Origin of the sequence: Nocardiopsis sp. TSRI0078, assembly GCF_001905145.1 — a bacterium.
Lineage (GTDB): Bacteria > Actinomycetota > Actinomycetes > Streptosporangiales > Streptosporangiaceae > Nocardiopsis.
The window spans coordinates 57,672-115,342 of record NZ_LWLB01000036.1 but is presented as its reverse complement, the minus strand read 5'-3'; the positions used below and the strand labels follow the sequence as shown (position 1 = coordinate 115,342).

Below are 57,671 nucleotides of genomic sequence, written 5' to 3'. Positions count from 1 at the left end.
GGCCGCACCCCCGGCCGTGGAGGGGCTGCGCGCCGCCGCGATGCGGGCCGCCGAGCAGCTCTCCGCGCACGTGGGCGGACTGGGCTACCACCCCTACGGCCTGCCCGAGCTGCGGCACGCCATCGCCCGCCGCTACGTGGAGCGCGGGCTGCCCACCACCCCCGAGCAGATCTTCGTCACCAACGGCGCGCAGCAGGGCATCGCACTGGCCCTGGACCTGCTCGTGCAGCCCGGCGACGAGGTGCTGATGGAGTCGCCCACCTACCCGCACGCGCTGGACGCCGTCCGCCGCGGCGGGGCCCGGATCCGCACCGTCGGGGTGACGCCGCAGGGCTGGGACATGGAGTACCTCGTCGACGCGTTCCGCCAGTGGAAGCCCGGCCTGGCCTACCTCATCCCCGACTTCCAGAACCCCACCGGCGCCCTGATGAACGACGAGGAGCGCCGAGTCCTGGTGCGCGAGGCGCGCCGGGCGGAGAGCCACCTGATCGTCGACGAGTCGGTCACGGAACTGGCCATCGACTCCGGTGACCTTCCCACGCCGGTGGCCGCCTACGACACCGACGGCCGGGTGCTGACGGTGGGCTCGGTGGCCAAGCTGCTGTGGGGCGGCCTGCGGGTGGGGTGGGTGCGCACCACACCGCCGATGGTGTCCCGCCTGATGGCCGCCAGGCAGCGCTTCGACCTGGCGGGGGCGGTACTGGACCAGCTCACCGCCACCCACCTGCTCGCCGACGTGATGCGCATCCGCGCCGAGCGCAGCCGCCAGTTGCGTCGCAACCGCGACGCGCTGCTGTACGCGCTGCGGGAGCGGTTGCCCGACTGGAGGCCCAGCGTGCCCGGAGGCGGGCTGGTGCTGTGGACGACGCTGCCCCAGCCCGTGGCCGGTGCGCTGTCCACGGCCGCCGTCCGGCACGGGGTGCACCCGGCGGCCGGGCCGGTGTTCGGGGCCGACGGAACCCTGGAGCGCTACCTGCGCCTGTCCTACACCCAGCCGCCGGACGTGCTCGCCGACGCCGTGGACCGCCTGGCCGCCGCCTACGCCGAAACCCTGGCCCACCCGGTGCAACCCCGGGGGCAGCTGTACGTGTGACCCCCGGCCGGTGCCGCACCGCTTCGCCCCGGGCCGCGCCGGACGCGAGGGAGGCGGAAGGGCGGACACGGAGCGCTCCGACGCGCCCGCCGCGCCGCGCGGAAGCCGACGGCGCCCTCAGGCCTCCTTCGCGGGCGCGGCGAACCGCCGTGCGAAGCGGACCACCTCGCCGAGCACCTCATCCCGGTTGGTCTCGTTGAACACCTCGTGCCGGGCGCCGGGGAAGACCCGCGCGGTGAAGTCCTCGCCCATGATCGAGGTGATGCCCGCCTTCGTGCCCTCCAGGGGCACCAGCCGGTCGTCGGCCCCGTGCACCCACAGCAGCGGCAGCGGGCCCACGCTGCCGGAGGCGAGGCCCCGCTCCATCTCGGTGAGCATGGCGTTCACCGTGGTGCGCTTGAAGGGACCGTGCCAGACCAGCTCGTCGTCCACGTACGCCTCGCCCACGGCGGGGTCGCGCGAGAGCGTGGACGGGTCGATGGGGACGTCGGGGATCTCCTCGGCGGCGGCGAGCTGCTCCAGGGCGGCCCACCGTCCCAGCACGGGACCGGAGAGCACCAGGGCCCGGAGCTCCTCGGGGTGGGTCTGGGCGTAGCGGGAGGCGATCAGTCCGCCCATGGAGTGGCCGATGAGCACCAGCGGCAGCGACCGGTAGGCCGTGCGCGCCTGGGTGATGACCCGGTGCACGTCCTCGACCACGTCCGCGTAGTCCTCGATCAGCACCCGCTCGCCGGAGGAGCGCCCGTGCCCCCGGTGGTCGGCGCCGTAGACCACCGCGCCCGCCGCGACCAGGTCCTCGGCCACCTGCTGGTACCGTCCCAGGTGCTCGCCGTAGCCGTGGACCAGCACCGCCAGCCAGGTCGGCTCGTCCCCGGCCGGGGCCCACGCCCGCGCCGCCAGCCTCCCCGAACCGTCGGGTCCGCCCGCCAGGGCCCACTCGCGTGTGGTGATCACCGTGTCCCGCCTCTCTTGCCCGCGGCTTCCTCTGCGACGGCCGGGACCGTCCGCGACCGTCCCCGGAACCCTACGGTGCGGCGGGGCGGGTACGCATGGGGGCGTTGTTGGGTTTTCCTACAAGCCCGGAGCGGTCGGAGGCGGGTCGGCGGGGTCTCCGTGCATCGGGGGAGTAACGATCGTGCCCGTATGCGTGCGTGAACGCCGCGGGTGCCGACGACGTCTCGTGTTGAGCAACGAATGACGCCATATGGTGTGTACGCAAATACACATTGTCAAAGGGGGATCTTCTACGCTTATTCGTGGGTATCTTCCGGGCAGATGCCTCTGTGCACGACCGCCCGGTAACTCGGACTGGAGAGGGTGACGCCCGTGCTGGCCGACTCCTATGGGCGAGTGGCGACCGATCTGCGGGTCTCACTCACCGACCGCTGCAACCTCAGGTGCACCTACTGCATGCCGCCGGAGGGGCTGGAGTGGCTGCCCAAGCCGGAACTGCTCACCGACGACGAACTCCTCCGCCTGGTCCGCATCGGCGTGACCCGCCTCGGCATCACCGAGGTGCGCTTCACCGGAGGCGAACCCCTGCTCCGCCGCGGCCTGCCCGGCCTCATCGCCGGGACGACCGAGCTGCGGCCCCGGCCCCACACCGCCCTGACCACCAACGGCATCGGGCTGGCCCGGATGGCCCCCGCCCTGGCCGAGGCCGGCCTCGACCGCGTCAACGTCTCCCTCGACACCCTCCGGCCGGACGTGTTCGAGACCCTGGCGCGCCGCCGCCGGCTCAACGACGTCCTCGACGGCCTGGCGGGCGCCGCCGAGGCCGGACTCACCCCGGTCAAGGTCAACGCCGTCCTGATGCGCGGCGTCAACGACGACGAGGCCGCCGACCTCCTGCGCTTTTGCATCGAGCGGGGCTACGAGCTGCGCTTCATCGAGCAGATGCCACTGGATGCCCAGCACGGCTGGCGGCGCGACACCATGATCACCGCCGAGGAGATCCTCGCCGGCCTCGAAGCCGAGTTCACCCTGGACGCGGCCGACGGCGAGACGCGCGGCAGCGCGCCCGCCGAGCTCTTCCACGTGCGCGGCGCCCGCTTCCCCGACGGGGAGCAGGCCACCGTCGGCGTCATCGGCTCGGTCACCCGTCCCTTCTGCGGGGCCTGCGACCGGGTCCGCCTCACCGCTGACGGACAGGTGCGCAACTGCCTGTTCGCCCGGGAGGAGTCCGACCTGCGCGCCCTGCTGCGGGGCGGCGCCACCGACGAGGAGATCGCCCGGAGCTGGACCGCCGCCGTGGCCACCAAGCTGCCCGGGCACGGCATCAACGACCCCAGCTTCCTGCAGCCGTCCAGGCCCATGTCCGCGATCGGAGGCTGACCCCGTACCGTCCGCCGGTGCGGCCCGGCGCGTCGCCGGGCCGCACCGCGGCGCGTTCCACGCCACGGGTACGTTCCACGCGATCCCGGGTACGCACAAAACACGTTGCACACCCCGCTCCACTCTGGCTTGATGTTCCGGCGGGCACGTCCGCTGACGTGCCTTCCGAGAACGACGCACAGGCCTGGTCCGGAAAGGGAGGTGGCCTGTCATGCCCTACACCGAGGTTCCCGGGGAACGCGTTCCCATCCGCATGTGGGCCGCGCCCGACGAGGTCGAGACCGCGGCGATGGAACAGCTGCGCAACGTCACCCGCGTGCCGTGGGTGCACGGCCTGGCCGTCATGCCGGACGTGCACTACGGCAAGGGCGCGACGGTCGGCTCGGTCATCGCCATGCGCGACGCCGTCAGCCCCGCCGCCGTCGGGGTCGACATCGGCTGCGGGATGACCGCCGTGCGCACCGACCTGGCCGCCGAGCGCCTGCCCGACGACCTGGGGCGGCTGCGCTCCGCCCTGGAGGCCGTCGTTCCGGTCGGCTTCCACGCCCACGACGAACCGGTCGACCCCGCCACCGTCCCCGCCCTGCGCAGCACGGACTGGGACGCGTTCTGGGCCGGGTTCGACCGCCTCGCCGACGCCGTCCACTTCCGCCGCACCAGGGCCCTGCGCCAGATGGGCACCCTCGGGGGCGGCAACCACTTCCTGGAGGTGTGCCTGGACGACGACGGCGCCGTGTGGCTGGTGCTGCACTCCGGGTCGCGCAACATCGGCAAGGAACTGGCCGAGCACCACATCGGGCAGGCCCGGAAGCTGCCGCACAACCAGGACCTGCCCGACCGGGATCTGGCGGTGTTCGTCAGCGGCACCCCGGAGATGGAGGCCTACCGCCGCGACCTGTTCTGGGCCCAGGAGTACGCGCGGCGCAACCGCGACGTGATGATGGGCCTGGCCTGCCGCGCCGTGGCCGAGCAGGTCCCGGGCACCCGCTTCGTGCAGTGGATCTCCTGCCACCACAACTACGTGGCCGAGGAGTCCTACGACGGCGTGGACGTGCTCGTGACCCGCAAGGGCGCCATCCGCGCGGGGAGGGGCGACCTGGGGATCATCCCCGGGAGCATGGCCACGGGGACCTACATCGTGCGCGGCCTGGGCAACCCCGCCTCGTTCAACTCCGCCTCGCACGGGGCGGGACGCCGGATGAGCCGGAACAAGGCCCGCAAGACCTTCACCGCGGCCGACCTGGCCGAACAGACCAGGGGCGTGGAGTGCCGCAAGGACCCGGGTGTCGTGGACGAGATCCCGGCCGCCTACAAGGACCTGGAGTCGGTGATCGAGGCCCAGACCGACCTGGTCGAGGTGGTCGCCCACCTGCGCCAGGTGGTGTGCGTCAAGGGCTGACGCGGCGGGCCGGCGGCGGCCTCCGCCGGCCTGCGTAACCTTCTTCCCATGGGACACCGACACCCGAGCAAGCTCAAGAACCCCGAGGTGAGCCACGCACGGGCCCGATGGCTGCTGAGGGCCGAACTGGACGGCTGCGAGGCGTGCCAGCGGGAGGGCGACCGCGACGCTCTGACCGACCTCGCCTCCGGCGGGGTGTTCGACTCGCTCCTGACCGGGTTCGTCCTGGCGCGCACCCAGCAGTGGTACTCGCCGAGCCGGCCGGTCCAGTACCCGGCCACGGTGTACCGCATCGCGCCCATCGACGAACGCGACTTCTGGCGGGAGCCCACCCAGCACTGCATGCGGGTGTGCACGGTCCAGGGGCCCCGAGGCGCCAGCGTGGACACCGCGCCCGCGCTCAAGGAACTGCGGCTGATGTCGATGGAGGACCGCGGGTTCGTCCTGGACGACGTGGTCGACGGACTGGCCGAGACGGAGGGGTGAGCGACGTGGTCCGCAGAGTGGGCAGGCCCCTGGACGCGGTCGTGCTGGCCGGGGGAGAGGGACGCCGCATGGGCGGCGCCGACAAACCGGGGCTGGCCGTGGCCGGACGGACCCTGCTGGAACGGGTCACCGACGCGGTCCGCGCCCACAACGCCGGCGCGGACCCTCCCCGCGGCGCCGGGAGCGCTGCGGCCGCCGGCCCGGAGGGCACCGGGGGCGGCCGTGGGGAGGCCGGTGAGGGCGCCGGCGGGGGCCGGATCATCGTGGTCGGCCCGCGCCGGGAGAGCCCCCGCGCGCTCTACGTCCGCGAGGACCCGCCCGGCTCGGGACCGGTGCCCGCCCTGCGCGCCGGACTGGCGCACGTGCGGGCCCCCTGGTTCGCGCTGCTCGCCGCCGACCTGCCCCACCTGGACACCGGTCACCTGGCGGCCCTCACCGAGGCGCCGGAGGAGGGTGACACGGGCGCGGTGTTCGTGGACTCCACCGGGCACGAGCAGTGGCTCACCGGGGTGTGGCGCACCGACGCCGTCCGCTCCGCGCTCACCGGCTACCGGGGCCGGTCCCTGTACCGCCTGCTCGGCCCCCTCCGGCCCCGTGCGGTACGGCCCGCCGACGACCTGGCCGTGTCCGACTGCGACACCCCCGACGACCTCGCCCGCGCCCGCCGCCTGCTGGATCCCCCGGCCGTCTGACCCGGGCCGCCGCCTGCCGGACACCGGCACGGCGGGCTCCCCGCGGCCTCGGCCACGAGGCGGTGCGTGTGCGGGCCTGGCGGACGGCCGCGGAGTAGGGCGCCTTCCGGAAGGGGCGGGGACGGCGAGGAACCGACCCCTCGCCGCCCCGCCCCGGGCGGCGGTCCCTCAGCCCCCGAACTCGTCCATGGGCGTGGTCTCACGCAGGAACCCGCGCATGCCCAGGAAGTTGGACAGGTACTCCCGGTGCTCGTCGCAGGCCACCCACACCTTGCGCCGGTCGGGGGTGTGCAGCTTGGGGTTGTTCCACACCAGTGCCCACGTCGCCTCGGCACGGCATCCGCGCCGCGAGCAGCGCGGTCGAACGTCCGGTTTATCCAATGCTGACCCCCCGGTCCAGGAAATGGTCCCCATGGTAAAGCCACGGGCATGATCCGGTCTTCTCCGCTGGTCGGCCAGAAGGCGACCGGGGCCGGACACAAGGCGACGCCGGGTGGCTACGGGGGCAAACCACCCGGCGTCGCAGGCGATGTTCCGACGGGGGCTCAAAACATCGCGCCCGCGCTTCGACGGGGGACCGAAGCGCTAGAACCCAATGTACACCGATGCCCCCCGGTGTACGTCAAGAGTCAGTTACAACGTTGTCTCGGGAGAGTCCCGCCAATGCAGGGCCTTAGGTCCCAGTTCGGGACTCATCCGGCATTTTGCCCACAACATATGTCCCTCTACTCCAGCGAACAACACACATTTCCTGGGTCAAAGGAGTCCCATGCGTCTCCTCGGTCTCTGCCGACGCACGGTAAAGGGTTCGGCCCCGTGCGCCCGGCACCGGCCGGGCGCACGGGGGGCGCTCCGTGTGGCCGTGTGGGATTGCGGGGAGAGCAGGAGGCGGGGGTCGCGCCGCGCGCGACCGTGTACACGACTACGCAGGGGGTCCCACATGTCCCACCACACCTACCGCGTCACGGAGATCGTCGGCACCTCGCCGCAGGGGATCGACCAGGCCATCCGTAACGGCATCGACCGCGCCTCGGCCACGCTGCGCGACCTCGACTGGTTCGAGGTCACCGAGATCCGGGGGCACATCGAGGAGGGCAACGTCGCGCACTTCCAGGTGGGCCTCAAGGTGGGGTTCCGCCTGGAGGACTGAGGGGGCCGCGGGCCGGAGACCGCCGCCATACCGGCCGGCGGCATCCGGCCCCGCCGGAACGTGTCCGTCGGACGCGTCCCGGCCTCCGCCGCGCCCGCCCCTCGTCACAGGCCTAGCCCTCCTTGTCGGAGGTCTCCAGGCCGCGCTGCACGTCCACGTGTACGTGGTCCAGATGCCTCAGGATCTCGTTGTCCGGATCGGCGGCCTCGTAGTGGCGCCACCCCAGTGACGGGTAGGTCGTGCTCCAGATCCTGTCGTCGAAGATGATCACGTCGATCTCGTAGTCCGGGGCGTGCGCGATCAGCCAGTGCGCCATCACCCAGCCCTCACGCCGGTTCTCCTCGTTGACCGGCCGGTAGAAGATGTCGATCGCCCGGCCGTCGTAGTGGGCGGAGTCCTCACCGTGTCCGCTGTCGTAGCCGCCCGGGTGGTAGCCGCCCAGGCTCAGGTCGGAGAAGTGCTCGTCCAGGCCGTCCTTGAGGCGCTGGGCGCGCGCGGTCAGGCCAGAGGGCTCCAGCTCCTCCTGGACCGCCAGCTCGGGGTTCTTGGTGGACCTGCAGGTCAGCGAGGGTCCGGCGTCCTCCACGGGCCCCTCCTCCAGGAGGGCCGTCACGGCGTCGGGGATGTCGCTGGTGTCGGGCGCCCCGATCGGGGCGCTGTCGCCCTGCATGGCGACGGCGGCCGCGGTGGTGGCCCGCCGGGCCTGGTCGCGGTCCAGCCGGACCTGCTCCTCGCCCGTCCACACCGCGCAGTCGGGGCCCCAGGGAGCCGACATGGGGAAGACGTCGGTGCGGGCCAGCCAGCGGACGCCCACGACGGTGACGATCCCCAGCACGGCCAGGACGGCCACGGCGATGACCGGACCGGACCACCGGCGCTTGGGCCGCACGGCTCTGTGTGTCATGCCCCTTGCTCCTCCACGTTCGTGTCGGGCGGCGCTCGTCGACCGCCGACGCGGGCTTCAGAGTGATCAACTCCTACATAATTCACCAGATTTCAGACACTACGGGCATCTTTCCCACATCGGAGTCCGATGACCGTCCTCTGAGTCGTTGACCAGGGACGGTGCGTCGACCGCCGAATCGGTCACAGGGCGGGCAGGACGACCGACCACAGGACGAACAGGCCGCCGAGAACCAGGGTCAGCGCCCAGATCCGGTCCATGGTGACCCCGCGCCAGCGCAGCGCGTGCACCCCCAGGAAGTCGTGGGCGATCAGCGCGGCGACTCCCGCCGCGGCCAGCATCGCCACCGTGTGCACCCCGGTGGCGGTCAGGCCGAGCAGCGTCGCGTCCCACAGGCTCCACGTCTCCGCGGCGGCCGCGGCGCCCTCCTGGGCCGGTGCCTCCCCGGTCCCGGCGGGGGCGCCGGCCCCGGTGCCGGCGACCGCGTGCTCCTCCGCCCCCTCCGTCGGCCGGTCCGCCGCGCCGTGCGCTCCGTGCCCGCCGGAGTGCGTGTGCGCGAGCCGCCCCGAGAGCACGGGCATCAGCATCAGACCCGCGCCGTGCGCCGACGACATCAGGAACGACCACGCGGTCAGCTGCCACAGCGGCAGCCGCACCTCGCGCCAGTGGAAGTGCCGGCGCGACAGCAGCATCACCAGCCCCACGAGGACGATCACCGTGCCGCCCGCCACCGGGAAGAGCACCGAGGCGGTGGCCGAGCCGGTGACGGTGATGGCCACGGCCGCCACCCCGACACTGCCGGCGTGCCCGGCGGCGACGGCGGGCAGTGAGCGCAGCACCTCGGTCCGGCCGCCCTCCTGGAGGCCGCGGGTCACGGCCAGTAGCCAGCCCATGCCCGGGTGCAGGCCGTGGAAGGCGCCCAACGCGACGAGGGTCCAGATCTGCGCGGGGGTCACGGCGTCAGGGTCACACGGCCCCGGGAGGGCCGCAACAGACCGAACCCCCTCTGACCGACACCGGTCAGAGGGGGTTTCGCTCCGGCTCCGCGGGGGCAGCCGTGCCCGGGGCCCGGGTCAGCGCAGGATCAGGGGCACAGGGCGTCCAGGGCGGTGGGCTCATCGCCCACCTGGCGGCCCGGCTCGTCGGGCTCCTCCTCGTCCAGGCCGGTGTACTCCTGCCACTCGGTGAGCCCGTCGTCCCCGCTCTCCTCCCCGGCGGGCCCGGTCGGCCCGTCGGACGCCTCCTCGGACGGGGTGCCGGAGGCCTCGTCCGTCGGAGCGCCGTCCCCGGCCTCCTCCCCGGCGATGGCCTCGGCGACCAGCTCCTTGACCGCCTCCCAGTCGGGGGCGGCGGTGTTGACCTGGGGCGGCGACAGCTGGAGTGTGCTCATCTCGCCCTTGTCGGTGACCATGTCGCCCAGCTCGACGAACGCGGGGACCTTGGCCTGGGGGATGTCGGTGCTCAGGGTGCGCTCGGTGGCGCCCGCCAGCTTGCGGTAGCTGGTCAGGATGGTCGTCGGCTCGACCTGCTCGGCGACGTACTTGAGCAGGCAGCCCTGGCGGCCCATCCGGCCGTAGTCGTCGCTGTTGGTCCGGGAGCGGCCGTACCAGAGGGCGTCGTGGCCGTTGAGGCGGCGCAGGCCCGGCTCCAGCACCCCGCCGTGCACGCCGTAGGGGATCGGCTCCTCGATGAGCACCTCCACGCCGCCGATGGCGTCGATCAGGTCGCGGAAGCCCATCATGTCGACCATGGCGTAGTAGCCGATGTCCAGGCCGACGTTGTACCCGATCACCTTCTTGAGGGTGTCGGCGGCGGGGTCGGCCGCGGTCGGCCTGAGGGCCAGCGTCTCGGGCTCCTCGGCGACCGTCTGGTACACCTCGTTGAGCAGCAGGTCGAAGCCGTACGGCTCGGGGTAGCGCTCGGCCAGGGCGCTGCCCTCGGGGAACTGGACGTTCTCCAGGTTGCGCGGCAGGCCCACCAGCACGGTGTCGCCGGTGCTGGTGTCCATGCTGGCGATCATCATGCTGTCGGTGCGCACGCCGTAGCGGTTGTCCGCCGAGTCCGAGCCGAGCAGCAGCACGTTGACCCGCTCCTGACCGTTCCAGGGGTCGGCCTCGTCGTGCGGCGGCTGGAGGGGGTCCTCCTCGGCCTGGAACACGTTGTTGAGCGTCTGGTAGGCGGTGTAGCCGCCGTGCAGGGCCAGCGCGGAGGGCACGGCGACGGGCACGCACAGCAGCAGGACCACGGCGGCGCCGAGCACCCGCGAGCCCCGGGAGGTACCGGCGGGCCTGGTGATCACCCACGAGTGCACGATCACGGTCAGCCACAGCACCGCCACACCGAACACCACGCCCATGGCGCCCAGCAACCACCGGCTCTGCAGGGCCATGGTGGCCACCAGGGTCATGGCCCCCTTCTCGTCGGCGCCCAGCCGCCAGCCCCACACGGCCAGGGCCAGGAACACGGACAGGTACAGGCCCAGGATCACCGTGCCCGCGATCCTGCGGCGCATCCGCAGGTGTGCCAGGCCCGGCAGGGGGACCGACGCCGCGGTCCACAGCAGCGCCCGGCCCGTACTGGGGCGAGACGGCGCCCCGTCCCGCTCATCGTCCTCCGCTGCCACCGGTGGTTCCTCTCCAGCCGCGGGGCTGTTCGCCCCGTTTTCTCCGTCGTCCCCGCCGCGGTCACCGAGCGGTGCCTGGGGTCGGAAATGTCCGAAACCCCCGTTATGTACACGCCTGGGGAGGGCAGTTCGGTTCCCTGTCGGGGGCGTGCGTGTGCTCGGGCGCGTCGCGCGGGCCGCCTGGATGGCCTCTGGGGGCGGGGGGAGTTCCCGGGGGTGCGTCGGCGGGCCCGTCAGATCAGTGTGGCGCTTTGCGAGAGTTGTGGGGACGGCTACTCAGTGATGATGGATCTTCTATACAAGTCTGTTATGTGGCACTGAGGTGGTGGATGGGGCATTGGGCGAAGCTTTCGGAGCGGTCAAAGGGGTGAATCAGCCGATTTCTTTCGCGATCAGTAGTGCACGGGCGCCGCAGCTGGGATGATCTGGCCGCAGGAGGGGGCGTCGTCCGGGGGAAGGGCGGCGTCATGGGAACGAAAGGCAAGCCATCGTGCTCGATGCGGTTGACGCCGCGCTCATGCGTGCGCTGCAGGGGGACGGCAGAGCGACGTTCCAGGCACTGGCCGACGGAGTCGGCCTGTCGAGGACGGCGGTGCGTGCGAGAGTGCGCCAGCTCGTGCAGTCAGGGGCGATCAGGATCGTCGGAGTCCTGCACGCCGGGGTCGTGGGGATGGAGGTGCTCGGCCACGTGTCGTTCCGCGTCAGCGGACCCGTGGGGGCGCTGCTGGACGCGCTGGGCGAGCGCGAGGCCGTGACCTTCGCGGCGCAGGCGGCCGGGCGCTTCCCCGCCGTCGCGCAGGTGCGTGTGGCCGACGACGCCGCCCTGGCCAAGGAGCTGTCCGAGCTGCGTTCGCTGCCGGGGGTGGACGGCGCGGAGGTCTTCCGTGCCAACGCCGTGTTCAAGGACGCCCACAGCAGCGTGCGGGAACTGCACGACATCGAGCTGGACGCTCTGGACTGGCGCCTGGTCCGCCAGCTGCTCAGGGACGGGCGGGCCTCCTACGCGGACCTGGCGCGCCAGGTGGGCCTGTCGCAGGCCGCCGCCCGGTCCCGGGTGGTGCGGCTGCTCGACTCCGGCGTGGTGCACGTGACCGCACTGGTGGAGCCCGCGGCGGTGGGTGCCAACGAGCGGCTGGGCTTTGGCCTGCGCTGCCGGGGCGACGCCGAGGCGCTGGGCGCGACGCTGGCGAACATGCCCGGGGTCTCCTTTCTGGCCAGCGGTTTCGGCCGCTACGACGTCATCGGCGTCCTCACCGCGCCCGACCGCTGCCAGCTGGTGGAGGCCCTGGATTCGGTGCGCTCGACGCCGGGGGTGGGCTATGTGGAGACCTGGGACCACCTGTCCGTGCGCAAGGAGCGGCGGGGAGGGGAGCGCCCCGTGGAGTGGATCAGCTGACCGGGCCGCGGCCGTGTCCTGGTGAGCCCTCGCCGCACCTCGGTCCGCCCGGCCCCCTCCACCGCAGGTCGGCCCGTGCCGGCCCGGGGCGGGGGCGTCCCCGTACCGCTCGGGGCGGACGCCCTCCCGCGTTCTTCCGTCCGTATCTGTAACCAGCGGTAGCATTTTTACGTGTTTCCGCTTCGTATGGCTTGCGTCACGCTTAAGTTACCCGTGAGTATAGGAAGGGGCCGGCCCGAGCCGGTCGCACCGGGCGCGGGTGTAGTGGGAGGCTGACGTGGCGCTTGCGGATACGTTGACGGCTGTGGGCACGGTGGCGCTGGCGCGGTGCGGCGGCCGACCGTTCGGTACGCACCTGTTCTCCGTCTGGCCGGGGGCCGCCTTCGCGGCGACCGCCTTCCCGGTCCGCTGCACTCCGGGGGACAACCTCGCCATCCACGTCGCGGTGGCCCAGGCCCCTCCCGGCTCCGCCCTCGTGGTGGACGTCGCGGGCGAGGCCGAGTACGGCTACGTCGACGAGCTCCTCGCCGTGGCCGCCAGTACCCGGGGGGTCAGGGGGATCGTCCTGGACGGCTGCGTACGCGACATCGCCGCCATCGTCCGCTGCGAGCTGCCCGTGTTCGGCGCGGGGGTCGCCGTCCGCGAGGCCGGGCACGAGGCGGGCGGTTCGGTCGGGCGCCAGATCAGCATGACGGCGGGCGGCCACGCGCCCCTGCCGGTGCGCCGGGGCGACTGGATCGTCGCCGACGACGACGGCGTGGTGTGCCTGCCGCGGGGACAGGTGAGCTCCATCATCACCGAGACCCTGGACAGCATCTCCCGGGAACGGGAGATCATCGACGCCGTGTACGCGGGGGAGAGCACCCTGGACCTGCTCGGCCTGGACCCCTCCCGGGTCGCCGGCTGGGAGGGCGGGGGCGACCGCTCCCACCGCGGCGGCACGGGCCGCTCGCGAAAACTCGGGGCACTGCGTGACGCGGCGGCGCGCGGCGCCGAGGGCCACTCCGCGGTCCGGCCGAGGGTCGCACCGCGCTCCGCCGTGGGCGACGCCCACAGGGGCGACTGAAGGCCGCACAGCCGCCGGCGGCCCGTGGCGCGGCCGGGCGCGCCGACCCCGCCGACCCCGCCGACCGTGCCCCCGGACACGCCGGGGCCGCTCAGTCCTCGGTGAGCGAGAGCAGTTCGTCGATGTAGCAGGTGGCCTCGCGGGCGGCCCCGGCCGCGTCGGCGCCCCGGACCGCCTCGACCAGCTTCGAGTGGTCCACGCCCTCGGTGGAGGAGGAGGGCTGGTCGGTCGCCTCGTCGCTCTGCTCGTAGGCCGTGTGGGCGATGCTCGCGTACACCACCTGTGCGATGTCGTCGTACAGGTCGATGAGCAGCGTGTTGTGGGTGGCGTTGACGACCGCCCGGTGGAAGGTGAAGTCCGCCTCCACGAACGCGCCCATGTCGCGTTCGCGCCAGGCGGCCTCGCGCAGGGCCATGGCGCGGTCGATGTCGGCCATGTCCTCCTCGCTGTGGCGCAGCGCGGCCAGCCGGGCCGCCTCCACCTCCAGCGCGCGGCGCACCTCCAGGTTCTCCCTCAGCCGGGAGCGCTCCAGGCGGCGGCGCAGGGCTCCGCCGAGTTCGCTGGAGGCGCGGACGAAGGTGCCCGCCCCCTGGCGGATCTCCAGCAGCCCCGCGTGGGCGAGGGCGCGAACGGCTTCACGGACGGTGTTGCGTCCCACCTCAAGCTGGTCGGAGAGCTCCGACTCGGTGGGGATGCGGTCGCCGACACCCCATTCCCCCGAGTCGATCTGGGCTCTGAGCTGACTGATGACCTGGTCGACGAGACCGGTCCGGCGTGTCGAGGCGAGGGGCACGCGTTTACCTCCTAGGGCGGGTCGCCGGATGACAGGGCCAGCGCACAGGTACGGAACGGTTAAGGCCGGAGCTTAGACCAGTTACGGTCAGGAATTGGCTTTGAACGGCAATGCGTTATCCTCATGAAGTACATCGGGTCATCCTACGAATCTCTGTGAGTCGCCTTCCATGAGCGTCGGACCAGCGCCCCGCACTCCCGTGACGAGCGGTTCCTCCGCAGGCGGGGCCGCCCGCCCACCGCGAGGGGTCCTGCTGCTGCTCGCCGCGGGGATCGCCCTGGCGGCACTGAACCTGCGCACCGCCATCACCAGCGTCGGCCCCGTGCTCGACGAGGTCACCTCCGGGCTGGGCATGACCGCGGTCGGCGCCGGACTCCTCACCACCCTGCCCGTACTGTGCTTCGCGCTCTTCGGCGGCCTCACCCCCGTCCTGGCCCGCCGCCTCGGCGAGCACCACCTGCTCGTCTGCGCGCTGGCCGCCCTCACCCTCGGCCTCGCCGCCCGGGCCGTGGCCCCCGAGCCGTGGGTGTTCCTGGCCCTGAGCGCCGTGGCGCTGTCGGGCGGTGCGGTCGGCAACGTCATCCTGCCCGCCCTGGTCAAGCAGCACTTCCCCGAGCGCGTGGGCCTGATGACCACCGTGTACACCACCGCCCTGGCCCTGGGCACCACCATCGCCGCGGCGGCCACCGTGCCCCTGGAGCAGTCCACCGGCGAGTGGCGCGCGGCCCTGGGCGCCTACGCCCTCTTCGGCGTCGCGGCCGCCGTGCCCTGGCTGCTGGTGCTGCGCCACGAGCCCGGACGCGGCGACCCCGCCCAGGCGCTGGGCTTTCGCCAGGTGCTGTCCACCGGCCTGGGATGGCAGTCCGTGGTCTACTTCGGCACCCAGTCCTCGATCGCCTACATCATGTTCGGCTGGTACGCGCAGATGCTCCGCGACCAGGGCATGGACGCCCAGACCGCGGGCCTGGCACTGTCCTACCTGACCCTCCTCGGCATCCCCATGTCCCTGCTGCTGCCCACGCTGCTGACCCGCGTGGGCGACCAGCGCCCCTTCGTGGCCATGTTCGCCATCGCCTACACGGCGGGCCTGGCCGGACTGTGGATCTCCCCGCTGTCGGGCGTGTGGGTCTGGACCACCCTCGTGGGCATCGGCATGGGCACCTTCGTCTTCGCCCTGACCTCCTTCGCGCTGCGCACCCGTACCGGCGCCGGTACTGCGGCGCTGTCGGCCGTCGGCCAGAGCCTGGGCTACCTCATGGGCGGCGCGGGGCCCTTCCTGTTCGGGCTGCTGCACGAGGTCAGCGGCGGCTGGCACGCGCCGCTGCTCCTGGTGCTGCTCCTGGTCGCGGTCAACCTGGCCGTGGGCATGCTGCTGGGCCGCCCCCGCTACCTGGAGGACGCCATCGCCGCACGCGGCCTCACGCCGGGAGCCAGTCGAGACGGCCGATGAGGTACACCGAGCCGACGAAGGCCACGACGTCGATGACCGTGTGCGCCACCACCAGGGGCATCACGCGCCCGTAGCGCAGGTAGAACCAGCCGAAGACCAGGCCCATCACCAGGTTGCCGAAGAACATCCCGACGCCCTGGTAGAGGTGGTAGAAGGCGCGCAGCACCGAGCTGGCCAGCACCGCCTTCCACGGCGTCCACCCCAGCTGCCCCAGCCGGTGCAGCAGGTAGCCGACCACGACCACCTCTTCGAGGACGCCGTTCTTGGCGGCCTGGAGCACCAGGACGGGGACGTCCCACCAGTTGCCGTCCAGGGTGCTGGGCCTGACGGTGACCGTCAGCCCTAGATGCCAGGACACCACGTACACGACCAGGCCTCCCGCGCCGATGAGCGCGGCGAGGGCGGCGCCGCCGCCCAGGTCGAAGCCGGGGCGGCGCACGTCGAAGCCGAACGCGCGCGAGGACTCGCCCGAGCGGCGCATGAGGTAGGCCACCAGCAGGACGGGGACCAGGGCGGAGGCCACCGCGTACAGCTGCCAGGACAGGTCCAGCCAGGGGCGCTCCTGCGCCGCGCGGGGGCGCACCAGGCTGGCGGTCTGCTCGGACAGGGCCTCGGGCGCGGTGAGCACGCCGAGGAAGGAGATGGTCGCCGAGACCGCCGCCGCGCCCAGGGACAGGGCGAGTACGCACAGGACCTCCCAGCGCAGCAGGCGCCGGTCGGCCGGTGCGGTGGGGAGGGCGGGGGCGGGTGGAGGTCCCGCGGGCGGTTCGGCGCGCGGGGAGCGGATCTTGTCGGTCACGCCATGCAATGTACGTCCTGCCGCCCGCGGTACGTGACCAGGGGCTCAGCGGATGACGGCGGCGTGCCGGGGCGACGGGGCCGCCGACCCGGCACGCCGTGTCCGAGTGCGGGGACCGCTACTCGTCGTCGATGTCCTCCTCGCCCTCCATGCCCTCCTCGCCCTCCATGCCCGGGGTCTCCACGGACGGCTCGCCGCCCTCCCCCTCGTCCTCGCATGCGGCGCCACCGAACACCGCGACGGCGGCGATCGCTCCGCCCGCGAGCACGCGGCGGACGGTGGTCACGGTCTTCTGACTGATGCCCTCAAGCCTCACTGCCGGCTCCATCGGTTCGTGGACGGGTGCCATGGGCCCGGGACCGGTCCGCGGGGCCGTCCCCCGGTGCGCGTCCGCACGGGGCGCGCCCCTCCGGGACGGCGCGAACCGGGCGTTATCCGTCCGTGACCCATGTGAGGACCACAGTAGACGTGCCGCGCCCGCGTTACCAGGAGCACACGGTGGGTGGGGGTCCCTGATGCGGCCGGCGCCCGCCCGGGGGAGGGGCGCCCGGGCTCAGTCGTCGTCCTCGTCCCCGCCGTCCTCGTCCCCGCCGTCTTCGTTGTCGCCGTCCTCGCCGCCGTCCTCGCCCTGTTCGGTGTCCATCTCGGGCATGGCCTCCTCACAGGCGGCGGTGCCCAGGGCCATGGCCGCGGCCAGGGCGCCCACGGCGAGCACGCGGCGCAGTACGGCCGAGGGGAGGAGAGATTCGAGGAGTTTCACGGGGTTCCTCCGGTTCTTCGGGGGTGCGCGGGTCCGCGCGGCGCAAGCCTAGGCCCCTCTCCGCCCGGTGGCCAGGGGCCCGGGGTCCCCCACAGCCGAAACCCCCGCGCGGAGCCGACCGGGACGCGAAAAGCCGCCGGCCATGCGCGTGTGACACGGAACGCGCATGGCCGACGGCTAGGGGGTGGAGGCCGCCCCGCCCCGCCCCAGCCACGAAAGCGGGGAGGAACGGCCTCCTGGGAACGAAGACCAGTGTCAGTGAGCCGCTGAGAACTGGTCTTCCTCGGTGGAGCCGGTGAGAGCCGTGGTGCTGGCCTCAGGGGAGATGGTCGTGCTGATGGAGTCGAAGTAGCCGGTGCCGACCTCGCGCTGGTGGCGGGTGGCGGTGTAACCGCGCTCCTCGGCCGCGAACTCGGCCTCCTGCAGCTCGACGTACGAGGTCATCCCGTTCTGGGCGTAGCCCTTGGCCAGGTTGAACATCGAGTAGTTGAGCGAGTGGAAGCCCGCCAGGGTGATGAACTGGAACTTGTAGCCCATGTGGCCCAGCTCGCGCTGGAACTTGGCGATGGTCGCGTCGTCCAGGTGGCGCTTCCAGTTGAAGGACGGCGAGCAGTTGTAGGCCAGCATCTGGTCCGGGTACTCGGCCTTGATGCGCTCGGCGAAGTCGCGGGCGACCTCCAGGTCCGGGGTCGCGGTCTCCATCCACAGCAGGTCGGAGTGCGGGGCGTAGGCCAGGCCGCGGGCCACGCAGGCCTCGACGCCGTTGCGGAAGCGGTAGAAGCCCTCCGAGGTGCGCTCGCCGGTGATGAAGGGCTGGTCGCGCTCGTCGATGTCGCTGGTGATCAGCGTCGCGGCCTGGGCGTCGGTCCGCGCGATGACCAGGGACGGGACACCGGCGACGTCCGCGGCCAGGCGGGCGGCGCTCAGGGTCTTGACGTGCTGGCCGGTGGGGATGAGGACCTTGCCGCCCAGGTGGCCGCACTTCTTCTCGGAGGCCAGCTGGTCCTCCCAGTGCACACCGGCCGCGCCCGCGGCGATCATGCCCCTCATCAGCTCGTAGGCGTTGAGGACGCCGCCGAATCCGGCCTCGGCGTCCGCGACGATCGGGGCGAGCCACTCGGGGGCGCTGTCGTCGCCCTCGGCCCAGGTGATCTGGTCGGCGCGCATCAGCGCGTTGTTGATGCGGCGGACCACGGCCGGGACCGAGTTGGCCGGGTACAGGCTCTGGTCCGGGTAGGTGTTGCCGGAGAGGTTGGCGTCGGCGGCGACCTGCCAACCGGAGAGGTAGATGGCCTTCAGGCCGGCGCGGACCTGCTGGACCGCCTGGTTGCCGGTGAGAGCGCCGAGGCTGTTGACGTAGTCCTCGGTGTGGAGCAGGTCCCAGAGGCGCTCGGCGCCGCGACGGGCCAGGGTGTGCTCCTCGGTGACCGAGCCGCGGAGCTTGACCACGTCGTCGGCGGAGTAGGTGCGCTCGATACCGGCCCACCGGGGGTTGGTCTCCCAGTCGCGCTGGAGTTCGGCGCTGGCTTCCTGTCGTCGAGCGCTGGTGCCCATGTTCGTTCCCGCCTTACGTGTAGTCCCCAAGGTGTCCAACACCGGTCGAGGGAGGCCTCGTCCAGAGCCAGGGGGTGAGCCCTGAGCGGTAAGTTCCCCGCCGGTAACTAGAATTCTTGAGGAAGTTCCAAGGCTTTTCCACTCGAAATCGGGTGAAGATCGTCGATTCTTTCCGTACCATGAAGCCATGGCGTACTTTGGTGCTGAAGAAATACCGTCTTTGACAGGTGACCTAGATCTCGTCACCTTTGGCCAGCGGCTCCGCCACCTCCGGCGGGCGCGCGGTCTGACCCTCTCTGACCTGGGGGAACGCGTGGGTAGGGCCCCCTCCCAGCTCTCCCTGCTGGAGAACGGCAAACGCGAGCCGAAGCTCTCCCTGCTCACGTCCCTGGCCTCGGCCCTCAGCGTCTCGGTGGAGGAGCTGCTGTCCAAGCAGCCCCCGAGCCGGCGCGCGCAGCTGGAGATCGCCGTGGAGGAGGCCCAGCGCGACGCCCTCTACCAGAAGCTGGGCCTGCCGCACCTGAGGGTGGGCAAGCGCGTCCCCAACGACGTGCTCGAACACATCGTGGGCCTGTACGACGAGCTCAAGCGGCGCAGCGCCAAGCCCACGGCCACCCCCGAGGAGGCCCGCCGGGCCAACGCCGACCTGCGCCGGCAGATGCGCGAGCGCGGCAACTACTTCGAGCACATCGAGAAGGCGGCGGCCGAGACCCTCGACGCCGTCAACTACACCGCGGGTGCCCTGTCCCAGGGGCAGATCCTCTCCATCGCCACCCACCACGGGTTCTCCCTCAAGTACGTGCAGGACCTGCCCCGCTCGGTGCGCTCCCTCACCGACCACGTCAACCGGCGCATCTACCTCAAGCGCGAGACCACGCTGGGCATGCACAGCCCGCGCACGATCCTCCTGCAGACCCTGGGCCACGTGGTGCTGGGCCACGGCCAGCCCAGCGACTTCGGCGACTTCCTGCGCCAGCGGGTGGAGGCCAACTACTTCGCCGCCGCCGTCCTGATCCCCGAGTCCACCGCGGTGCGCTACCTGCAGGAGGCCAAGCAGGCGCGCGACCTGTCGGTGGAGGACCTGCGCGACGTGTACTCGGTCTCCTACGAGATGGCCGCGCACCGGTTCACCAACCTGGCCCACCGCCACCTGGACCTGGTCTGCCACTTCATCCGCAACGACGAGACCGGCATCATCTACAAGGCCTACGAGAACGACGGCCTGGTCTTCCCCACCGACGAGACCGGGGCCATCGAGGGGCAGCGCATGTGCCGCCAGTGGTCGGGGCGCCAGGTCTTCGCCTCGCCGGACCGCTACTCGATCTACTACCAGTACACGGACAAGCCCAACGGCACCCACTGGTGCGTGGCGCACGTGGACCCCAGCCGCGAGCGCAACTTCGCCATCACCCTGGGCGTGCCCTACAAGGAGTCGCGCTGGTTCCGGGGCCGCGAGACCACCAACCGCACCAAGTCCAACTGCCCGGGCGGGGAGTGCTGCGTGCGCCCGCCCGCGGAGCTGGCCGCCCGCTGGGAGGGCAACGTGTGGCCGTCGGCCCGGGCGCACTCGCACGTGCTCTCGGCGCTTCCCTCGGGCACCTTCCCGGGCGTGGACGAGCACGACGTCTACACCTTCCTGGAAAAGCACGCCTCCCTCGACTGAGCCGGACGACCGCGGGGCCGGGGCACGAAGGGGGCCGGGGGTACGCGTACCCCCGGCCCCCTTCGTGTGGACGTGCGGCGTTGTGGCGCGGGGGTCCCGGTGTTACCGTTGGTAACACGCAATGGCCGCCCCCTCCCCCGGAGGGCCCGACAAAGGATGTAAGCGTATGAGTGAGGCCGCCGCGCCCGCCTTCAGCCTGGAACTGAGCGAGGACGTCCGCGATGTCCGGGACTGGGCCCACGGGTTCGCCGCCGACGTCATCCGTCCCGCAGCCGCCGAGTGGGACGAGCGGGAGGAGACCCCCTGGCCGATCATCCAGGAGGCCGCCAAGATCGGCCTGTACTCCCTCGACTTCTTCGCCAACCAGTGGCTGGAGCCCAGCGGCATCGGCATCCCCGTCGCCTTCGAGGAGCTGTACTGGGGCGATCCGGGCATCGCCCTGTCCATCACCGGCACCGGGCTGGCGGCCGTGGCCGTGGCCTCCAACGGGACCCAGGAACAGCTCTTCGAGTGGGTGCCGCAGATGTTCGGCAGCGCCGACGACGTCAAGCTCGGCGCGTTCTGCTCCTCCGAGCCCGACGCGGGCAGCGACGTCTCGGCGATCCGCACCCGCGCGGTCTACGACGGGGCCAAGGACGAGTGGGTGCTCAACGGCACCAAGACCTGGGCCACCAACGGCGGCATCGCCGACGTCCACGTGGTCGTGGCCTCCGTGGAGCCCGAGTTCGGCTCCCGGGGGCAGGCCACGTTCATCGTGCCGCCGGGCACCCCCGGACTCAGCCAGGGGCAGAAGTTCGCCAAGCACGGGATCCGCGCCTCGCACACCGCCGAGGTCGTCCTGGACGACGTGCGGGTCCCCGGGTCCTGCCTGCTGGGCGGCAAGGAGAAGCTCGACGAGCGCCTCGCCCGCGTCCGCGAGGGCAAGCGATCCAAGGGCCAGGCCGCGATGAAGACCTTCGAGGCCTCCCGCCCGAGCGTCGGGGCGATGGCGGTCGGCTGCGCTCGCGCCGCCTACGAGTACGCCCGCGACTACGCCACCCAGCGCGAGCAGTTCGGCCGCCCGATCGGGGACAACCAGGGCGTGGCCTTCACCCTGGCCGAGATGGCCACCCGCATCGACGCCGCCCGCCTGCTGGTGTGGCGCGCCGCGTGGATGGCCCGCAACGACAAGGACTTCGACAACGCCGAAGGCTCCATGAGCAAGCTCTACGCCAGCGAGACCGCCACGTTCGTCACCCAGAACGCCGTGCGCATCCTCGGGGGCAACGGGTACACGAGGGAGTACCCGGTGGAGCGGTGGCACCGCGACGCGACGATCTTCACGATCTTCGAGGGCGCCAGCGAGATCCAGAAGCTCATCATCGGCCGCCGGATCACCGGCCTGCCGATCCGCTGACCCCCGCGCGGACCGGGGCCCGGCCGCCCTAGGGCCGTTCGGAGGTGTCCCTGACCGGGGCGCCCTCGACGCGGGAGCCGGGAGCCCCCCGCTCGGGGGCGGCGGGGCTGTGCGCGTGCTGCGGCGGGGACGGTGTGTCGTCGCCGGGGGCGCCCGCACCCGCCGGCGGGATGCGCAGGGCCAGCAGGGCGACGTCGTCGCCTCCGGGGTCGATGCGGACGAGGAGTTCGTCGAGGAAGTCCTCCAGGTCGTGGTGGGCCAGGTCGGCGGCGTGGCGGCGCAGCTCGGCCATACCCGTGTCGATGGGCTGGTCGCGGCTCTCGATGAGGCCGTCGGTGTACAGCAGCAGGGTGGACCGCGCGGGGACGTCCTCACGGGCGTCGGGCCAGTCCAGGCCCATGTGCAGGGTGGCGCTCATGCCGAGGAGGGGGCCGTGGCCGCCCTCGAGGTAGCGGGTGCGGCCGTCGGCGGTGACGAGCAGCGGCGGGGGATGTCCGGCGTTGACCCAGTGCAGGTTCCAGGGCCCGCCCTCGGGGCCTTCGACGCGGGCGAGGACGGCGGTGGCCATGGGGGCGTCGCTGGTGTTGGTCATGGCCTCGTCCAGCCGCCGCATGATCAGGCTGGGGGGTCCCTGGCGGTCCCAGGCCAGGGCGCGCAGCATGTTGCGGACCTCGGCCATGTGCGCGGCGGCCTGGAGGTCGTGGCCGACCACGTCGCCGATGACCAGGGTCATGATGCCGTCGGCGAGGACGAAGGCGTCGTACCAGTCCCCGCCGATCTCCGCGGCCTGCTGCGCGGGTTGGTAGCGGGCGGCGAGTTGGAGGTGGTCGACCTGGGGCAGGGGGGTCAGGAGCTGGCGCTGCATGGTCTCGGCGACATGGCGCTGCTCTTCGAAGAGCCGGGCGCTCTCCAACGCCAGTCCGGTGCGCCGTCCGATGTCGCTCAGTACGAGGAGCTCGGCATCGGTGTAGGCGGGCCGCGGCCCGGTCCGGGCCACGGTCAGCGCACCGAAGACCTGTCTGCGGGTGTACAGCGGCACCACCACCGCGGAGTGCCCGCCCAGCCGGTCGAACAGCTGCTGGTGGGCCTGGGCGAGCGGTTCGTCCGGCTCCTGGCCCAGGACCCGCTCGTCGAGCAGGGTGGGTTGGGCCCTGTACAGGGCATGTGCCAGTGCCGTACGGGAGTTGTGCGGTGGTGGCGACAGCGGGCCCTTCAACGTCTCGGCGGAGTCGGGGTCGTCGCGGGTGTGGACGGCGATGCGTCGCATCTCCTCCGTCCGCCCGTTTGGAAGCAGGGCGATCACCGCCCAGTCGGCCAGGTCCGGCACCAGCAGTCGGACCAGCCTGTCCAGCATCTCGGGGGTGTCCAGGGCGGAGATGAGGAGTCCGGAGACCTCCGCCACCATGCTCAGCCGGGCGGTCAGTTCCTCCAGGGCCGCCAGGTGGGCCGCGGTCTGCTCGGCGGAGTCGCGGTGCTTCTTGAAGTTGTGGAAGACGAGGACCACGCCGTCCATGTCGCCTTCATGCTGGAGCGGGGTGGCCGCCCAGATGACGGGCATGAGTGTGCCGTCCCCCCGCAGGTAGAACTCGCTGCTTCCCTCCGTCGGTCGGCCGCTTGTGAGCACGGTCAGGGCGCGGCACTCCTCCCGCGGGACCTCGTTCCCCTCCGAGTCGCGGTGCAGCAGGTCATGCAGGTCGAAGCCCACCACCCGCTCCTTGGACCAGCCGAGGATCTGCAGCGCGAAGGGATTGCATGCGGTGATGCGTCCCGAGCTGTCCGTGACGAACATCCCCGCGCCCAGACTGTCGAACACCGAGCGCAGCAAGTCGGTCTCCGGCGGCCAGTTGACGCCGCTCATCGCACCCACCTCCGGTTCCTCCACCGACGGCTCCACCGGGTCTGTTCGAAGGCCCATTCAGGCGGTCAGTGCACACGGTTTCCGGGCACAACCGTGATCAACGCAGTACAGTGTGGCCTCCCCGACCAGGCGAAGAGCGCATTGCGCCGTCGGCGGCATGTCACGCCCACAGGCGGCGGGGCCCGGACACGCGGCGGTGGGAGACGACACCGCGGTGGCCCGGTGACCGGCCGGGGGCCACGGGTAGTGGTCACCCATGAGCACATCTGCCGGACCCCGGCCCCCGGTGGGGGAGCGGCGCGGCGTGGAGGCCGCGGAGGCCTTGGCCCGCTGGCTGGACAAGCCGATGGGCGCGCTCGGGCTGCTCTTCGTCCTCGTCGTCCTGGGTCAGGCCCTGGCCACGGAGCCCTGGGTGGTCACCGCGCTGTCCTGGCTGGGCTGGGCGCTGTGGCTGCTCTTCGTGGCCGAGTTCGCGCTGCGCGCCTACGTCGCACGCGACCAGCGCCTCTTCTGGAGGCGCAACTGGTGGCAGGTCCTCTTCCTCGCACTGCCCTTCCTGCGTTTCGCCCGGGCCTTCGCCCTGCTGCGCACGGCGCGGGTCGGCGGGGTGCTCTCAGCGGCGGTCCGGGGGTCGCGTTCGGCCTCGCGCCTGCTGTCGGGCCGTATCGCCTGGATGGCGGTGGTCACCGCGATCGTGGTCCTGGGGTCCAGCCAGCTCCTGTACATCCTGGGCTCCTACGACGACTACGCGAGCGCCCTGCACGACGCCGCACTGGCGACCGTCTCGGGGGAGCCGCTGACCGCCGACGACGCGTTCGCCCAGGGCCTGGAGGTGGTCCTGGCCGTCTACTCGGTGGTCGTGTTCGCCTCACTGGCCGGTGCGCTGGGCGCCTTCTTCCTCAGCCCGGAGGAGCCAGGCGGCGAGACCCGTGACACGATCGCCGGATGAGGCCACGGACAGGTCCCGCGCTCGCCGCGCTGGGCGCGCTGCTGGACCGCTCGCTCGAGCAGATCGCCGAGGCGGCCGCCGACGCGCGGACCTTCGACAGGGAGACCGTGAGAGCGGTGGCGGACGTGTGGGACGGCAACACCCTCCCGCTGTTCCGCGCGGCGGCCGACCCCGCTCCGCGCGCACGGGAGCGCCGTGCGCTGGCCGTTCTGGAGCGGATGGCGGGCTTCGGCGACCGACGCAGGGCGTGGATGGTGGAGCAGGCCGCCCTCGCCGGACACGCGCTGGAGGATGTGCTGCCGCCGGCGGGGGAGAGGGGACCGGGCCGGGACTTCGCCGGGCCGGTCCACGCGCCCTCGTCGGACCTGACCGCGGAGGCGGCCGCCGACGCGGCCGCGGCCTACGACCTCGCGTCGGCGAGGGTGCGGCGCCTCGCGGTGGAAGGGCGCGGCAGCGGCCTCGTCGGCGTCCTCGCCCTGGAGGTGGACCGCGCCTACCCGACCGGAGGTGCGGCTCCGACCGCCGACGCCTGGCTGGACGTACGGTTCGAGGGCGTCGGGGAGGTCGTCTTCGACTCCGAGGACGCCGGGGGAGCGCGCTTCGCCGCCGGGCGGAACGAGGTGGTGGTCCGGCTCGGAGGCCGTGGCCTCGTCCGGGCGTCGGCCGCCACGGTCTGGCCGCATGACGAGTACTGGCACCTGTCCGGCCCCGGGCGGAGGGCTCGCGTCCGCGTTCCGCGTCTCGGGGAGCGGACCGCTCCCGACGACCATCCCCCGGAAGGCGTGCGCTTGGGGCCGGCCGCCACGACGGCCGCCACCCTGCTGCTCCTCGCCATGGTCGGGATCCGTACGGTGGCCGCCGCAGGGGAGGTCGAACGGATACCCGTGCAGCACCTGTGCCGTGCCTTCGACGGTGCGGGCGGGGACGCCCTGGCCGCGGGAGCGCGCCCCTGGCCATGGGGCCGGGAGGCGGCCTTTCGCGAGTTGACGCAGACCTGGGTGCGACGCGGCGGGCGGGTCCTCGCCCCGTGGTTCGCCTCGCGGGCGCGGAGACTGCCGGAGCCGGCGGGGGTCCTCGCCCGGGCCGGGGCGTGGACGTGCGCCCCCGAGCCCGTCCGGGAGCCCTCGGCGGCCTCCGTGACGAGGGAGAGGGCGCGACTCCGCCTGGTCGAGCACACCGCCGCCCGCACGCACTCCGGTTCCGTCCGCGAGGCCTCCCTGGTCCTGCACCTGGCGCTGCCGCCGCGATCGGGTTCCGCCGACGGGGCGCCGTGGCGGATGCGGGTACTGACCGGCGCTGACCCGGGCCGCGTCGCGTTCCGTACCGAGGCGTTCCGGAGCACCGGCCGCCCGGCCCTGGCCGACAGCGGCGGTACCGGCCTCCTCACGATGGCGGGCGGCGCCCTCACCGCGAACGCGGGTGCCTGGTCCCTCGGTTGACGCGGTGAGGTCGAGGACGGGGTCGGGCGGGTCCGTGCCCGCTGGAGCGCGTACACACGCCTGCTGCGCCGCCTGCTCGGGAAGCCCGGCCGACGCGCACGGGGTGCCCGCCCCGCGGTCCTGGCCGGCGGCGCCCGGTCGGACCGGGGCGAGGGACCGCCCTCGCCGACCCGGACATCCGGCCTCTACCCTGGCGGCATGGACACCACCACGGGCAACGGCGCCCCCAGCATCACCATCCCCACCGGCTACAACGGTCCCGACGGTTCGGGCAACGGCGGCTACACCGCGGGCCTGCTCGCCGCGCGGCTCACCGCCGTCGGCGGCCCCGCCGTCCAGGTCACCCTGCGCGTCCCACCGCCCCTGGACCACCCGCTGGCGGTGGAGGGCGGTCCCGCCGGCACACTCGGCCTGACCGATCCCGCCGCGGAGGAGGGCGCCCGGCTGGTCGCCGAGGCGGCGGTCACCGAACTCCCGGACACCCCCGACGGCCCCGCCATCCCCGGCGGCCCGGTCGGGGTGCCCGAGGCCGCGGAGGCCGAGAACCGCTACCCGGGCCTGACCGCCCACCCCTTCCCGCGCTGCTACAGTTGCGGCCCCGAACGCGCCGAGGGCGAGGGCCTGCGCCTGTTCGCCGGACCCGTGCGCCCGGGCACCGGTCCCGACGCGGTGGGCAACACCGTCGCCTGCACCTGGACCCCGCACCCCTCCCTGGACGAGGGCAACGGCACCGCCGGCCTCGCCCAGGTGTGGGCCGCCCTGGACTGCCCCGGCGGATGGTCCAGCGACGTGGTCGGCCGTCCCGCCGTCCTCGGCCGGATCGCCGTCCGCGTCGACCATGCGCCCCGGATCGGCGACACCCACGTGGTGATGGGCCACCTGGAGTCGGTCGAGGGCCGCAAGATCCGCACCGGCAGCGCCCTCTACGACGCCGAGGGCCGGCTCCTGGCCCTGGCCAGGGCCACCTGGATCGCGCTGCGGACCTGATCCGCCGTCCCCGTGGCGCCGAACCGCTACGGTGATCCCTTGTGGCCTTCGAACGCACGCGGCGGACCGCGCCGACCGACAGCAGTGACGCCCCCGGCACGCCTGTGGCGGGGACTCCCCCCGCGCGAGCGGGGCGGGGCGGGCGCGGGCGCGACCCCGAGCGGCGCCGCGCCATCCTGGACGCCGCCGACCGGGTGATCCAGCGCGACGGCCCGGACGCGTCGATGCTCGCCATCGCGGCCGAGGCCGGGATCAGCAAGCCGATCCTGTACCGGCACTTCGGGGACAAGGGCGGCCTGTACCGGGCGCTGGCCCGGCGCCACGTGGACCCGCTCATCGAGCGCATCCGGGAGGAGCTGCACCAGCACACCGGGTTCGAGGTGCGCGCCCGGGCCACGGTGGGCGCCTACCTGTCGATGATCTCCCAGAACCTCAACCTCTACCGGTTCCTCATGGACCGGGCCACCTCCGAGGACTCGCGTACCCGCAGCGACCTGGGCATGATGGTCCGCCGTCTGGGAGAGGAGCTCGCGGACCAGCTCCTCGCGGAACTGCGCATCGGCGACCGCCTGCGCTCCCAGATCGTCGCGCACGCCGTGGTGGGCATGGTGCAGGCGGCGGGAGAGTGGTGGCTGGAGCACCCCGAGGTCGGCGAGGAGGAGATCATCGACGACCTCACCGGCGCGGTGGTGGGCGCCATCCGCGGCAGCGGCGGCTGAGGACTTTCCCTCATCCCCTTGACCTGGAGCGCACTCCAGGTCCCATGCTTCTTGCCATGAGGGACTACTACACCCCGGGCGAGGTCGCCGAGCGCTTCGACCTCACCCTGGACACCCTGCGCTACTACGAGAAGGCGGGCCTGCTCCGCCGCGTGGACCGCGCTCCCAGCGGGCACCGGCGCTACCGCTCCGACGACGTCGAGCTGCTCAACATGATCCGGTGCCTGCGCGACACCGACATGCCCATCGCCCGGCTGCGCGAGTTCGCCGAGCTCATACGCGAGGGCGACCACACCGTTCCCGACCGCCTCGACCTGCTCCAGGGCCACCAGGACAGGCTGAACGAGCGCATCGCCGAGATGCGCCAGTGCCAGACGGTGATCCAGCACAAGATCGACTACTACCTGGGCGTGCTCGCCGAGCGCCCCTCCGAACCGGTCAAGGAGACCTCCTGATGCGCTACACCTCCATCGGCGACCGCCGGGTCAGCGCCCTGTGCCTGGGCGCGATGAAGTTCGGCAGCGAGACCGACGACGCCACCTCCGCCGCCCTGCTCGACCGCTTCGTGGAGGCCGGGGGCACCTTCGTGGATACCGCCGACTGCTACCAGTTCTGGGTGGAGGGCTTCGAGGGGCACGAGAGCGAGACCTTCCTGGGCCGGTGGCGTCGCGAGCGCGGGATCACCGACGAGGTCGTGATCGCCACCAAGCTCGGCGCGCAGCCCACTGTGCCCGGCACCGGGCTGGAGACCAAGGAGGGCCTGTCCGCCGAGGCCGTGGCGACGGCCGCCGAGCGCAGCCGCCGGCGCCTGGGCGTGGACCGCCTGGACGTGCTCTACGCCCACCAGGAGGACTCGGGGACACCGCTGTCCGAGACCCTGGGCGCCTTCGCCGGGCTCGTCGAGGAGGGCTCCGTCGAGCAGGTGGGCCTGAGCAACCACCGCACCTGGAAGCTGGAGAGGGCACGCGCCGTCACCGAGGCCCGGGGCTGGCCGCGCCCCCGGGTGCTGCAGTACCGGTACAGCTACCTGCAGCCCCGGTTCGACGTGCCGCTGCGGTCCATGGGGCACATGCACGTCACCCCCGAGTTGCTCGACTTCGTCCGGTCCGAGGCCGCCGAGGGCCGTGAGCACACGCTGGTGGCCTACACCCCGCTGCTGTGGGGTGCCTACACCCGTCCGGAGAAGGCCGCCGAGCTGGACCGGGCCTACGACCACCCGGGCACGCCGGCCCGCCTGGCCGCCCTGGACGAGGTCGTCCGGGAGACCGGGGCCACCCGCAACCAGGTCGTGCTCGCCTGGCTGATGGACAGCGACCCGAGTGTGGTGCCGCTGGTGGGGGTGAGTTCCCTGGAGCAGCTGAACGAGGCGATCGAGGCCACCGACCTGGTGCTCAGCAAGGAGCAGTGGCAGCGCCTGGCCGAGGCCGGATAGCGGGACGGTTCCGCGGGAGGTCGCTGGATCTATTGGAAGTCGATAGATTATGACCGATACTCGATATGTGTTCGCGGGTGTCGAGTGGCGGCCCGGTGACCCGTTCGAGGGATCGGGGGGTGAGCCGCCACGGCGCACGCACCGAGCGCGTCCACCGTGTTGACCCGCCGCCGGCACGACCGGCGGCGGGTCCGGCTCCTGGAAGGGACCCCATGAAGTACCTCCTCGTCGCCGCCGCCGTCCTCGCCGTCGCGATCGGAGTCACCGGCGTCGTGTACGGGGAGGCCGACGACTCACCGGGCCTGCAACTCCTGGGCGCCGTGATCGTGGTCGGCGCGAGGACCGTCCGGTGCGGCGTGCAGCGGTAGGCGCGGAGCCGGGGGAGCGCGCACGCGGCCCGGCCTCCGTGAGAGGCGGGTGTGGCCGAGGCCGGTCACCAGCCTCGGACAAAACACGCGTAACACCACATATGTCAGATCTCGCGGTTTTACGATGCTTTGACCGGATACCTTCCTAGTGGCGGCGGAGCGGCCGCGCCGTCTCGGTCCGCGAACCCGTGGGAGGGGCGACTTGCCGGAGAGCACGTACCACCAGATCCACTTCGCCTGGGCCGAGCCCACCCTCCTCGGCCGCGTCGGCCCCGGCCCGGCCGCCTCCTCCCTCCCCGAGTCCGAGCAGCCCGCGCTGCGCTCCTGGCGCGACCGCCTCGTCCCCGCGCTCACCGCCGACTACCGGTCCGCGCTGCCCGACAGCGACCCCGCCGACTATCCCGAGACCCTCTGGGCACGGGCCTACCCCGACGGGCGGGCCGCCCTGGTCTACCGGTGGCCCGGCGACGTCCGGTCCGCGCACGCCTGGGCCCTCGTGGGACCGGCGTACGGCCTCGCACTGCCGCGCGTACTGTCCCTGCACGAGAACCCCAACACCCGCCCCGCCGAGAGCCGGCCGCCGGCACCCGGCTGGGCGACCATGGCCACCCTGCCCGTGCCCGAACCCTGGGAGCGCACCGCGGCCCCCGGAGCGGTACGCACCCGTGACAGGCGCGCGGCCGAGACCACCGTCGAGGACGAGCCGATCCTGGTCGGCGCCGTGGCCGCCGCCCTGTACCGCCCCGACCTGCCGATCCACATCGCCCTGGCGCCCGAGCGCGCCGACCTGTGGCAGGCGGTGCAGCTGCGTTTCCTGTGGGGCGTGCACCGGGTGCTGCACGACGTGCTCACCCCGCCCCGCGCCATCCCCGCGGCCGGGTGGAGCTGGTCGTTCTCCACCTACGACCCGGTGCTGGGCACCGCCGAGGGACAGCACCTGGCCTTCGGCCCGCCGGTCCCCGACGCCCCCGCGCCCTTCCTCGATCCCCCGGCCCCCGACTACCGGAAGGTCGCCGAGGGACTCGTGGCCGTCCTGCGGGAGGAGGGCGGGGACGCGCTCGCCGAGCATCTGCGGGAGCGCGGTGTGCCCGAGGCCCCGACCTTCGCCGACCGCCGCGCCCTGCTCAGTGACTGGCTCGACCCCCGTCCCCGTGCCGCTGACGGCGTTCCCGCCGACGGTGTCGGGGATTCCGAGCGCCTCCCCGACGAAGGGGATCCCGATGCCTGGGCGTCCCTTCCCGACCTGCCCGAGGCGCAGGACCCGGGGGAGGAGACCGGGCCGCAGCCGTCCTTCGGCCCCCGCCCCGCAGAGGAGGGCGCAGTGCCCCCGCGCGCGTCCGGTGCCGACGCGTACGTGCCTGGCGGCCAGCGCTCGCTGAGGGGGATCACCCGGGAGGAGGCCTCCGGCCCCTCCGGCGGGACCGGCACGCCGGGACGCGGCGACGGCCCCGTGGGCCGGGCCGGTGAGGAGGACCCCGCGACGCGCGACGCGTCCGGCGAAGGCTTGATGGCGCGCGAATCGCCGTACGGGGACAACGAGGCGCTCTGGCCCGAGGCCGTCCCCGAACCCGAGCCCCTTCCCGAGGACCCGGAACCCGGCGGATCGGAGGACGGGCCCGGAGCGGGCCCGGACCCGTCCGGTCCGCCCCGGATCTTCGCGGCCCCCGAGCCCCGGGGGCCGCGGGAACCCCGTAGACCGCGCATCGTCCCGGACTCCCCGGAACCGGGGGAGGGGATCCCGGGGCTCCAGGAGGAGGAGCTGGAGGCAGAGGGCGCGGACGTTCCGCCCGTGCCGTCCCAGGACACCTTCGGAACGGGGGGACCGGTCGGTTCGACCCGGACCCCGGAGCCGCCTCCGGAGTCCCTCGAACACCAGGAACCGCCCCCGGAGTCCCCGGCACAGGCAGCGCCCCCGGCGCCGCCCGGCCGAACGGACCGGGCGACCCGGCCGGACGAGTCCGCCGAACCAGCGAGGGGACCCGACCTCACGGACGGGCCCGAGGACCGGACACCCGCCGACGCGCCGCCCCTACCGGTGGTCCCCGGGACCGGGCCGGGCGTCGCGACGGAGGCCCCGCCCGACTACGCGGCCGAGACCGAACCCGAGCCCGGCCAGGGGCCGGGGGAGGACGACTCCGACGGCAACTGGCCCACCCAGTACGTCGACCTTCCCCTGTCCCGGCTGGAGCGCTGGCACTCCAGGCACGGACCCGAGGGCGCGCGCGTCGACGTCGCCGACGCCCGCGCCGCTGTCCGGGCCGAACGCGCCGAGCTCCAGCGGGTCCGCGACGAGCGCGACCGCTACCACGCGGAGGTGCAGGAACTGCGCCGCGAGATCGCACGCCTGGACCGCTCCTGGCTGGAGGGGCCGGGTGGGGGCGACGAGGCCCCCGAGCCGTCCCGCCCCCGCCGCGGGCCCTCCCCCGCCCTGGTCCTGGTCCTCCTGGCCGCCTGCCTCGCCACCGGCCTGGAGGCGGGCGCCCGCCTCGGCCTGGGCATCACGGACCTGTTCGGCCTGCTGGTCGCCGGGATCACCGGCGCCTCCTGAGCGACCCCTCCGGGCGCCGAGCGGGCGGAGGGGACCGGGCCGCGGGAACGGTGACGCGTCCCGGTCCTATCCCTCGGCGAGGCGGCCCAGCACGTCCGGCAGCTCCCCGGTGTGCGCGACCGTCAACCGGCGCGTGGCGCGTGTGACCGCCACGTACAGGTCATTGGCGCCGCGCGGCTGCGCCAGCAGTGCGTCCGGCTCCACGACCACCACCGAGTCGAACTCCAGCCCCTTGGCCCCGGTCGCGGTCAGGACCACCACCGACTCCTCCAGAGCGTCCCGGACCGTGCCCGGACCGCCCGATCCCGGACGGGCGGCCGCGGGCAGCGCCGCCGCCACCTCCTCCACGTGCCGGTCGGCGGTGACCACCGCGACCCTGCCCGCACCGATCGTCCGGACCTCCCCGTCGACCAGCGCGGGCAGCCCCTCCTCCAGCGACGGCAGCCGCACCGCGCACGGAGGATCGCCCTCCTCGCGCACCGACTCGGGCACCTCCTCGTCCGGTGCCGCCTCACGCAGCACGTCGGCGGCCACCGCCATGATCGGTGCCGGGGTCCGGTAGTTCACCCGCAGCCGCTCCACGTGCACCTCGCCCCGCGCGTACGGCTCCAGGGCGGCCGTCCACGACCGGGCCCCCGCCGCGCTGCCGGTCTGTGCCACGTCGCCCACCACGGTCAACGACCGCGTCGGCACCCTGCGCATCACCGTGCGCCAGGCCATCGGCGACAGCTCCTGGGCCTCGTCCACGATGACGTGCCCGTACGTCCACTCCCGGTCCTCGCCCGCGCGGTCGGCCGTGGTGCGCGCCGGACCGGTGTCGCGGTGCCGGGCCGCCATCGCGGCGACGTCCACCGCGTCGGCGTCCAACAGCTGGTCGTCGAACAGGCCGGCGAGCTGCAGGACGCCCTGCGCGTACCGCTCCTCCTCGGCCCGCTCGGCCTCGGCGCGGCGCTCGCGCGCACGCTCGGCACTGTCGTCGTGCCCCAGCAGCTCGGCGGCCTCGTCCAGCAGCGGGACGTCCTCCACGGTCCACGGCGACCCGGGGGAGCGGACCAGGGCCGCGCACGCCTCGGCACCGATCCCGGCCCGGGCCCCGACCCGCTCCAGCGCCCCGGGGTCGGCGAACAGCTCGCTCAGCAGCCGCTGCGGAGTCAGGTGGGGCCACAGCCCGTCCAGCGCCTCCCGCACCGGGTCCTCGTGCCAGAGCCGCTCGCCGACGAAGGCCAGGTCCTCCTCCGCCACGGGGCGGCCCAGCAGCTTCGACTCGGAGCGCGCCAGCTCCTCGAGCAGGGTCCTCACCACGTACTTGCGCGCGGTGTTGTGCCGCAGGCGCAGACCCCGCGCGGTCCGCAGCACGTGCTCGCACAGCGCGCCGGACACGGTGAGCACGCCCGCGTCGGTCTCCACGAACAGGTCCTCGCCGCCGAACGCCTCCTCGGGTGTGCGCTGGCGGTCGGCCACGGCCGCGTGCACCAGGTCGGCCATCCCCGACGAGCCCTTCACCGCGGCGGCCTCGTACGGATCGTGCGCGGAGGCCCTCACTCCCGGGAACAGCTCCCCGACCGTGCGCATGACCACGTCGGTCTCCCCGAGGGAGGGCAGCACGTCGCCGACATAGCGCAGGAACGCCGGGTTGGGCCCCACCACCAGCACCCCGCGCCGCTCCAGCACGTCGCGGTGGGTGTAGAGCAGGTAGGCGGCCCGGTGCAGGGCCGCGACGGTCTTGCCTGTGCCGGGGCCGCCCTGGACCACCAGGACCCCGGACAGCCGGGCGCGGATGACCCTGTCCTGCTCGGTCTGGATGGTGGCGACGATGTCGCCCATGCGCCCGGTCCGCCCCCGGCGCAGTGAGGCGAGCAGCGCCGCCTCGCCGACCAGTTGGCGGCGGTCGGTGTCGGTCAGGCCGTCGGGGTCGAACACGTCGTCGTCGAGTCCGACCACCCTGCGGCGGCGCACCCGCAGGTGGCGGCGGCGGGTGAGCCCGTGCGGGTCGCCGGGGGTGGCGGCGTAGAAGGGGCGTGCGGCCGGAGCACGCCAGTCCACGAGGATGGTCTCGTATTCGGCGTCGCGCAGTCCGATCCGGCCCACGTAGAGGGTCTCGGGCCCCTCACCGGAGGCGCTCCCGTCCTCCGGGGCCAGGTCGACACGGCCGAAGCACAGCCCCTCCTCGACCGACCCGAGCCGGGTCCGGCGGCGGGCCTGCTCGTAGGAGCGCGTCTCGCGTTCCACGGTGGCCGCGAAGCCCCCGCGCTCCTGCAGGTGGGCCGCGGCGAGCTGGTCGGCGGTGTACGCACGCAGGGCGTCCAGGCGCTCGTACATCGCACTGACCCGGGCCTGTTCCACGGCGAGGGCGGCCGACGACGCCTCCTCGGCGTCCACTTGACAGAAACTCATCTGGTTGCTATGCTCCGTAGAGTGGGTTTTTTGTTGCCATATCGAAAAGTGACAGTGAGTTCCACAGCCTAACACGGTGCCGCGCCCCTCACGCGCGCGTCGGCACCCCCGCGTCTCCGTCCGGAGGAACAGGTGCACAGGGAACACGATGCGGTGAATCCCTCCCCAGAGCCCGCCGCACCCGCTACACTCGTGCGCATGCGACACACGACCACCCAGGCCCAGTGGTGGCGCCGCCCCTAGGCGGTGCTCCGAGTGCGCATACCCATGCAGCGACCGCCCCGGACCGGCGGTCGTTTCCTGTTTCACGGCCCCGGCCGGTGTGACCCGCCCCGACCACCGCAGCCAAAGGACCGGCCGTGAACCCCAGCGACGCACAGACCACCACGTACCGCACCCAGGGCGGCGTGACCGTCCACCGCAGCGCGAGCCCCTGCGACCCCGAGATCCTCACCGACCTCGTCCGGTCGGTCGAGTACCGGCGCGGCGGCGTCCTCTCCTCCGGCATGGAGTACCCGGGCCGCTACGACCGCTGGCACCTGGGCTATGTCGATCCCTGCGTGGAGATCACCACGCGCGGGCGTACCGTCACCGCCACCGCGCTCAACGACCGCGGCCGCGTCATGCTGCCCGTCCTGGCCGGGGCCCTGTACTCCGCCGGGACCCCCGACCCCGGCAGCACCATGGCCGACCTCGAACACGGCCGCGTCGCCGTCACCGTCCCCGAGCCCGACCCGGGCGCCTTCTTCACGGAGGAGGAGCGCAGCCGCCGTCCCAGCGTCTTCACCGCACTGCGCGCCGTCCTGGCCGCCCTGCACAGCCCCGAGGACACCAACCTGGGCCTGTACGGCGCCTTCGGCTACGACCTCGCCTTCCAGTTCGAGCCCATCGAGCGGCACATCGACCGCGACCCCGCCGACCGCGACCTGGTCCTGCACCTGCCCGACGCCGTCATCGTCCGCGACCGCAAGCGCGAGACGTGCGTGCGCTACACCTACGACTTCACCGTCCCCGCCGACGGGGACCGCGCCGAGGCCACCACCCGCGGCCTGCCGCGCGAGACCGAGCCCACCCCGCCCGTGGTCGCCACCGAGGTGCCCGAGGGGCCCGAGCCCGGTTCGTACGCGCGCGTCGTGGCCAGGGCCAAGGAGAAGTTCCGCCGCGGCGACCTGTTCGAGGTCGTGCCCGGCCACCGCACCTACGCCCGCTGCTCCTCGCCCGCCCGCTTCTACGAGCTGCTGCGCGAGCGCAACCCCGCCCCCTACGAGTTCTTCTTCAACCTCGGCGAGGGCGAGTACCTGGTCGGGGCCTCCCCGGAGATGTTCGTGCGGGTCAGCGGTGAGCCCGGCACCGGACAGAGGGTCGAGACCTGCCCGATCTCCGGCACCATCCGCCGAGGCGAGGACGCCCTGGGCGATGCCGAGAACATCCAGGAGCTGCTCTCCTCGGTCAAGGAGAAGTCCGAGCTGACCATGTGCACCGACGTGGACCGCAACGACAAGTCCCGCGTGTGCGAGCCGGGCAGCGTCCGGGTCATCGGCCGCCGCCAGATCGAGATGTACTCGCGCCTGATCCACACCGTCGACCACATCGAGGGCACCCTGCGCCACGAGTTCGACGCGCTGGACGCCTTCCTCACCCACATGTGGGCGGTCACCGTCACGGGAGCGCCCAAGACCTGGGCGATGCGGTTCATCGAGCAGAACGAGACCAGTCCCCGCCGCTGGTACGGCGGAGCCGTCGGCGTCCTGAACTTCGACGGTTCCATGAACACCGGTCTCACCCTGCGCACCGCCCACATCCGCGACGGTGTGGCCGCCGTGCGGGCGGGTGCCACCCTGCTCTACGACTCCGACCCCGAGGCCGAGGAGAAGGAGACCTTCCTCAAGGCGCGCGCCCTGCTGGAGACCCTCGCCCTGGGAGAGCGGGCCGAGGAGCCGGAGGAGGGCGCGGAGGAGACCGGCGCGGCCCCCGCCGAACTGCCCGGCCGGGGCATGAGGGTGCTGCTGGTGGACCACGAGGACTCCTTCGTCAACACCCTCGCCGACTACGTGCGCCGCCACGGGGCGGAGGTGACCACCGTCCGCTACGGGTTCGACGCCTCCCTGCTCGACCGGCTCGCCCCCGACCTGGTGGTCATCTCTCCCGGCCCCGGCCTGCCCGTGGACTTCGGGATGTCGGCCCTGCTGGACGAGCTCGCCGCCCGCGGCCTGCCGGTGTTCGGGGTGTGCCTGGGGCTGCAGGGAATGGTGGAGCACGCCGGGGGAGAACTGCGCACCCTGGACGAGCCGGTGCACGGCAAGCCCGGCCGGGTACGGGTGTCCGGAGGAGAGCTCCTGACCGGACTGGACGGCGACGGCGTCTTCCCCGCGGCCCGCTACCACTCCACCTACACCGTCCCCGACCTGGTGAAGCACTTCGAGGTCACCGCCGTCCTGGACGGCGGGGCGGACGAGGAGCCCGTCGTGATGGCGATCGAGGACCCGGCAGCGCGGTGGTACGCGGTCCAGTTCCACCCCGAGTCGATCCTCACCGCGGCCGTCGGCGAGGGCATCGTGGCCCGGGCCCTGCGCCTGGCCCGTGGCTGAGACGGGCCGCCCGCCCCTTCGGCCGCTCTCCGGCGGGATCCGCGCGTGGCGTCGCCCACGCGCGGATTCCCGGCCTCCCCAGGGGTCACGGTCGCCCCGGTACCCCGTACGCGACCCCCCACCTGCGTTGGGACTCCTTTTCCACAAACTCGGCCCGTCAAAAAGTTTGATCAACCCGTTACGGGACAGTGGTTGTGTATGGGTATTTTGCTTACGATCCTCGGAATCATCCTCATCGTCGCCGGCGTTCTCGGGGTGCTGCGCGGGCAGCTGCTCTGGGGCATCATCGCCATTGTCATCGGACTCTTCATCGCACCCGGTTACTTCTACGGTTTCTAGCCCGTGCACCCTTCTCCGGCCGGACGCCACAGGCGAAAGGCACCACAGGCAGTACCGAACACGGGCCGGGCACCCGACCGGTACGATCCGGCGGGAGCCCGGACCGCCCCCTGTACTCGGCCCCCCGCCTGACCGGGCCCGGCCCCGTGTACCCTCGTGTGAGGCTGGTCAGCCCCCGCCCCCATCACGCTCCCGTGCCCCGGAACCCCTGGTCACGGCTGTTCGGCGTGCGCTGCGGGAGCGGGGATCACGAACGGGAGGCATGCTGTGAAGAGGGTCGAGCCGCAGGTCCGTCTGGTGGCGCGTCCGCAGGTGGACTACGACGCCATCGCCGACTACCTCAAGGAGGTCGGGGGAGAGGCGTGGCTGGAGAGGTTCGACCGCGGTGAGCTCGACGCCCACCTCAACGACCCGCAGAACCTCGCCGAGTTCGCCGGGCGGCTGTGCTACCGCTCCTGGGAACCGGGGCTGAACCCCAACGTCACCCGGGTGCGCAAGGACCAGGACGCCTACCTCGGCAACCTCCTGGCCAGCCTGCACGGCTCGGTCCTGGAGCACATCAGCTTCAGTTTCGTCCTGCACAACGTGTCCCGTGTGCTGACCCACGAGCTCATCCGGCACCGCCCGGGCGTGGCCGTCTCGCAGGAGTCCCTGCGTTTCGTGCGCCTGAGCGACCTGCCGTTCTGGTTCCCCGACTGGGCCGAGGAGGACCCGGAACTGATGGAGCGCGCCACGGCGATGCTCCAGCAGATGGAGGAGTTCCAGCTCTGGATGGCCGACCACTTCGGCCTCGACGACGAGGGCGTGAAGTTCGCCGAGAAGAAGCACAAGACCTCGTTCATGCGCCGCTTCGCCCCCGAGGGTGTGGCGACCGGCCTGGTGTGGACCGCCAACGTGCGCACCCTGCGCCACACCCTGGAGGCGCGCACCGCGCCCGGGGCCGAGGAGGAGATCCGCCTGCTGTTCCACCTCGTCGGTGAGGCCCTGCGGGAGGAGGCCCCGGCGCTCTTCGGCGACTACGAGGTGCAGGACGGCGCCTGGGTCCCGCGGTGGCGCAAGGTCTGACCGCCGCAGCCGTGCCCGTCCCCTCCGGGGGCGGGCTTTTTTGTGCATGCAGGAAAGAGCGCCTTTTCTCACGATGAGGGCGCATGGTGGACGCCGTTCCACCGGAACCGACCCGAGTAGCACGCCGCCCAGTGGGAACCGGTGTGCGGGTTTTCGCGGCATCACCCGTAACAGCGAGCGATGACAGCACCCGTGGTCCCACGCGCCCTGGACTCCGCTGTCCCGGAAACGGGCACCTTCCGGGCGATACCAGGTCCTAAGGGCGAAGAAAGTCATGATCCCCTGCGAAGGTCCTGTTTTCATGACTTTCCTTACTCCGGGACTTGCTCTGTTTTGTGACTTGTAGTGGCGGCCCGAAATTACTGTCGCTTTCCTTTGGGGCTGGCCTTTTTGGTGTGGAAGAAGGAAGGATGGCTCAGGCCGCCCCCGCCGCGCCGACGACTCGTGCGGGGCCGCGCCTTTCCCGGAGATGTCCGAAGGGTGAAGGAGGGAAAGTGGAATGAGGGTTCTGGTGTCTGCCGCCGCCGCGTTCGCCTTCGCGGTGGGCGGGACGGTTCTGGGGGCCGTCCCGGCGCACGCCGCCACGGGAGAGGTCGTGGTGTTCACGACCGAGTTCGAGGAGCTGACGCGTTACCCGGATCCCCCCTCGGGCGTGTGCCACTCGCTTCCGGCCACCGCGCACGTGCTGGTCAACCTCACCGACTCCGACGTGAGCATGCACGCCGGCCCGGCCTGTCTGAGCCCCGGCCTCGTGGTCGCCCCCGACCACGGCTGGCACGCTCCGCCCAGCGGGATGTTCAGCTTCTCGGTGTCCTGAACCGGTCCGGTCCCGCGGTGGGCGGACGGCGTCCGCGGAACCGCCCGGCGGGCGTGAACCGCCGCGGCGGGGCCTTTCGGCACCACGGTTCACGAAAGAGGGAACAACCGTTCCCGCAATTCTCACAGGGAGAGGGAAATTCGGTTGTCCGGCGCTTTCGGCGTTTTCGGCGCGGCCAGCGGAATGGACGAAACGTGCGCGGTGGTGCGCCGCGCATCGCGATGAGAAGAAACGGAAAGGTGCCCGTCCGCTATGCTGCACACCTTCTTCGTCGGTCTCGGCAGATCGGGAGAAGGGCTGCACCTGCCGTCGCTCGCCAAGGCGCGGGCCCGGGAACCCGCCCTGTTCGCCCCGGGCCCGGTGGTGGGATACGACCCGTTCCGGACCTCGGCCGAGGGAGTGCTCACGGTCGGCTCCCCGGAGGAGGCGGTGCACCACGCGCCGCCGCGGAGCACCGTGGTCCACCTGTGCACACCGCCGCACCTGCGCTCCGGTCCGCTGGAGCGCTTGGCCGAGCTCGGCTACCGCAAGATCATCGTGGAGAAGCCGCTGGCCCTGGACCTGGTGGGGCTGGCCTCCGTCGCCCGGCTCCGGCGGCGCTGGGGACTGGACATCACCGTCACCACCCAGTGGCTGGACAGCGCGCTCACGCGGCGGCTGCACGCGGTCCTGCGGTCAAGGGCCTTCGGGGACCTGCGCGCCATCACGGTGCTGCAGAACAAGCCCCGTTTCACCCGCACCGCCAAGGCCCCGGGCCACCCCACGGCCTTCGACGTGGAGGTGCCGCACGCGCTGGCCGTGGTGATCACCCTCGCGGGGGAGCGGACCTCGCCTCGGCCTCCCTGGAGGACATGGTGACCGACCGGACGCGGCTGCCCCGGCTGGGCCGCGCACGGCTCAGCCTGAGGCACCACTCGGGGGTGCGCAGCCGGATCGACTCCGACCTGACCTCTCCCGTGCGCGAGCGCCGCATCGTGCTGGAGTTCGACAGGGCCCTGCTCACCGGCCACTACCCGTGCAGCGCGGCCGACCACACGGCCCAGCTGCGGGTGGACGCCCAGGGGTGGGGGCCGATCCGCTCGGTCTTCGACGACGACGCGCTCCCCGCGTTCATCCGGGCCGCCTACACCCGCTACGCCCGGTCCCACGGCACCCCCGGAACGCTCCCGGCCCAGATCGAGGCGGTCCGGCTGCTCACCGAGGCCAAGAGCCTGTGCGCGTCCCGCGCCCGGGGAAAGGAGGCGGACAGTCACGAGAACTGCGCGGGCTGGGCGGGTGAGAGCGCGGAGCGGGCGCTGGATCTGCTGGCCGAGGTGGACAGCCCGGCGCTGCGACTGCTGTTCGACACCGGCAACGGCGTCGCCCACGGATACCGTGCCCCCGAGACGCTGCGCGCCCTCGTCGCGCACGTGGCGCACGTCCACGTCAAGGACGCGGTGACCGGGCCCGGGGGCGAGGTCGGCCACGTGCTCCCCGGCACCGGGGAGGCCGGGGTCGCCGCGTGCCTGGATCTGCTGGCCGAGCACGGTTACGCCGGAGCGCTGTCCATCGAACCCCACCTGCACCTGCGCCCGCACCTGCGGGCCTCGGGAGCCGACCCCGGCCGAGGGGACCGTGCCGCCTTCGTCGCCTACGGGCACGAGCTGGAGCGGCTCATGGCCGGGCAGTGGTACGCGATGTCCGCGCCCCGGAGCGCGGAGGGGGTCCGGGGCGCGCGGCCCTCTCGCCCGACGACCGCGCCCTCCTGGCCCACCCGTCCTTTCGGGCCTGCTCCTGCGCGATCTACTCGGTCCAGGGCCGCCGCCCCCGGTGAGGGCCCGGCCGCACGGCCGTGCCCGCTCGGAACGATCCCGCTCCCGGTGACGCCGCCGACATCTCACAGTGGCACCGGGAGCGGGACCTCCGCCGGGGAGGCCCGGCCGGTCGCCCGCCGTTCGTCGGCGGGGGCCGCTAGGTTCGGGGCACAGGCGCGTTCGCGAAGAGGTGGGGTGGGGCCGTGGGCCGGGCAGGACCGCGTACCGACCGTGGAGGCAGGACCGTCCGGGCGCCCGCTTCGGCGGTCTACCGGGCCATGACCGACCCGGACGCCCTCGCGGCCTGGCTGCCGCCGGAGGGCATGACCGGCCGGATGGAGCGCTTCGAGCCGTGGCCCGGGGGCGGGTTCCGCATGGTGCTGACCTACCTCGACCCGCGGTCCGGACGGGGCAAGACCTCCGAGTCCAGCGACGTCACCGAGGCCGCCTTCGCCGAGCTGGTGCCCGAGGAGCGGATCGTGCAGCGGGTCGCCTTCGAGTCACCGGATCCGGCCTTCGCCGGGACGATGACGATGACCTGGCGGCTCGCCGAGGCACCGGAGGGCACCCTGGTGACCGTCGAGGCCACCGACGTGCCCCCGGGCATCGACCACGCCGTCCACGAGGAGGCCCTCGCCTCGTCCCTGGCCAACCTCGCGGCCCACGTCGAGCGGTGACCCCCGGCCCACCGTGGCGAGCGTCTCAGCCGTCCGCCACGGGTCCTCCGGCCGCCGCCGGCGGGCCGGACCCTTCCCCGAGCCCGGCCGGACCCGCGCCGATCGTGGGCTCGAACACGTCGTGAACGGCGGTCTTTGGACGTTTTCCACAACAGGAACCGCCTAGCGTGTGTTGTCTGCGCCATGGCGCTCGGGGCCGGAAGACGGAAGGGTTGGACTCTGCAGTGGGCCGCCCTGCCGCGGCGCGCACATCGTTGGTCTACAGAGGAGCTTGGTCGGGTGTTCAGCCGTATCGCCATCGTCAACCGTGGTGAGGCCGCCATGCGGCTCATCCACGCCGTACGGGACGTCGCCGCGGAGACAGGGACACGGATCGAGACCGTCGCCCTGTACACCGACGTCGACCGCACCTCCACGTTCGTACGCGAGGCCGACATCGCCTACGACCTCGGTCCCGCGTCCGCGCGCCCCTACCTCGACCTGGAGGTGCTGGAGCGCGCGCTGGTGGAGACCGGGGCCGACGCCGCGTGGGTCGGCTGGGGCTTCGTCGCCGAGGACCCGGCGTTCGCGGAGCTGTGTGAGAGGATCGGCGTCACCTTCGTCGGCCCGAGCGCGGAGGCCATGCGCAGGCTCGGCGACAAGATCGGCGCGAAGCTGATCGCCGAGGAGGTCGGCGTGCCGGTCGCGCCCTGGAGCCGCGGCGCGGTCCAGACCCTGGACGAGGCACTGGCGGCGGCGGACGGGATCGGCTACCCGCTGATGCTGAAGGCGACCGCGGGCGGCGGCGGGCGCGGTATCCGGGTGGTCACGAACGAGGCCGAGCTCACCGACGCCTACGAGCGCACCAGCCAGGAGGCCGCGCGGGCGTTCGGCAGCGGCGTCGTGTTCCTGGAGCGCCTGGTCACCGGCGCCCGGCACGTCGAGGTGCAGGTGATCGCCGACGGCGAGGGCACCGCGTGGGCGCTGGGCGTGCGCGACTGCTCGGTGCAGCGGCGCAACCAGAAGATCATCGAGGAGTCGGCGTCGCCGGTGCTCGCGCCCTCGCAGACGGCCGAGCTCAAGGCGTCGGCCGAGCGCCTGGCCGTCGCGGTCGGCTACCGCGGCGCGGCGACCGTCGAGTTCCTCTACCACCCCGGCGACGAGATGTTCGCCTTCCTGGAGGTCAACACCCGCCTGCAGGTCGAGCACCCGATCACCGAGTCCACCACCGGGTTCGACCTCGTCAGGGCGCAGCTGCACGTGGCGTCCGGAGGCAGGCTCGAGGGCGAGCCGCCGGTGGAGCGCGGGCACGCCGTCGAGGCCCGGTTGAACGCCGAGGACCCCGACCGCGACTTCGCGCCCTCCCCGGGCCGCATCGTGCGGCTGGACCTGCCCGCCGGCCCCGGCATCCGCGTGGACACCGGCGTCAGCGAGGGCGACACCATCCCCGCCGACTTCGACTCGATGATCGCGAAGATCATCGCCTACGGCCGCGACCGCGACGAGGCGCTCGGCAGGCTGCGCCGGGCGATGGCGCAGACCACGGTGGTCATCGCGGGCGGCGCGACGAACAAGAGCTTCGTGCTCGACCTGCTCGACCGGCCCGAGGTGATCGACGCCAGCGCGGACACCGGCTGGATCGACCGCGTCCGCGGTGAGGGCGGGCTCGTCTCGCACCGGCACTCCGCGGTCGCGCTGGCGGCCGCCGCCATCGAGGCCTACGAGGAGGAGGAGCGCGCCGAGCGGCAGCGGCTGCTGTCGACGGCGTTCGGCGGACGCCCGCAGGTGCAGCACCAGAGCGGCCGACCGCTGGACCTCAAGCTGCGCGGCGTCGGCTACCGCGTACGCGTCGCGCGGGTGGGGGCGCACCGCTTCCGCGTCGGCGTCGAAGCGGGCGGCGAGGCCCGCACCGCCGACGTCGAACTCGACCGCTTCGACCGGTACGCCGGGCGGATCACCGTCAACGGTGTCCGGTACCGCCTGCTCACCGACACGCACGGGCCGGTCCACCTGGTCGAGGTGGACGGCGTGACGCACAGGGTCAGCCGCGACGAGGGCGGTGTCCTCCGCTCGCCCACGCCCGCGCTGGTCGTCGCCACGCCGCTGGAGGTCGGCGCCGAGGTCGAGGCGGACGCGCCGGTGCTGGTGCTGGAGAGCATGAAGATGGAGACGGTGCTGCGGGCACCGTTCAGGGCGCGCCTGAAGGAGTGCGCCGTGTCCGTGGGCAGCCAGGTGGAGACCGGCGCACCGCTGCTGCGGCTGGAGCCGCTCGCCGACGGCGGCGACACCGAGGCCGCCCCGGCCGCCGGTTCCGTCGAGCTGGACCTGCCGTCCGCGACCGGGGAGGCCCCGGCGCGGGAGCGGCTCGCACGCGGCCGGGAGGACCTGCGCAGCCTGCTGCTGGGCTTCGACGTCGACCCGCACGACGAACTCCGTGTACTCGACGACTACCTCGCCGCGCGCCGGACGGCCACCGAGGACGGCCACCGGCCGCTGGCCGAGGAGCTGGAGCTCGTCGGTGTGCTCACCGACCTCGCCGAGCTGAGCCGCAACCGGCCCGCGGGCGAGGACGGCGGCGGCGACGCCCACGTGCACAGCCCCCGCGAGTACTTCCACACCTACCTGCAGAGCCTCGACGTCGAGCGGGCCGGGCTGCCGGAGTCCTTCCAGGCCAAGCTCGCCAGGGCGCTCGGGCACTACGGGGTCACCGACCTGGAGCGCTCCCCCGAGCTCGAGGCCGCGGTGTTCCGGATCTTCCTCGCCCAGCAGAGGGCGTCCGCCGACGCCACGGTCGTCACGGCGCTGCTGCGCGCCTGGCTGGGGGAGCCGCCGCCGGACGAGGCGCTGCGCGAGCCCGCCGGCCTCGTGCTGGAGCGGCTGGTGGCCGCGACGCAGGTCCGCTTCCCCGTGGTCGCCGACCTCGCGCGCGGCGTGGTGTTCTCCTGGTTCGGCCAGCCGCTGCTGCGCCGCAACCGCGCCCGCGTCTACGCCGACGTCCGCAGGCACCTGCGCCACCTGGACGCGAACCCGGACGCGCCGGACCGCGCCGAGCGCATCGCCGAGATGGTGCGCAGCACCGAGCCGCTGGTGCGGCTGCTCGGTCAGCGGCTCGTCCGCGAGGACCTGGACAACGCGGTCATGCTGGAGGTGCTGACCCGGCGGTACTACGGCAACAAGGGACTCACCGGCGTCCGCACCAGCGAGGTCGCGGGCTGCACGTTCGTGGTCGCCGAGCGCGCGGGCTCGCGCGTGGCCTCCACCGCGGTGGGCTTCGAGGCGCTGGGCAGCGCGCTGCGCGGCCTCGCGGAGCTGGCGAACGGCGAGGACGCCGTCGACGCCGACATCTACCTCGCCTGGGAGAAGCAGCCCGAGGACTCCGACGCGATGGCGACCGCGCTGAACGAGGTCCTCAGCGTGCACCCGCTGCCGGACCGGGTCCGCCGGCTCACCGCCACCGTCGCCGGCAGGGACGGTGCGGTGATGCACCACCACTTCACGTTCCGCCCGTCGGACACCGGAATGGCCGAGGACCGGCTGATCCGCGGCCTGCACCCGTACATCGCGCAGCGGATGCAGCTGGAGCGGCTGAGCAAGTTCGACCTGACCCGGCTGCCGTCGTCGGACGAGGAGGTCTACCTCTTCCGGTGCGTGGCGCGGGAGAACCCGTCGGACGACCGCCTTGTCGCGTTCGCGCAGGTGCGCGACCTGACCGAGCTGCGCGAGCACGACGGCAGGCTGATCGCGCTGCCGACGGCCGAGAACACCATCGCCACCTGCCTCGACTCGATCCGCCGCGCGCAGGCGCAGCGCCCTCCGAGGAAGCGCTCCAACACCAACCGGATCGTGGTCTACGTCTGGCCGCCGATCGACATCACCCGGGAGGAGCTGGAGACGATCGGCAGGCGCGTGCTGCCGACGACCACGGGCGCCGGCCTGGAGGAGATCCTGTTCATCGCGCGCCAGCGCGACCGGAGGACCGGCGAGCTGGCCAAGGTCGCCGTGCGCGTCTCCTTCGACGCCGCCGGCGGCGTCGAGCTGACCGTCGGCGAGCCGTCGGACGAGCCGGTCGAGCCCGTCGACGACTACCGGCAGAAGGTGCTGCGCGCGAGCAGCCGCAACACGGTGTACCCGTACGAGCTGACCGGCCTGCTCGGCGACTTCGTCGAGCACGACCTCGACGACGACCACGTGCTGGTGCCGGTCGACCGGCCCAAGGGGCGCAACACCGCGGCGATCGTCGCCGGTGTGGTCACCACGCCGACCCGGGAGCACCCCCAGGGGGTCACCAGGGTGGTGCTGCTCGGCGACCCGACGAAGTCGCTCGGCGCGCTGTCGGAGCCGGAGTGCCGCCGCGTGATCGCGGCGCTGGACCTGGCCGAGCGGATGCGGGTGCCGCTGGAGTGGTACGCGCTGTCCGCCGGAGCCCGGATCTCCATGGAGTCGGGCACCGAGAACATGGACTGGGTGGCCGCGGCGCTCAAACGGATCGTCGAGTTCACCCAGGACGGCGGCGAGATCAACATCGTGGTCGCGGGCATCAACGTCGGCGCGCAGCCGTACTGGAACGCCGAGGCGACGATGCTCATGCACACCAAGGGCATCCTGGTGATGACCCCGGACTCGGCGATGGTGCTCACCGGAAAGCAGTCGCTCGACTTCTCCGGCGGTGTGTCGGCCGAGGACAACTTCGGCATCGGCGGCTACGACCGGGTGATGGGACCCAACGGGCAGGCGCAGTACTGGGCGCCGAATCTGACCGCCGCCCGGGACGTGCTGATGTCGCACTACGCCCACTCCTACATCGCACCGGGCGAGGAGGCGCCGCGGCGGGCGCGGACGTCCGACCCCGCCGACCGCGACATCTCCGGCTTCCCGCACGCCGTGGAGGGCAGCGACTTCACCACCGTCGGCGAGATCTTCTCCGCCGAGACCAACCCGGACCGCAAGAAGCCGTTCGACATCCGGACCGTGATGCGGGCGCTCGCCGACCAGGACCACCCGGTGCTGGAGCGCTGGGCGGGCATGGCCGACGCGGAGACCGCGACGGTGCAGGACGTGCACCTCGGCGGCATGCCGGTGTGCCTGCTCGGCATCGAGTCGCGGTCGGTGCCGCGGCGCGGCTTCCCGCCCACGGACGGCCCGGACACCTACACCGCGGGCACGCTGTTCCCGCGGTCGTCGAAGAAGGCCGCACGGGCGATCAACGCGGCCAGCGGCAACCGGCCGCTGGTGGTGCTGGCGAACCTGTCGGGCTTCGACGGCTCGCCGGAGTCGATGCGCAAGCTGCAGCTGGAGTACGGGGCCGAGATCGGCCGCGCGATCGTGAACTTCCAGGGGCCCATCGTGTTCTGCGTGATCTCGCGGTACCACGGCGGCGCGTTCGTGGTGTTCTCGAAGGCGCTGAACCCGAACATGACCGTGCTCGCGCTGGAGGGCTCGTTCGCCTCGGTGCTCGGCGGCGCCCCCGCCGCCGCGGTGGTCTTCTCCGGCGAGGTCAACGCCCGCACCGCGGCCGACCCGCGCGTGCGGGACCTGGAGGCCCGCGTCGCGGCCGCGTCCGGGGCCGAACGCGCCGCGTTGACCGCGGAGCTCGACGAGCTGCGCTCCTCGGTCCGTGTGGAGAAGCTCGGCGAGGTGGCAGCGGAGTTCGACCGCGTGCACGACATCCGGCGCGCGGTCGAGGTCGGCTCCGTCGACGCCGTCATCCGCGCCGCGGAGCTGCGCCCGCGCGTCATCGAGGCCATCGAGTCCCGTCTGCGCCAGGGCGCCTCCCGGTAGAACGCGGGGAGTCGGCGAACGATCCGGCAGGGGCGCTTCCCGCCCCCTCAGCGGTGGATGACGACACCGCTGGGGGCGGGGAGCGCCCGCCTCGTGTCACGGCCCCACCACCGTGCCGCCCCGGACGCGACCGTGCGGGCAGGCGGGCCCCCGTCCGGCCGGCCACGGGCCCCGGTGTGCCTCCCGGGCGGGCCCGTCCCTGGCTTTCCGTAGCCGTCCGGCTACCGTAAAAACGTTTTTCGTGTTAGCTTCCCGTTGCATGGGAGCGCTCCCTACCCCCCCACTCCTTCCGGACACCGCCGTCCGGAGTTCGCACAGAGGAGCAGCAGTGCCCAGCAACCCCCCTGTCCTTCGCGGCGCGGCCCCGACCGCGCCGCCACCCGCCCACGGCCCCCTCTTCCGCCTGCGCCGGTTCCTGTACGCGGCCCTGACCGTCCTGCTCTGCACGGGCGGCCTCTCCGCCGTGGCGGCGACCTCCGCCCAGGCCGCCGACATCGACACCGGCGCCTACTACGTCCTGCGCAACCAGCACAGCGGCCTGGTCGCCGACGTCGAGGGCGCCTCCACCGCGGACGGCGCCGAGATCATCCAGTGGAACCGCACCGACCGGCCCTGGCAGCAGTTCCGCTTCGTCTCCGCCGGTGACGGCTACTACCGCATCGTCAACCGCAACAGCGGCAAGGCCATCGACGTCTGGGAGCACTCCACCGCCAACGGCGCCGAGATCCGCCAGTTCACCGACCTCGGCGGTGCCAACCAGCAGTGGCGCCCCGTCGACACGGGCGGCGGAGTCCAGCTGATCAACCGCCTCAGCGGCAAGGCCCTGGAGGTCTGGGAGTGGAGCACCACCGCCGGTGACCGCCTGTCCCAGTACGACTCCCTCGGGGGCGCCAACCAGGTCTGGGACCTGGTCCGCGTGGACGGCGGCGGCGCCCCCTCCGAGGAGTGCGGCGGCGGCTCCTACCACGCCGAGGCCGTGCTCAACGGCTCCACCTGGACCGCACGCAACGGCGGCAGCACCGTCTACACCGGCGGCGACATGCTCGCCGCCATGCGCGCGGCGGTGGACAGCCTCAGCTCCGGCCGCACCTCGCAGGAGCGCGTGGTGGTGCGCGGCTCCGGCTCCATACCGGGCAACGCCTCGCTCGACCTGCCCAGCCACACCTCGCTGGAGGTGTGCGGCACGGTCAACGTGACCGGATCGGCGACCGGGAGCAACGCGGCCGTGCGCATCAGGCACGCCCAGGACGTCTCCGTGCCGCACCTGACGGTCACCGGCTCCCCGTACTTCGGTGTCTACGTGCGGACCTCGCAGAACGTCCACTTCGGACAGATCGACCTGCGGCTGTCCGGCGGCCTGGGCATGCGCATCGACAGCCGTGACAACGACGCGGTCCGCGAGGCGCGCGACATCCGTATCGACGACGTCCGCGTCTCGGGCACGAGCAACCACGGTGTGGAGACCTACGGGGTGGACGGGCTGACCATCGGCACCGTCACCGCGCGCGACACCGGCTACTCCGGCCTGCTGCTCAACGACACCGTCAACGCCACGGTCGGCCTGGTCGACGCCGAGGGAGCCGGGACCGGTACGGGCTACGCGGCCTTCCGTATGGCCAACCGCAACGGACGGCTCAACGGCGGCTACCCGACCAACATCCGGGTCGGAGAGGTCCGCGCCCGTGGTGGCGGCCGGGGGATCTTCTGCGTCTCCGAGAGCGGCGGCGCGGTGATCGAGCGCGTGGACATCGCCGACACCGGCAGCAACGCCGTACTGGTCGAGAACTGCCACAACGTCACCATCGCCGAGGAGGGCGGGACCATCGCGGGTCCCGGGGACATCCGGATCGCGGCCCGCTCGGAGTTCGCCAACACCTCCGACGTCACGTTCCAGAACCTGACGCTGGTGGACACCGCGCTCAACGAGAGCCCGTGCGCGGTCAACACCGTGGTCCGCGGCATCACCTGGCGCAACAGCAGCGACAACACCTGCTGATCCGCCGGGAGGACGCCGGGGCCCGGTCCCACGGCCGGGCCCCGGCCCCGGCGCTCCGCCGTGCCGCGGCGGGGCGCCCCCGCGCCCCGGCCCGGCACACCCGCGCGGTCACGTCCGGTGACGGAGCCGTGGCGCGGACCCCTGTCCCGGTCAGGGGCGCACAAGGCGGGGGCCAATGGGGAGGCCCCGGGGAAAAATCCTGGACAACACTCGCCCACGTCCGGTTAGTGGCTGGTCCGGAACGTTAGTCCTCCCAGGCCATGGCGGGTAGGGAGTGTGCGGACAGCGTTGGGGGCGCTTGCCGGTGCCCCTGTCGACCACGCAACCATTGGGGGACATCGTGGCACGCGATCGCACACCCGCAGACCTGATCGGGCACAACGTCCTCGATCAGGAGGGTCACAACGTCGGCAAGATCAACCAGGTCTACCTGGACGACAACACGGACCAGCCGAGCTGGGTGTCGGTGCACACCGGTCTGTTCGGCAGGCACGAGACCCTCGTTCCGCTCCAGGGCTCCCAGCCCGCTGAGGAGGACATCCGGGTCCCCTACGACAAGTCCACCGTCAAGGACGCGCCGCACATCGACGCGGACCGGCACATCTCCCCGGAGGAGGAGCAGACCGTCCGCGAGTACTACGCCCAGCACGGCGGCCCTCCGGTGGAGTCCCGGAGCGCGGCCCCGGAGGGGCGCCACGCCGGGCAGGGCCCCGGTCCGCAGACGGCCGTCCCCTCGGGCATGCCCGAGGACGCCGCCATGACCGGTGAGGCCGACGACGTGTCGGTGACGCGCTCGGAGGAGCGCGTGGACATCGGGGTGGAGCGGCGCGAGTCCGGACGGGCCCGGTTGCACAAGTACATGGAGACCGAGCCGTTCGACGAGACGGTGCCGCTGCACCACGAGGAGCTGCAGGTCGAGCGGCACCCGATCGACGATCCCTCCGCGGCGCGTGGTGACAGGGAGATGGGCGAGAGCGAGGAGAGCTTCACCCTCTACGAGGAGCGTCCCGTCGTCTCCAAGGAGCAGGTCCCCGTCGAGGAGGTCCACGTTCGCAAGCGCGGAGTCACCCATGACGAGCACGTCAGGGGCGAGCGCCGCCGCGAGCGGGTCGAGCTGGAGGACGACGAGGGGGAGCCGCCCACGACCGGCTGACCCGGCCGTCCGGTCGGGTCAGGACAGGGGGCGAAGGTCGTCCCCGGGCCCGTCCCGGGGACGACCGACCCGCGCGCACCGACACGGAAAGGGGGAGGTAGATGACTGACCCGGGGGACCTCAGCGAGGAGAGCAGCGCCGAGGACGACGAGCAGGGCGGCGAGGGACGGAGCGGGGAGCACACGGCCCGGCCGCGTGGACGCGAGGCCGAACCCGGGCGCGGACACACCATCGTGGTGGGCGCGGGAATGGCCGGGCTGGCCGCCGCCGACCGGCTCGCCGAGGAGGGGGAGCGCGTCACCGTCGTGGAGGGCCGCGACCGCCTGGGCGGGCGCATCCACTCGATCCGCGAGTGGGAGGGCCCGGCCACCGTGGACGCGGGCGCCTCCTGGATGCGGGGCGAGGAGAACAACCCCCTCGCGCGGCTGGTCCGCGAGGCCGACATCCGCACGGCCGTGTTCAACCGCTCCACCGAGACCGCCTACGACCCCAAGGGGCGGCGGCTGCTCTTCGACCGCCACCGCCGCAACATGGAGGACGTCCACCTCCTCAACGAGCACATGTACTGGGCCAAGGTCGGCGCGGGCCCGCAGGAGTCGTTGGAGGAGGGCATCAAGCAGGCCCTCTACGACGCCAACCTGGTACGTGCCCGGGCCCGCGACGCCAACGAGATCGTGCACCGCATGGTCGAGGCCGACCACGGCGCCGACGCCGAGGAGATCGCCTTCTCCGCGGTGGCGGCCCTGCACGAGTTCAGCGGCGACGACGTCGTCTTTCCCGAGGGCATGAGCCAGATCACCGACCACCTGGCGCGGGGACTGGACGTGCGCCTGGAGCATGTGGCGGTCTCGGTCGTCCACGGCGACGACGGCGTCAGAGTGCACGTGGACACCCCGCGCGGCGAGGAAGTGCTGACCGCCGACCGGGTCCTGGTGACCCTGCCGCTGGGCGTGCTCAAGGCCGGGCAGGTCGACTTCGACCCGCGGCTGCCCGACGACAAGCTCCAGGCGGTGGAGCGCCTGGGCAACGGTCGGCTGGAGAAGCTGTTCCTGCGCTTCGACGACGTCTTCTGGGGCGACGCCGAGGTCCTCGTCCACCTGGGTACCGAGGAGGGGGCGTGGTTCCACTGGTACGCGGGTCAGCGTGTCCTGGACGCGCCGATCCTGGTCAGCCGCAACGGCGGCAACGCCGCCCGGTTCCTGGCGGACAAGGACGACGCCGACGTGGTCGAACACGCGATGGCCTCGCTGCGCAGCATGTTCCGCAAGGCACCCGATCCGGTCGGCCACCTCGTCACGCGCTGGATGGACGACCCGTTCTCCCGGGGGAGCTTCTCCTTCACGGCCGTGGGCTCGGACGACGACGACCGGGTGGCCCTGGGCGAGCCGATCGGCGAGAGGGTCTTCTTCGCGGGGGAGGCCACCGAGATCGAGCACACGGCCACCGTGCACGGCGCCCTGCTGTCGGGGCGCAGGGAGGCCGACCACATCCTGGGGCTCTGACCCCGGCACGCCCGGCGGTGGCCGGAGAGGGGGCGCCGGCGGCCGCGGCCGTGGCGCGGGGACCCGCCGGGCGGTCAGCGTCCCAGGCGGCGCTCCACGGCCGCCACGCCCGCACGGCAGGCGCGCTCCACCTCCCGGTGGTTGCGCAGCCGCTCCAACAGGCGGTACGGGCGCGGGTCCGGGTCGGGGCCGCCGTCGGCGCCGGTGACCCGCAGGGTCTGTCCCACGAGCGTGCCGGTGCGCGTCCACCGCTCCCAGCGCTCGAAGTCGGGGCTGGCGTGGTGGCCCATCACCAGCGCCCGCTCGTCCCGTCCGGCCAGGTCGCCGCCGTCGCGCGGCCACAGCTCCACGTCCCGGCCCGGACCCGCCGTCCAGTCCCTCGCGGTCACCACGTCCACGCGCACGTCCGAGTCGCGTTCACGCACCAGGACGGCGTCCTCGGCGCGGGTACGGGCGGGAAGCCCGCGGACGCCGTCGACCCCGGTCAGCCGGACGAGCGCGCGCGCCATCCACCACCAGTTCTCCTTGCGGGCCATCAGACTGCCCACCCGCAGCCGGCTCGGCGGATGCTTGAGCACCTCCTGCTCCACCAGGTCGCCGCCGAACTCCGTGCCCCGCGGGTCCAGGCTCACGCTGATCGTGCCGGTGGCGACCAGGGTCGGCCCCTCCGGGCCCGTCGGGGCGCTCACACAGAAGGCGGCGCGGTCGGGCAGCGAGTCGATCTCGGGAAGGTGGGCCAACGGCAGGGCGACGCAGGGCTGGTCCACGAACAGGGGTACGACCGGGACGGCGGCGGGCCCGTCGGCGGTCAGCCAGCACAGCTCACCTGCGGAGGAACCGCGCCAGGCTGTGGCCAAATCGTTCACATTCGTCCTTTTCTGTGATGTGCACCTCATGTTAATTTCTCGGGACTGTAATCGAACCACCACACAGCACCGAGCAGCCGCCATCCCCCCTATGAGGTGCTCACAGTGAAGGAATCCCCATGCCTGCCGTAGCCGTCCTCCTCGGAGCCCTGGCGCTGTTCGCGCTCGGCTACCGCTTCTACTCGGCCTACCTGGCCAACCGCGTCTACACGCTGGACCCGGCCTTCGTGACACCCGCGCACTCCTACAAGGACGGCGTGGACTACGTCCCGACCAACAAGCACATCGTCTTCGCGCACCACTTCATCTCGGTGGCCGGGGCCGCGCCGATCGTCGGTCCGGCCATCGCGGTCTTCTGGGGCTGGGGCCCGGCTCTGCTGTGGGTCGTGCTGGGGACGATCTTCGCCTCCGGCGCCCACGACTTCGGCTCGATCGTGGTCTCGGTCCGGCACAAGGGCAAGAGCATCGGCGCGCTGGCCAGCGACGTGATCAGCGCCCGGGCGAGGATTCTGTTCCTGCTGATCATCTTCTTCCTGGTGACGATGGTCAACGCGGTGTTCGCGGTCATCATCGCCGGCCTGTTCATCGACAACCCCGAGGCCGTGCTGCCCACCCTGGTCACGATCCCGCTGGCGATCGGCGTGGGCCAGCTCATCTACCGCCGCCGCACGGCGGCCCTGGTGCCCTCGCTGGTCTCCCTGGCGATCGTGTACGCCTGCATCCCGCTGGGGCAGCTGCTGCCCGTCACCGTCGACCCGGTCGCCGGGGCGCTGGGCGTGGAGCCCGCCCTGGTGTGGCTGGTGCTGATCTTCACCTACACCTTCTTCACCTCGCGCCTGCCCGTGTGGATGCTGCTGCAGCCGCGCGACTACATCAACCAGCAGCAGATGGTGCTGGGCCTGCTCATCATCATGGTCGGCATCGTCGTGGGCATGAACACCATCGAGGCCCCGGCCTTCCGCGGCGACCTGCCCGAGGGCTCGCCCTCGATCTTCCCGCTGCTGTTCATCACCATCGCCTGCGGCGCCGTGTCCGGATTCCACAGCCTGGTGGCGTCGGGGACCACCTCCAAGCAGCTGGACAAGGAGACCGACGCCCGGTACGTGGGCTACCTGAGCTCCCTGGGCGAGGGGACGCTCGCGGTCTGCTCCATCCTGGCCTGCACCGCGGGCGTCATGGTCTTCTCCGCCCACGAGGGGGCCGCCTGGACCGACCTGTACGCCGACTGGGCCAGCGCCGGGGCCAGCCCCGCGGGCACGTTCGTCCAGGGCGTGGCCGGGTTCGCCGCCAACATCGGCATCCCCGAGAGCGTGGGCCTGGTCTTCGCCACCGTCGTCGTGGTCAGCTTCGCCGCCACCAGCCTGGACACCGCGGTGCGCCTGCAGCGCTACACGATCCAGGAGATCAGCACCATCGTGGCGGACCAGGCGGCCGAGGGCGGCTCCATGAACCGTGCGTTCCTCTTCCTGTCCCGCAACATCACCGTCGCCACCCTGATCGCGGTCGGTGTGCCCCTGGTGCTGGCGCTGGTGCCCGGCAACTTCGCCGCCGGGACGCTGTGGCAGCTCTTCGGCACCACCAACCAGCTCACCGCCGGCCTGGCGCTCGCGGTGATCGCGGTCTGGGTGACCAAGCGCGGCCGCAACCCGATCGCGATCCTGGTGCCGCTGGTCTTCCTCGTCATCATGACCTCCTGGGCGCTCATCACCCAGCTGCTGGGCTTCCTGCGGTCGGGCGAGGCCATGCAGACCTTCGTGCTGGCCCCGCTGGACGCGGTCATCTTCGTCCTGGCCGTCTGGATGACGGTGGAGGCCGCGCTGGCCCTGCGCAAGGCCTTCGCGGCCCGTCGGACGGCGGGGACCGCCGAGCCGGAGGCGCCCGCCGAGACGGCCGCCGAGGAGCAGTAGCCCGTGACCCCCGATGCGTGAACACCGAGAGGCCGCCGGGCCCGCCTCCCTGGGGCGGGCCTGGCGGCGCGCCGTCACCGCCTGGCGCCGTTTCGAGGACTTCCACCAGGCGGTCTTCGACGCGCGCTGGGGGCACGCGCGCAAACGCGAGGCCCGCACCCAGCAGGACACCCTGCGGGCCCTGCTCATGCTGGAGACCCTGGGTGTGGACAACCCCGTCGCCTACGAGACCCTGGACCTGGTCCCGTACATGGTCGCCGACCTGCACGAGTGGCACCAGAGGATGGGCCGCAGGGACTTCGGAGCACCGGGAGGCTGCTGTTGACCAGACCCGCCACCGACGCCGCGGGCGCCCCCGCCGCACCGATCACCTTCGTCGGAGGCAAGGGCGGCGTCGGCAAGACCACCCTGGCCGCCGCCCACGCCCTGGCCCTGGCCGACGCCGGGCACCGGGTCCTGGTCATCTCCACCGACCCCGCCCACTCGCTGGGCGACGCCCTGGAGACCCCCCTCAAGGACGACCCCGTCCGGGTCGCCCCGAACCTGTGGGCCGCCGAACCCGACGCCGACGCCGCCGTGCGCCGCAGGATCGCCCAGGTCGCCGAGGACGCGCGCCGGGCCGTCCCCCGCGAGGTCCTGCCCGCCGTGCGCCGCCACCTGGAGCAGGCGGGCTCCAGCCCCGGCATGGCCGAGTCCGCGCTGGCCGACCTGCTCGTGGACCGCATGGAGGAGGTGGGGAGCCGGTGGGACGCCCTGGTCGTGGACAGCGCCCCCACCGGGCACCTGCTGCGCCTGCTCAACCTGCCCACGCTCCTGACTCCCTGGGTGGTGGGCCTGGCCCGCCAGCGCGAGCGGGCACGCCGCGCCGAGGCCTTCGCCGACGTCGTCGGCGGCCCCACGGGGGAGGACGACCCCCTCACCGAGCGCCTGCACGCCCGCCGCCACCGCCTGGAGCGCGCCGCCGAGCGCCTGCGCCGGGACGCCGTGGTGCGCCTGGTGACCCTGCCCCGCCGCATGGTGCTCGCCGAGACCGCCAGGGCCGTCGAACAGCTCACCGGCGCCGGCTTCCGGCTCGCCCCCGTGATCGTCAACCAGATCCCGTCGGGGGACGCGGCCGGTCCCGACACGGACGAGGCCCTGGCCGCCACTCGTGCGCGCTTCACGGACCTGGGCACGGTGGAGATCCCGCTCCAGGGCGCCGAGCCCACTGGTCCGGAGCACCTGCGCCGCCTGGCCGCGCACCTCACGCCCCGCTGAGGCGATCTGTGAGCGGGGGAGGCCGCCGGAGGGAGGGCCGCGAAAGCGTACAGGGTACGATGAGCTCGGGCCGCACTCCGACCATGCCAGGGCCGGGGCCCATGACGGCGGGAAACGACCCTTCCGACCGTTATCGTTGACGCCATGGGGCGATCCGCGGAAGATGGCAGACTCACGGCGGGGGGCGATGTGGTCAGCCCGACGGTCAGTGACCGCGTCTGGACGGTTCCCAACCTGCTGAGCATGCTCCGGCTGCTGGGCGTGCCGCTGTTCCTGTGGCTCATCCTGGTGCCCCACGCCGACTGGTGGGCGCTGTTCGTGCTGGCCGCCGCGGGCCTCAGCGACTGGCTCGACGGCAAGATCGCCCGGGCCTGGAACCAGACCTCGCGCCTGGGCACCGTGCTCGACCCGCTGGCCGACCGGCTCTACATCTTCGCCGCCCTGCTCGGCCTGGTCATCCGCGGCATCGTGCCCTGGTGGCTGATGGCCATCCTCGTCCTGCGCGACGCCCTCATCCTGGGCGCGCTGCCGATCCTGCGCCACTTCGGTTACGGACCCCTCCCGGTCAACTTCGCCGGGAAGGCCGCCACCATGTGCCTTCTGTACTCGTTCCCCCTGCTGTTCATCGCGGGATACGCCTCGATAGTCACAGATGTGGCAAGGATTATAGGTTGGGCCTTCGCACTCTGGGGAACGGCTCTGTACTGGTGGGCCGGACTGCTCTACGCCGTACAGGGACTGCGCCTGATCGCCCAGACCCGCCGCGACGAACGCGCTGATCACGCCGGTGGCCCGCGGGCCGTCGGGGACAGCGACCCCGTACGCGGGCACGCCGCGGATCGACCCGATCCAGCCACACCGGCGACCGCTGACGGTGATCCCGGTGCGGTGGCCGATGACGGCTCGGACCGGCCGAGTCGTCCGGACCAGGGACGGACCGGCCCCTGATCCGCGGACGGACCGGCTCACCACGAGTCCTGTCGGATCGAAAGGGAGTGTCGTCTCCGTCATGAGAACATGTCCCACCGCGCGCGACGGCGCGCGCTCCGCGCACCATTTCTCCGTCGCCCTGCCCGAGGGCACGGTCGTTCGGAGGTACCGGCGATGAGCCAGACCGAAGACACCGCCCCGGAGGGCGCCACGCCCACCATGAAGGCCGTCGTGATGGCGGGCGGCGAGGGCACCCGCCTGCGTCCCATGACGGCCAACCAGCCCAAACCACTGCTTCCGGTGGTCAACAGACCCATCATGGAGCACGTCCTGCGCCTGCTGCGCAAGCACGGCTTCACCGAGACCGTGGTCACCGTCCAGTTCCTGGCCACCCTCATCCGCAACTACTTCGGTGACGGCGAGGAGCTGGGGATGAAGCTCCACTACGTCGCCGAGGAGGTCCCCCTCGGTACCGCGGGCAGTGTCAAGAACGCCGAGGAGCACCTGCGCGGAGAGCCCTTCATCGTCATCTCCGGCGACGCGCTCACCGACATCGACCTGACCGACATGGTCCGCTTCCACCGCGAGAGCGGGGCCAAGGTCACCATCGGCCTCAAGCGGGTGCAGAACCCGCTGGAGTTCGGCATCATCATCGTCGACGAGCAGGGTCGCGTCCAGCGCTTCCTGGAGAAGCCCACCTGGGGCCAGGTCTTCTCCGACACGGTCAACACCGGCATCTACATCATGGAGCCGGAGGTGCTGGAGCGCGTCG

At 72.7% G+C, this 57,671-nt stretch carries 48 protein-coding genes (2 of these 48 cut by a window edge); 35 read left to right on the top strand and 13 right to left on the bottom strand.

Going from position 1 to position 57,671, the window contains the following annotated elements; all coding sequences use genetic code 11:
* Nucleotides 1–1,093 carry the 3' portion of a PLP-dependent aminotransferase family protein gene (locus A6A08_RS25140; protein WP_073705130.1) on the top strand. The gene continues 374 nt to the left of window position 1, outside the view, so 1,093 of the gene's 1,467 nt are visible here — the last part of the coding sequence; the start codon falls outside the window, past its left edge; the stop codon is at nucleotides 1,091–1,093.
* A 117-nt stretch (nucleotides 1,094–1,210) separates the two neighbouring features.
* Here the strand turns inward: A6A08_RS25140 and A6A08_RS25135 are convergent, their stop codons facing one another.
* Nucleotides 1,211–2,047 (bottom strand): alpha/beta hydrolase, encoded by an 837-nt coding sequence (locus tag A6A08_RS25135; RefSeq protein ID WP_073705129.1) that lies wholly within the window; start codon nucleotides 2,045–2,047, stop codon nucleotides 1,211–1,213.
* A gap of 372 nt (nucleotides 2,048–2,419) precedes the next feature.
* Between A6A08_RS25135 and moaA the strand changes: the two genes are divergently transcribed.
* The 4 genes from moaA to A6A08_RS25115 all read left to right on the top strand — a co-directional run bounded on the left by moaA (nucleotide 2,420) and on the right by A6A08_RS25115 (nucleotide 6,004).
* Entirely contained in the window at nucleotides 2,420–3,427 is a 1,008-nt protein-coding gene (gene moaA / locus A6A08_RS25130; protein WP_073705128.1) for a GTP 3',8-cyclase MoaA, read from the top strand.
* A gap of 211 nt (nucleotides 3,428–3,638) precedes the next feature.
* Nucleotides 3,639–4,826, top strand: a complete 1,188-nt coding sequence (locus A6A08_RS25125) for an RtcB family protein (protein WP_073705127.1) — start codon at nucleotides 3,639–3,641, stop codon at nucleotides 4,824–4,826.
* A gap of 48 nt (nucleotides 4,827–4,874) precedes the next feature.
* Nucleotides 4,875–5,312 carry a hypothetical protein gene (locus A6A08_RS25120; RefSeq protein ID WP_073705126.1) on the top strand — a complete coding sequence of 146 codons (438 nt, stop codon included), beginning with the start codon at nucleotides 4,875–4,877 and terminating at the stop codon, nucleotides 5,310–5,312.
* Between the two features lie 68 nt (nucleotides 5,313–5,380).
* Nucleotides 5,381–6,004 (top strand): molybdenum cofactor guanylyltransferase, encoded by a 624-nt coding sequence (locus A6A08_RS25115; protein ID WP_083609287.1) that lies wholly within the window; start codon nucleotides 5,381–5,383, stop codon nucleotides 6,002–6,004.
* A gap of 168 nt (nucleotides 6,005–6,172) precedes the next feature.
* On the opposite strand, the gene A6A08_RS25110 is transcribed toward A6A08_RS25115, so the two are convergent.
* Nucleotides 6,173–6,418 carry a hypothetical protein gene (locus A6A08_RS25110; protein WP_073705124.1) on the bottom strand — a complete coding sequence of 82 codons (246 nt, stop codon included), beginning with the start codon at nucleotides 6,416–6,418 and terminating at the stop codon, nucleotides 6,173–6,175.
* Between the two features lie 526 nt (nucleotides 6,419–6,944).
* On the opposite strand from A6A08_RS25110, the gene A6A08_RS25105 reads away from it, so the two are divergent.
* Complete coding sequence (locus tag A6A08_RS25105; protein ID WP_073705123.1) at nucleotides 6,945–7,154, top strand: dodecin; 210 nt, start codon at nucleotides 6,945–6,947, stop codon at nucleotides 7,152–7,154.
* Between the two features lie 112 nt (nucleotides 7,155–7,266).
* Here the strand turns inward: A6A08_RS25105 and A6A08_RS25100 are convergent, their stop codons facing one another.
* From A6A08_RS25100 to A6A08_RS25090, 3 genes are all read right to left on the bottom strand, one after another.
* A complete protein-coding gene (locus tag A6A08_RS25100) occupies nucleotides 7,267–8,058 on the bottom strand; it encodes a hypothetical protein (RefSeq protein ID WP_073705122.1) in 792 nt (263 codons plus the stop codon).
* Nucleotides 8,059–8,240: 182 nt separating this feature from the next.
* Entirely contained in the window at nucleotides 8,241–9,014 is a 774-nt protein-coding gene (locus A6A08_RS25095) for a cell wall anchor protein (protein ID WP_073705121.1), read from the bottom strand.
* Nucleotides 9,015–9,142: 128 nt separating this feature from the next.
* Nucleotides 9,143–10,681 (bottom strand): LCP family protein, encoded by a 1,539-nt coding sequence (locus A6A08_RS25090; RefSeq protein ID WP_073705120.1) that lies wholly within the window; start codon nucleotides 10,679–10,681, stop codon nucleotides 9,143–9,145.
* Between the two features lie 490 nt (nucleotides 10,682–11,171).
* On the opposite strand from A6A08_RS25090, the gene A6A08_RS25085 reads away from it, so the two are divergent.
* Both A6A08_RS25085 and A6A08_RS25080 read left to right on the top strand, forming a co-directional pair.
* Complete coding sequence (locus tag A6A08_RS25085) at nucleotides 11,172–12,077, top strand: Lrp/AsnC family transcriptional regulator (RefSeq protein ID WP_073705119.1); 906 nt, start codon at nucleotides 11,172–11,174, stop codon at nucleotides 12,075–12,077.
* A gap of 304 nt (nucleotides 12,078–12,381) precedes the next feature.
* On the top strand, nucleotides 12,382–13,143 hold the full coding sequence (locus tag A6A08_RS25080; RefSeq protein WP_073705118.1) for an RraA family protein: 762 nt from the start codon (nucleotides 12,382–12,384) through the stop codon (nucleotides 13,141–13,143).
* Between the two features lie 91 nt (nucleotides 13,144–13,234).
* Here A6A08_RS25080 and A6A08_RS25075 read toward each other — a convergent pair whose 3' ends face one another.
* Nucleotides 13,235–13,936: a FadR/GntR family transcriptional regulator gene (locus A6A08_RS25075; RefSeq protein WP_073705117.1), complete on the bottom strand. Its 702-nt coding sequence runs from the start codon at nucleotides 13,934–13,936 to the stop codon at nucleotides 13,235–13,237.
* Nucleotides 13,937–14,105: 169 nt separating this feature from the next.
* Here A6A08_RS25075 and A6A08_RS25070 point away from each other — a divergent pair, with 169 nt between their 5' ends.
* Nucleotides 14,106–15,386, top strand: a complete 1,281-nt coding sequence (locus tag A6A08_RS25070) for an MFS transporter (RefSeq protein ID WP_199867038.1) — start codon at nucleotides 14,106–14,108, stop codon at nucleotides 15,384–15,386.
* Here the strand turns inward: A6A08_RS25070 and A6A08_RS25065 are convergent.
* The 4 genes from A6A08_RS25065 to aceA all read right to left on the bottom strand — a co-directional run bounded on the left by A6A08_RS25065 (nucleotide 15,355) and on the right by aceA (nucleotide 18,499).
* On the bottom strand, nucleotides 15,355–16,185 hold the full coding sequence (locus A6A08_RS25065; RefSeq protein ID WP_073705115.1) for a CPBP family intramembrane glutamic endopeptidase: 831 nt from the start codon (nucleotides 16,183–16,185) through the stop codon (nucleotides 15,355–15,357). The genes A6A08_RS25070 and A6A08_RS25065 overlap by 32 nt on opposite strands.
* Nucleotides 16,186–16,303: 118 nt before the next feature.
* A complete protein-coding gene (locus A6A08_RS25060; protein WP_073705114.1) occupies nucleotides 16,304–16,501 on the bottom strand; it encodes a hypothetical protein in 198 nt (65 codons plus the stop codon).
* A 237-nt stretch (nucleotides 16,502–16,738) separates the two neighbouring features.
* Complete coding sequence (locus A6A08_RS25055; protein WP_073705113.1) at nucleotides 16,739–16,945, bottom strand: hypothetical protein; 207 nt, start codon at nucleotides 16,943–16,945, stop codon at nucleotides 16,739–16,741.
* A gap of 255 nt (nucleotides 16,946–17,200) precedes the next feature.
* Entirely contained in the window at nucleotides 17,201–18,499 is a 1,299-nt protein-coding gene (aceA, locus tag A6A08_RS25050; protein WP_073705112.1) for an isocitrate lyase, read from the bottom strand.
* A gap of 220 nt (nucleotides 18,500–18,719) precedes the next feature.
* Between aceA and A6A08_RS25045 the strand changes: the two genes are divergently transcribed.
* Together A6A08_RS25045 and A6A08_RS25040 are read left to right on the top strand one after the other, a co-directional pair.
* Complete coding sequence (locus A6A08_RS25045) at nucleotides 18,720–20,162, top strand: XRE family transcriptional regulator (protein ID WP_073705111.1); 1,443 nt, start codon at nucleotides 18,720–18,722, stop codon at nucleotides 20,160–20,162.
* A gap of 166 nt (nucleotides 20,163–20,328) precedes the next feature.
* Nucleotides 20,329–21,558, top strand: a complete 1,230-nt coding sequence (locus A6A08_RS25040) for an acyl-CoA dehydrogenase family protein (protein WP_073705110.1) — start codon at nucleotides 20,329–20,331, stop codon at nucleotides 21,556–21,558.
* Between the two features lie 28 nt (nucleotides 21,559–21,586).
* On the opposite strand, the gene A6A08_RS25035 is transcribed toward A6A08_RS25040, so the two are convergent.
* Nucleotides 21,587–23,473 (bottom strand): SpoIIE family protein phosphatase, encoded by a 1,887-nt coding sequence (locus tag A6A08_RS25035; RefSeq protein ID WP_242422887.1) that lies wholly within the window; start codon nucleotides 23,471–23,473, stop codon nucleotides 21,587–21,589.
* Between the two features lie 199 nt (nucleotides 23,474–23,672).
* On the opposite strand from A6A08_RS25035, the gene A6A08_RS25030 reads away from it, so the two are divergent.
* The 8 genes from A6A08_RS25030 (at nucleotide 23,673) to A6A08_RS29190 (ending at nucleotide 31,858) form a co-directional block, all read left to right on the top strand.
* Nucleotides 23,673–24,365: a hypothetical protein gene (locus A6A08_RS25030; protein ID WP_073705109.1), complete on the top strand. Its 693-nt coding sequence runs from the start codon at nucleotides 23,673–23,675 to the stop codon at nucleotides 24,363–24,365.
* Complete coding sequence (locus A6A08_RS25025; RefSeq protein ID WP_073705108.1) at nucleotides 24,362–25,804, top strand: hypothetical protein; 1,443 nt, start codon at nucleotides 24,362–24,364, stop codon at nucleotides 25,802–25,804. The genes A6A08_RS25030 and A6A08_RS25025 overlap by 4 nt, the downstream gene beginning before the upstream one ends.
* Before the next feature lie 198 nt (nucleotides 25,805–26,002).
* A complete protein-coding gene (locus A6A08_RS25020) occupies nucleotides 26,003–26,791 on the top strand; it encodes a hypothetical protein (RefSeq protein WP_073705107.1) in 789 nt (262 codons plus the stop codon).
* Between the two features lie 41 nt (nucleotides 26,792–26,832).
* Nucleotides 26,833–27,510 (top strand): TetR/AcrR family transcriptional regulator, encoded by a 678-nt coding sequence (locus A6A08_RS25015; RefSeq protein WP_073705106.1) that lies wholly within the window; start codon nucleotides 26,833–26,835, stop codon nucleotides 27,508–27,510.
* A gap of 56 nt (nucleotides 27,511–27,566) precedes the next feature.
* A complete protein-coding gene (locus A6A08_RS25010) occupies nucleotides 27,567–27,965 on the top strand; it encodes a MerR family transcriptional regulator (RefSeq protein ID WP_073705105.1) in 399 nt (132 codons plus the stop codon).
* Nucleotides 27,965–28,942: an aldo/keto reductase gene (locus A6A08_RS25005; protein WP_073705104.1), complete on the top strand. Its 978-nt coding sequence runs from the start codon at nucleotides 27,965–27,967 to the stop codon at nucleotides 28,940–28,942. The genes A6A08_RS25010 and A6A08_RS25005 overlap by 1 nt, the downstream gene beginning before the upstream one ends.
* A 212-nt stretch (nucleotides 28,943–29,154) precedes the next feature.
* A complete protein-coding gene (locus A6A08_RS28375; RefSeq protein WP_199867037.1) occupies nucleotides 29,155–29,310 on the top strand; it encodes a hypothetical protein in 156 nt (51 codons plus the stop codon).
* A 202-nt stretch (nucleotides 29,311–29,512) separates the two neighbouring features.
* Nucleotides 29,513–31,858: a hypothetical protein gene (locus tag A6A08_RS29190; RefSeq protein WP_073705103.1), complete on the top strand. Its 2,346-nt coding sequence runs from the start codon at nucleotides 29,513–29,515 to the stop codon at nucleotides 31,856–31,858.
* Between the two features lie 66 nt (nucleotides 31,859–31,924).
* Here the strand turns inward: A6A08_RS29190 and A6A08_RS24995 are convergent, their stop codons facing one another.
* Nucleotides 31,925–34,252, bottom strand: coding sequence for an ATP-binding domain-containing protein (locus tag A6A08_RS24995; protein WP_073705102.1), 2,328 nt, complete (start codon nucleotides 34,250–34,252; stop codon nucleotides 31,925–31,927).
* Nucleotides 34,253–34,611: 359 nt separating this feature from the next.
* Here A6A08_RS24995 and A6A08_RS24990 point away from each other — a divergent pair, with 359 nt between their 5' ends.
* The 11 genes from A6A08_RS24990 (at nucleotide 34,612) to A6A08_RS24945 (ending at nucleotide 51,939) form a co-directional block, all read left to right on the top strand.
* Entirely contained in the window at nucleotides 34,612–36,840 is a 2,229-nt protein-coding gene (locus A6A08_RS24990) for an anthranilate synthase component I (protein WP_073705101.1), read from the top strand.
* A gap of 198 nt (nucleotides 36,841–37,038) precedes the next feature.
* A complete protein-coding gene (locus tag A6A08_RS28370) occupies nucleotides 37,039–37,179 on the top strand; it encodes a GPGG-motif small membrane protein (protein WP_199867036.1) in 141 nt (46 codons plus the stop codon).
* A 267-nt stretch (nucleotides 37,180–37,446) separates the two neighbouring features.
* Nucleotides 37,447–38,244, top strand: coding sequence for an FAD-dependent thymidylate synthase (gene thyX / locus A6A08_RS24985; RefSeq protein WP_073705100.1), 798 nt, complete (start codon nucleotides 37,447–37,449; stop codon nucleotides 38,242–38,244).
* Nucleotides 38,245–38,743: 499 nt separating this feature from the next.
* Nucleotides 38,744–39,061: a hypothetical protein gene (locus A6A08_RS24980; RefSeq protein ID WP_073705099.1), complete on the top strand. Its 318-nt coding sequence runs from the start codon at nucleotides 38,744–38,746 to the stop codon at nucleotides 39,059–39,061.
* Between the two features lie 252 nt (nucleotides 39,062–39,313).
* The gene (locus tag A6A08_RS28365; protein WP_199867050.1) at nucleotides 39,314–39,919 is read left to right on the top strand and encodes a hypothetical protein; all 606 of its coding nucleotides are present in this window, start codon (nucleotides 39,314–39,316) and stop codon (nucleotides 39,917–39,919) included.
* On the top strand, nucleotides 39,913–41,136 hold the full coding sequence (locus A6A08_RS28360) for a sugar phosphate isomerase/epimerase (protein ID WP_242422886.1): 1,224 nt from the start codon (nucleotides 39,913–39,915) through the stop codon (nucleotides 41,134–41,136). Before A6A08_RS28365 ends, A6A08_RS28360 begins: the two co-directional genes overlap by 7 nt.
* Nucleotides 41,133–41,531, top strand: coding sequence for an SRPBCC domain-containing protein (locus tag A6A08_RS24965; protein WP_242422885.1), 399 nt, complete (start codon nucleotides 41,133–41,135; stop codon nucleotides 41,529–41,531). Before A6A08_RS28360 ends, A6A08_RS24965 begins: the two co-directional genes overlap by 4 nt.
* Before the next feature lie 279 nt (nucleotides 41,532–41,810).
* A complete protein-coding gene (locus A6A08_RS24960; RefSeq protein WP_073705097.1) occupies nucleotides 41,811–47,288 on the top strand; it encodes a carboxyl transferase domain-containing protein in 5,478 nt (1,825 codons plus the stop codon).
* A gap of 328 nt (nucleotides 47,289–47,616) precedes the next feature.
* Nucleotides 47,617–49,284 carry an RICIN domain-containing protein gene (locus A6A08_RS24955; RefSeq protein ID WP_073705096.1) on the top strand — a complete coding sequence of 556 codons (1,668 nt, stop codon included), beginning with the start codon at nucleotides 47,617–47,619 and terminating at the stop codon, nucleotides 49,282–49,284.
* A 340-nt stretch (nucleotides 49,285–49,624) separates the two neighbouring features.
* Nucleotides 49,625–50,437, top strand: a complete 813-nt coding sequence (locus tag A6A08_RS24950) for a PRC and DUF2382 domain-containing protein (protein ID WP_073705095.1) — start codon at nucleotides 49,625–49,627, stop codon at nucleotides 50,435–50,437.
* Nucleotides 50,438–50,538: 101 nt separating this feature from the next.
* The gene (locus tag A6A08_RS24945; RefSeq protein ID WP_073705094.1) at nucleotides 50,539–51,939 is read left to right on the top strand and encodes an NAD(P)/FAD-dependent oxidoreductase; all 1,401 of its coding nucleotides are present in this window, start codon (nucleotides 50,539–50,541) and stop codon (nucleotides 51,937–51,939) included.
* A gap of 74 nt (nucleotides 51,940–52,013) precedes the next feature.
* On the opposite strand, the gene A6A08_RS24940 is transcribed toward A6A08_RS24945, so the two are convergent.
* Nucleotides 52,014–52,805, bottom strand: a complete 792-nt coding sequence (locus A6A08_RS24940) for a hypothetical protein (RefSeq protein WP_242422884.1) — start codon at nucleotides 52,803–52,805, stop codon at nucleotides 52,014–52,016.
* Nucleotides 52,806–52,924: 119 nt separating this feature from the next.
* Here A6A08_RS24940 and A6A08_RS24935 point away from each other — a divergent pair, with 119 nt between their 5' ends.
* The 5 genes from A6A08_RS24935 to A6A08_RS24915 all read left to right on the top strand — a co-directional run.
* Nucleotides 52,925–54,712, top strand: a complete 1,788-nt coding sequence (locus A6A08_RS24935; RefSeq protein WP_073705092.1) for a carbon starvation protein A — start codon at nucleotides 52,925–52,927, stop codon at nucleotides 54,710–54,712.
* Nucleotides 54,713–54,725: 13 nt separating this feature from the next.
* Nucleotides 54,726–55,037 (top strand): cory-CC-star protein, encoded by a 312-nt coding sequence (locus A6A08_RS24930; RefSeq protein WP_199867035.1) that lies wholly within the window; start codon nucleotides 54,726–54,728, stop codon nucleotides 55,035–55,037.
* Nucleotides 55,034–55,969, top strand: coding sequence for an ArsA family ATPase (locus A6A08_RS24925; RefSeq protein ID WP_073705091.1), 936 nt, complete (start codon nucleotides 55,034–55,036; stop codon nucleotides 55,967–55,969). Before A6A08_RS24930 ends, A6A08_RS24925 begins: the two co-directional genes overlap by 4 nt.
* Before the next feature lie 189 nt (nucleotides 55,970–56,158).
* On the top strand, nucleotides 56,159–56,917 hold the full coding sequence (locus tag A6A08_RS24920; protein WP_073705090.1) for a CDP-alcohol phosphatidyltransferase family protein: 759 nt from the start codon (nucleotides 56,159–56,161) through the stop codon (nucleotides 56,915–56,917).
* A 201-nt stretch (nucleotides 56,918–57,118) separates the two neighbouring features.
* A protein-coding gene (locus A6A08_RS24915) for a mannose-1-phosphate guanyltransferase (protein ID WP_073705249.1) crosses the window boundary here: on the top strand, nucleotides 57,119–57,671 show its start. 1,949 nt of this gene lie beyond the right edge of the window; only the first 553 of its 2,502 coding nucleotides appear in the window; the start codon lies at nucleotides 57,119–57,121; its stop codon lies off the right edge, out of view.

Excerpts from the sequence above, each read along its gene's own strand:
- A6A08_RS24930 (WP_199867035.1), top strand. The coding sequence starts at position 54,726 with ATGCGTGAACACCGAGAGGCCGCCGGGCCCGCCTCCCTGGGGCGGGCC.
- aceA (WP_073705112.1), bottom strand. The coding sequence starts at position 18,499 with ATGGGCACCAGCGCTCGACGACAGGAAGCCAGCGCCGAACTCCAGCGC.
- A6A08_RS25100 (WP_073705122.1), bottom strand. The coding sequence starts at position 8,058 with ATGACACACAGAGCCGTGCGGCCCAAGCGCCGGTGGTCCGGTCCGGTC.
- A6A08_RS25105 (WP_073705123.1), top strand. The coding sequence starts at position 6,945 with ATGTCCCACCACACCTACCGCGTCACGGAGATCGTCGGCACCTCGCCG.
- A6A08_RS28365 (WP_199867050.1), top strand. The coding sequence starts at position 39,314 with ATGCTGCACACCTTCTTCGTCGGTCTCGGCAGATCGGGAGAAGGGCTG.
- A6A08_RS25030 (WP_073705109.1), top strand. The coding sequence starts at position 23,673 with ATGAGCACATCTGCCGGACCCCGGCCCCCGGTGGGGGAGCGGCGCGGC.
- A6A08_RS28360 (WP_242422886.1), top strand. The coding sequence starts at position 39,913 with ATGGTGACCGACCGGACGCGGCTGCCCCGGCTGGGCCGCGCACGGCTC.
- A6A08_RS25025 (WP_073705108.1), top strand. The coding sequence starts at position 24,362 with ATGAGGCCACGGACAGGTCCCGCGCTCGCCGCGCTGGGCGCGCTGCTG.
- A6A08_RS24945 (WP_073705094.1), top strand. The coding sequence starts at position 50,539 with ATGACTGACCCGGGGGACCTCAGCGAGGAGAGCAGCGCCGAGGACGAC.
- A6A08_RS25120 (WP_073705126.1), top strand. The coding sequence starts at position 4,875 with ATGGGACACCGACACCCGAGCAAGCTCAAGAACCCCGAGGTGAGCCAC.
- A6A08_RS24995 (WP_073705102.1), bottom strand. The coding sequence starts at position 34,252 with ATGAGTTTCTGTCAAGTGGACGCCGAGGAGGCGTCGTCGGCCGCCCTC.
- A6A08_RS28375 (WP_199867037.1), top strand. The coding sequence starts at position 29,155 with ATGAAGTACCTCCTCGTCGCCGCCGCCGTCCTCGCCGTCGCGATCGGA.
- A6A08_RS28370 (WP_199867036.1), top strand. The coding sequence starts at position 37,039 with ATGGGTATTTTGCTTACGATCCTCGGAATCATCCTCATCGTCGCCGGC.
- A6A08_RS25115 (WP_083609287.1), top strand. The coding sequence starts at position 5,381 with ATGGGCGGCGCCGACAAACCGGGGCTGGCCGTGGCCGGACGGACCCTG.
- A6A08_RS25020 (WP_073705107.1), top strand. The coding sequence starts at position 26,003 with ATGGACACCACCACGGGCAACGGCGCCCCCAGCATCACCATCCCCACC.
- A6A08_RS24965 (WP_242422885.1), top strand. The coding sequence starts at position 41,133 with ATGACCGACCCGGACGCCCTCGCGGCCTGGCTGCCGCCGGAGGGCATG.
- A6A08_RS25010 (WP_073705105.1), top strand. The coding sequence starts at position 27,567 with ATGAGGGACTACTACACCCCGGGCGAGGTCGCCGAGCGCTTCGACCTC.
- A6A08_RS24980 (WP_073705099.1), top strand. The coding sequence starts at position 38,744 with ATGAGGGTTCTGGTGTCTGCCGCCGCCGCGTTCGCCTTCGCGGTGGGC.
- A6A08_RS25110 (WP_073705124.1), bottom strand. The coding sequence starts at position 6,418 with ATGGGGACCATTTCCTGGACCGGGGGGTCAGCATTGGATAAACCGGAC.
- A6A08_RS25070 (WP_199867038.1), top strand. The coding sequence starts at position 14,106 with ATGAGCGTCGGACCAGCGCCCCGCACTCCCGTGACGAGCGGTTCCTCC.
- A6A08_RS25040 (WP_073705110.1), top strand. The coding sequence starts at position 20,329 with ATGAGTGAGGCCGCCGCGCCCGCCTTCAGCCTGGAACTGAGCGAGGAC.
- A6A08_RS25125 (WP_073705127.1), top strand. The coding sequence starts at position 3,639 with ATGCCCTACACCGAGGTTCCCGGGGAACGCGTTCCCATCCGCATGTGG.
- A6A08_RS25005 (WP_073705104.1), top strand. The coding sequence starts at position 27,965 with ATGCGCTACACCTCCATCGGCGACCGCCGGGTCAGCGCCCTGTGCCTG.
- A6A08_RS24935 (WP_073705092.1), top strand. The coding sequence starts at position 52,925 with ATGCCTGCCGTAGCCGTCCTCCTCGGAGCCCTGGCGCTGTTCGCGCTC.
- A6A08_RS25035 (WP_242422887.1), bottom strand. The coding sequence starts at position 23,473 with ATGGGCCTTCGAACAGACCCGGTGGAGCCGTCGGTGGAGGAACCGGAG.